This is a genomic window from Streptomyces sp. MAI_2237, assembly GCF_054189285.1.
The window spans coordinates 796,546-854,216 of record NZ_JAJPGQ010000001.1 but is presented as its reverse complement, the minus strand read 5'-3'; the positions used below and the strand labels follow the sequence as shown (position 1 = coordinate 854,216).

The 57,671-nt window shown below is 70.6% G+C and carries 45 protein-coding genes and 1 pseudogene (2 of these 46 only partly in view); 27 read left to right on the top strand and 19 right to left on the bottom strand.

Annotated features, from left to right (window positions below; all coding sequences use genetic code 11):
- From fdhA to LN251_RS03970, 3 genes are all read right to left on the bottom strand, one after another.
- Positions 1-758, bottom strand: the 5' portion of a protein-coding gene (gene fdhA / locus LN251_RS03980) for a formaldehyde dehydrogenase, glutathione-independent (protein ID WP_458243106.1). Its footprint begins 469 nt before the window's first position; 758 of the gene's 1,227 nt are visible here — the first part of the coding sequence; it begins with the start codon at positions 756-758; its stop codon lies beyond the left edge, outside the window.
- 103 nt (positions 759-861) lie between these two features.
- Entirely contained in the window at positions 862-1,416 is a 555-nt protein-coding gene (locus tag LN251_RS03975) for a methylated-DNA--[protein]-cysteine S-methyltransferase (RefSeq protein ID WP_458243105.1), read from the bottom strand.
- A gap of 47 nt (positions 1,417-1,463) precedes the next feature.
- Positions 1,464-2,336: a glycerophosphodiester phosphodiesterase gene (locus LN251_RS03970; protein ID WP_458243104.1), complete on the bottom strand. Its 873-nt coding sequence runs from the start codon at positions 2,334-2,336 to the stop codon at positions 1,464-1,466.
- A 278-nt stretch (positions 2,337-2,614) separates the two neighbouring features.
- On the opposite strand from LN251_RS03970, the gene LN251_RS03965 reads away from it, so the two are divergent.
- The 7 genes from LN251_RS03965 to aroQ all read left to right on the top strand — a co-directional run bounded on the left by LN251_RS03965 (position 2,615) and on the right by aroQ (position 11,612).
- On the top strand, positions 2,615-3,478 hold the full coding sequence (locus tag LN251_RS03965) for an MHYT domain-containing protein (RefSeq protein WP_458243103.1): 864 nt from the start codon (positions 2,615-2,617) through the stop codon (positions 3,476-3,478).
- Between the two features lie 40 nt (positions 3,479-3,518).
- A complete protein-coding gene (gene uvrB / locus LN251_RS03960) occupies positions 3,519-5,657 on the top strand; it encodes an excinuclease ABC subunit UvrB (protein WP_458243102.1) in 2,139 nt (712 codons plus the stop codon).
- Between the two features lie 157 nt (positions 5,658-5,814).
- Complete coding sequence (locus tag LN251_RS03955; protein ID WP_458243101.1) at positions 5,815-6,393, top strand: TerD family protein; 579 nt, start codon at positions 5,815-5,817, stop codon at positions 6,391-6,393.
- Positions 6,394-6,442: 49 nt separating this feature from the next.
- Positions 6,443-8,410, top strand: a complete 1,968-nt coding sequence (locus tag LN251_RS03950) for a TerD family protein (RefSeq protein WP_458243100.1) — start codon at positions 6,443-6,445, stop codon at positions 8,408-8,410.
- A 226-nt stretch (positions 8,411-8,636) separates the two neighbouring features.
- Entirely contained in the window at positions 8,637-9,638 is a 1,002-nt protein-coding gene (locus tag LN251_RS03945; RefSeq protein WP_458243099.1) for a TerC family protein, read from the top strand.
- 304 nt (positions 9,639-9,942) lie between these two features.
- Positions 9,943-11,043, top strand: a complete 1,101-nt coding sequence (locus LN251_RS03940) for a calcium:proton antiporter (RefSeq protein ID WP_458243098.1) — start codon at positions 9,943-9,945, stop codon at positions 11,041-11,043.
- A gap of 95 nt (positions 11,044-11,138) precedes the next feature.
- A complete protein-coding gene (gene aroQ / locus LN251_RS03935) occupies positions 11,139-11,612 on the top strand; it encodes a type II 3-dehydroquinate dehydratase (protein WP_249834648.1) in 474 nt (157 codons plus the stop codon).
- Between the two features lie 104 nt (positions 11,613-11,716).
- Here aroQ and LN251_RS03930 read toward each other — a convergent pair whose 3' ends face one another.
- The 5 genes from LN251_RS03930 to LN251_RS03910 all read right to left on the bottom strand — a co-directional run bounded on the left by LN251_RS03930 (position 11,717) and on the right by LN251_RS03910 (position 16,143).
- Positions 11,717-12,469: an amino acid ABC transporter ATP-binding protein gene (locus tag LN251_RS03930; RefSeq protein ID WP_458243097.1), complete on the bottom strand. Its 753-nt coding sequence runs from the start codon at positions 12,467-12,469 to the stop codon at positions 11,717-11,719.
- Positions 12,466-13,383 carry an amino acid ABC transporter permease gene (locus LN251_RS03925; protein WP_458243096.1) on the bottom strand — a complete coding sequence of 306 codons (918 nt, stop codon included), beginning with the start codon at positions 13,381-13,383 and terminating at the stop codon, positions 12,466-12,468. The genes LN251_RS03930 and LN251_RS03925 overlap by 4 nt, the downstream gene beginning before the upstream one ends.
- Positions 13,380-14,264, bottom strand: coding sequence for an ABC transporter substrate-binding protein (locus tag LN251_RS03920; protein WP_458243095.1), 885 nt, complete (start codon positions 14,262-14,264; stop codon positions 13,380-13,382). The genes LN251_RS03925 and LN251_RS03920 overlap by 4 nt, the downstream gene beginning before the upstream one ends.
- Before the next feature lie 458 nt (positions 14,265-14,722).
- Positions 14,723-15,379 (bottom strand): MBL fold metallo-hydrolase, encoded by a 657-nt coding sequence (locus LN251_RS03915; protein ID WP_458243094.1) that lies wholly within the window; start codon positions 15,377-15,379, stop codon positions 14,723-14,725.
- A 77-nt stretch (positions 15,380-15,456) separates the two neighbouring features.
- The gene (locus tag LN251_RS03910) at positions 15,457-16,143 is read right to left on the bottom strand and encodes a maleylpyruvate isomerase family mycothiol-dependent enzyme (RefSeq protein WP_458243093.1); all 687 of its coding nucleotides are present in this window, start codon (positions 16,141-16,143) and stop codon (positions 15,457-15,459) included.
- Positions 16,144-16,365: 222 nt separating this feature from the next.
- Between LN251_RS03910 and uvrA the strand changes: the two genes are divergently transcribed.
- On the top strand, positions 16,366-19,404 hold the full coding sequence (gene uvrA, locus LN251_RS03905; protein ID WP_458243092.1) for an excinuclease ABC subunit UvrA: 3,039 nt from the start codon (positions 16,366-16,368) through the stop codon (positions 19,402-19,404).
- 60 nt (positions 19,405-19,464) lie between these two features.
- On the opposite strand, the gene LN251_RS03900 is transcribed toward uvrA, so the two are convergent.
- On the bottom strand, positions 19,465-20,388 hold the full coding sequence (locus tag LN251_RS03900; protein ID WP_458243091.1) for a carbohydrate kinase family protein: 924 nt from the start codon (positions 20,386-20,388) through the stop codon (positions 19,465-19,467).
- Positions 20,385-21,530 carry a LacI family DNA-binding transcriptional regulator gene (locus LN251_RS03895; RefSeq protein ID WP_458243090.1) on the bottom strand — a complete coding sequence of 382 codons (1,146 nt, stop codon included), beginning with the start codon at positions 21,528-21,530 and terminating at the stop codon, positions 20,385-20,387. The genes LN251_RS03900 and LN251_RS03895 overlap by 4 nt, the downstream gene beginning before the upstream one ends.
- A 167-nt stretch (positions 21,531-21,697) precedes the next feature.
- On the opposite strand from LN251_RS03895, the gene LN251_RS03890 reads away from it, so the two are divergent.
- Positions 21,698-22,126, top strand: coding sequence for a Rieske 2Fe-2S domain-containing protein (locus LN251_RS03890; protein ID WP_458243089.1), 429 nt, complete (start codon positions 21,698-21,700; stop codon positions 22,124-22,126).
- A gap of 49 nt (positions 22,127-22,175) precedes the next feature.
- Here LN251_RS03890 and LN251_RS03885 read toward each other — a convergent pair whose 3' ends face one another.
- Positions 22,176-23,132, bottom strand: coding sequence for a hypothetical protein (locus LN251_RS03885; RefSeq protein ID WP_458243088.1), 957 nt, complete (start codon positions 23,130-23,132; stop codon positions 22,176-22,178).
- 373 nt (positions 23,133-23,505) lie between these two features.
- Here LN251_RS03885 and uvrC point away from each other — a divergent pair, with 373 nt between their 5' ends.
- From uvrC to pgi, 12 genes are all read left to right on the top strand, one after another.
- Positions 23,506-25,620 carry an excinuclease ABC subunit UvrC gene (gene uvrC, locus LN251_RS03880; RefSeq protein WP_458243087.1) on the top strand — a complete coding sequence of 705 codons (2,115 nt, stop codon included), beginning with the start codon at positions 23,506-23,508 and terminating at the stop codon, positions 25,618-25,620.
- Positions 25,617-26,585, top strand: coding sequence for an RNase adapter RapZ (gene rapZ / locus LN251_RS03875; protein WP_458243086.1), 969 nt, complete (start codon positions 25,617-25,619; stop codon positions 26,583-26,585). Before uvrC ends, rapZ begins: the two co-directional genes overlap by 4 nt.
- On the top strand, positions 26,582-27,649 hold the full coding sequence (locus LN251_RS03870) for a gluconeogenesis factor YvcK family protein (protein ID WP_458243085.1): 1,068 nt from the start codon (positions 26,582-26,584) through the stop codon (positions 27,647-27,649). The genes rapZ and LN251_RS03870 overlap by 4 nt, the downstream gene beginning before the upstream one ends.
- Positions 27,640-28,629, top strand: a complete 990-nt coding sequence (whiA, locus tag LN251_RS03865; RefSeq protein ID WP_458243084.1) for a DNA-binding protein WhiA — start codon at positions 27,640-27,642, stop codon at positions 28,627-28,629. The genes LN251_RS03870 and whiA overlap by 10 nt, the downstream gene beginning before the upstream one ends.
- 154 nt (positions 28,630-28,783) lie before the next feature.
- Positions 28,784-31,738 carry a M14 family zinc carboxypeptidase gene (locus tag LN251_RS03860; protein WP_458243083.1) on the top strand — a complete coding sequence of 985 codons (2,955 nt, stop codon included), beginning with the start codon at positions 28,784-28,786 and terminating at the stop codon, positions 31,736-31,738.
- A 227-nt stretch (positions 31,739-31,965) separates the two neighbouring features.
- Positions 31,966-32,973: a type I glyceraldehyde-3-phosphate dehydrogenase gene (gene gap / locus LN251_RS03855; protein ID WP_458243082.1), complete on the top strand. Its 1,008-nt coding sequence runs from the start codon at positions 31,966-31,968 to the stop codon at positions 32,971-32,973.
- 189 nt (positions 32,974-33,162) lie between these two features.
- On the top strand, positions 33,163-34,374 hold the full coding sequence (locus LN251_RS03850; protein ID WP_458243081.1) for a phosphoglycerate kinase: 1,212 nt from the start codon (positions 33,163-33,165) through the stop codon (positions 34,372-34,374).
- A gap of 6 nt (positions 34,375-34,380) precedes the next feature.
- On the top strand, positions 34,381-35,157 hold the full coding sequence (tpiA, locus tag LN251_RS03845; protein ID WP_249834626.1) for a triose-phosphate isomerase: 777 nt from the start codon (positions 34,381-34,383) through the stop codon (positions 35,155-35,157).
- A gap of 95 nt (positions 35,158-35,252) precedes the next feature.
- Entirely contained in the window at positions 35,253-35,486 is a 234-nt protein-coding gene (gene secG, locus LN251_RS03840) for a preprotein translocase subunit SecG (protein WP_107416178.1), read from the top strand.
- Between the two features lie 227 nt (positions 35,487-35,713).
- Positions 35,714-36,049, top strand: coding sequence for an RNA polymerase-binding protein RbpA (locus LN251_RS03835; protein ID WP_003957010.1), 336 nt, complete (start codon positions 35,714-35,716; stop codon positions 36,047-36,049).
- Between the two features lie 200 nt (positions 36,050-36,249).
- Positions 36,250-37,518 (top strand): MFS transporter, encoded by a 1,269-nt coding sequence (locus LN251_RS03830; protein WP_458243080.1) that lies wholly within the window; start codon positions 36,250-36,252, stop codon positions 37,516-37,518.
- A 52-nt stretch (positions 37,519-37,570) separates the two neighbouring features.
- Positions 37,571-39,226 carry a glucose-6-phosphate isomerase gene (gene pgi / locus LN251_RS03825; RefSeq protein ID WP_458243079.1) on the top strand — a complete coding sequence of 552 codons (1,656 nt, stop codon included), beginning with the start codon at positions 37,571-37,573 and terminating at the stop codon, positions 39,224-39,226.
- A gap of 69 nt (positions 39,227-39,295) precedes the next feature.
- On the opposite strand, the gene LN251_RS03820 is transcribed toward pgi, so the two are convergent.
- Genes LN251_RS03820 through LN251_RS03810 form a run of 3 tightly spaced genes read right to left on the bottom strand, consistent with a single transcriptional unit; the run spans position 39,296 to position 42,921 of the window.
- Positions 39,296-41,617 (bottom strand): FtsX-like permease family protein, encoded by a 2,322-nt coding sequence (locus LN251_RS03820; protein WP_458243078.1) that lies wholly within the window; start codon positions 41,615-41,617, stop codon positions 39,296-39,298.
- Between the two features lie 39 nt (positions 41,618-41,656).
- Complete coding sequence (locus LN251_RS03815) at positions 41,657-42,409, bottom strand: ABC transporter ATP-binding protein (RefSeq protein WP_458243077.1); 753 nt, start codon at positions 42,407-42,409, stop codon at positions 41,657-41,659.
- Complete coding sequence (locus LN251_RS03810) at positions 42,406-42,921, bottom strand: PadR family transcriptional regulator (protein ID WP_058926010.1); 516 nt, start codon at positions 42,919-42,921, stop codon at positions 42,406-42,408. The genes LN251_RS03815 and LN251_RS03810 overlap by 4 nt, the downstream gene beginning before the upstream one ends.
- Positions 42,922-43,043: 122 nt before the next feature.
- Here LN251_RS03810 and LN251_RS03805 point away from each other — a divergent pair.
- From LN251_RS03805 to LN251_RS03785, 5 genes and pseudogenes are all read left to right on the top strand, one after another.
- Positions 43,044-44,316: pseudogene (locus LN251_RS03805) on the top strand (ABC transporter substrate-binding protein).
- Between the two features lie 135 nt (positions 44,317-44,451).
- A complete protein-coding gene (locus LN251_RS03800; RefSeq protein ID WP_458243076.1) occupies positions 44,452-46,062 on the top strand; it encodes a glycoside hydrolase family 13 protein in 1,611 nt (536 codons plus the stop codon).
- A 60-nt stretch (positions 46,063-46,122) separates the two neighbouring features.
- Complete coding sequence (locus LN251_RS03795) at positions 46,123-47,451, top strand: ABC transporter substrate-binding protein (RefSeq protein ID WP_458243075.1); 1,329 nt, start codon at positions 46,123-46,125, stop codon at positions 47,449-47,451.
- A gap of 6 nt (positions 47,452-47,457) precedes the next feature.
- A complete protein-coding gene (locus tag LN251_RS03790) occupies positions 47,458-48,819 on the top strand; it encodes a carbohydrate ABC transporter permease (protein WP_458243074.1) in 1,362 nt (453 codons plus the stop codon).
- Positions 48,816-49,655 (top strand): carbohydrate ABC transporter permease, encoded by an 840-nt coding sequence (locus tag LN251_RS03785; RefSeq protein ID WP_458243073.1) that lies wholly within the window; start codon positions 48,816-48,818, stop codon positions 49,653-49,655. Before LN251_RS03790 ends, LN251_RS03785 begins: the two co-directional genes overlap by 4 nt.
- 38 nt (positions 49,656-49,693) lie before the next feature.
- On the opposite strand, the gene pgl is transcribed toward LN251_RS03785, so the two are convergent.
- Genes pgl through tkt form a run of 5 tightly spaced genes read right to left on the bottom strand, consistent with a single transcriptional unit; the run spans position 49,694 to position 56,391 of the window.
- Positions 49,694-50,500 (bottom strand): 6-phosphogluconolactonase, encoded by an 807-nt coding sequence (pgl, locus tag LN251_RS03780; protein ID WP_458243072.1) that lies wholly within the window; start codon positions 50,498-50,500, stop codon positions 49,694-49,696.
- The gene (opcA, locus tag LN251_RS03775; protein WP_458243071.1) at positions 50,497-51,612 is read right to left on the bottom strand and encodes a glucose-6-phosphate dehydrogenase assembly protein OpcA; all 1,116 of its coding nucleotides are present in this window, start codon (positions 51,610-51,612) and stop codon (positions 50,497-50,499) included. Before opcA ends, pgl begins: the two co-directional genes overlap by 4 nt.
- Complete coding sequence (zwf, locus tag LN251_RS03770; protein WP_458243070.1) at positions 51,609-53,147, bottom strand: glucose-6-phosphate dehydrogenase; 1,539 nt, start codon at positions 53,145-53,147, stop codon at positions 51,609-51,611. Before zwf ends, opcA begins: the two co-directional genes overlap by 4 nt.
- Before the next feature lie 4 nt (positions 53,148-53,151).
- Complete coding sequence (gene tal, locus LN251_RS03765) at positions 53,152-54,270, bottom strand: transaldolase (RefSeq protein ID WP_458243069.1); 1,119 nt, start codon at positions 54,268-54,270, stop codon at positions 53,152-53,154.
- A gap of 33 nt (positions 54,271-54,303) precedes the next feature.
- A complete protein-coding gene (tkt, locus tag LN251_RS03760) occupies positions 54,304-56,391 on the bottom strand; it encodes a transketolase (protein WP_458243068.1) in 2,088 nt (695 codons plus the stop codon).
- A 380-nt stretch (positions 56,392-56,771) separates the two neighbouring features.
- Here tkt and LN251_RS03755 point away from each other — a divergent pair, with 380 nt between their 5' ends.
- On the top strand, positions 56,772-57,671 hold the 5' portion of the coding sequence (locus LN251_RS03755; RefSeq protein WP_362991076.1) for a heme o synthase. 54 nt of this gene lie beyond the right edge of the window; 900 of the gene's 954 nt are visible here — the first part of the coding sequence; the start codon lies at positions 56,772-56,774; the stop codon falls past the right edge of the window.

Sequence of the window (57,671 nt, the reverse complement as noted above, 5' to 3'; positions counted from 1 at the left end):
TCCCCGATGTCGCCCTTGGACACGTCGACGGTCTCGCAGCCGAAGCTCCGCGCCTGGGCGAGTCGTTCGGTGTTGAGGTCGCCGACGATGACCACCGCGGCACCCAGCAGCTGCGCCGACGCGGCCGCCGCCAGGCCGACCGGCCCGGCACCGGCGACGTACACCGTCGAGCCGACACCGGCGCCCGCGGTGACCGCACCGTGGAACCCGGTCGGGAAGATGTCCGACAGCATGGTGAGGTCGAGCAGCTTCTCGCGGGCCTGGTCCCGGTCGGGGAACCTCAGCAGGTTGAAGTCCGCGTACGGGACCATGGCGTACTCCGCCTGGCCGCCGACCCAGCCGCCCATGTCGACATAGCCGTAGGCCGCTCCCGGACGCGCCGGGTTGACGTTCAGGCAGATGCCTGTCTTGCGCTCCTTGCAGTTGCGGCACCGCCCGCAGGCGATGTTGAACGGTACGGAGACGATGTCGCCGACTTCGACGAACTCGACGTCCGGACCCCGTTCGACGACCTCTCCGGTGATCTCGTGGCCGAGGACCAGCCCCTGGGGGGCGGTCGTCCGCCCGCGCACCATGTGCTGGTCGCTGCCACAGATGTTGGTGGCGAGCACTTTGAGGATCACCCCGTGCCGGCACTTGCGGCCGACGTTCTCGGATGCGACCCCCGGCCCGTCCTTCACTTCAAGCGTCGGGTAGTCGATGGTTTCCACTTCCACCGCGCCCGGCTTGAGATACGCGACTGCCCTGTTTCCGCTCATGCGTGATCGCCGTCCTTTCGGCTTCCGAGCCATCGGATGCCAGTGGCTGTGCGCATGTTCGAGTCTGCTACCGCCTGACCTTCGCTGCCACCCTGCGCGCGGGTCAGAACAGCGGCTCGGGCAGCACACCCTCCAGGGCGAGCAGCTTCCGCTTGGTCTCCAGCCCGCCGCCGAAACCGCCGATGCCCCCGTCGCTCTCCACGACCCGGTGGCAGGGCACCACGACCGGCAGCGGATTGGAGCCCATGGCCACCCCCACGGCCTGCGCCGCGCCCGGCTGCCCCACCCGCCCGGCCAGGTCGCCGTAGCCGACGACGGCGCCGTAGGGCACGCCGGACGCCAACTCGCGCAGCACCTGCCGGTTGAAGCCGGAGATCAGTGACCAGTCCAGCGGCAGATCGAAGTCGTGCCGCTCGCCCGCGAAGTACGCCTGCACCTGGCGTATCGCCTCGGCCAGCAGGGGCGAGTCGGGTGCCTCGACGGGCTCGCCGCCCAGCCGCGACCGCAGCCGTTCGAGCGCCTTGTCGCGTACCGCGTCCGTGGCGTGGAACACGACGTTGACCAGACCCTCGTGGGTCGCGGCGAGCAGCAGCGGACCGATCCCGGTGCCGACCACCGCCCACACGACCTGCTGCTCGTACCGCCCATCGCTGTCCATGCGCCCACCGTACGGCCCGGCACTGACAACGCCCACCCGGCCGCCGCTCAGGGGGACTGCAGTGCCGCCTGGACCGCGTCCGGCTTGTTCGTGATGACGCCGTCGACCCCGTACCGCGCCGCCCGACGGGCGGTGTCCGCGTCGTCGACGGTCCAGGCGAAGACCGACAGCGGCGTGCCGTGCGGGCCCCTGAACGCGTGCACCGCGGAGACGTAGCCCGCCGAGACCGAACCGAGGGAAGGATTGATCCCGTCGGTGAACTCCGCGTACTGGGGCAGGTGGGCGGCGGTCGGCGTACCGAGGTAGGCCGTCCTGACCGCGGGCTTCAGATCGTGGACGATCTTCAGGCTGTCCGCGCTGAAGCTCTGCACGATCAGCCGGCCGGCCAGGTGCCGGTGGTCCAGCCAGCCGTCGTTGCCCAGCAGCTTCAGGATCTGCCGTTCGATGCCCGGATACAGCTGCGGGTTCTTGATCTCCAGCAGCAGCTTCTCGTGATTGCGCTCGACGCGGCGCATGTACTGCTCCAGCGTCGGCACGCGCGTGCCCGCGTACCGGGGCGCGAACCAGGAGCCCGCGTCCAGGCGAGCGATCTCGTCCGCGGTGAAGTCCTTCACCTTCCAGGGCGCGCGGTGCGGGAAGACCTTCTGCACGTCCGTCGTGCGCCGCAGGCTGTCGTCGTGGAGGACGACGAGCTTGCCGTCCTTGGTGCGCTGAACGTCGTTCTCGACCCAGGAGAAGCCCATACGGGCCGCCTTGTCGATGGAGGCCAGGGTGTTCTCCGGCGCGTACGCGGAGGCGCCCCGGTGGGCGATGACCACAGGCGGCTCGCCGTCGCCCGCCCGGGCGTCGGAACCGGGCAGCAGAAAGGCGGCGGCCCCCAGCAGCGCGGTGACGATGGCGGCAACAGCGCGCGCGTACATACGCACTCCTCACGTCGAGCGATCACGGACAGCTCAACTGTGACAGCACTGAGTCAACGGCAACGGGGTACAGGATGGCCACACATGGCATGGAGTTGCCCAAGTTCGCTCACTGGTGCCGCACAACTGGGGCAACGACGTGTTTCTTTGCCGGAAAATCGTTCGACCATTCCGGTGGGGGTCATACTCTCTGCCTCACCCCTGAACGCTCGGCAGGTCGGGGGAGGGGGCGCAATCAAGGAATTCCGGTACGCAAAGGGCGGGAAGGGCAGCCGCGCATGCAAGGCACGGTCGACGGATTCAGCTACGGACTCGTCACACCGCTGGTGGCCTACCTCATGGCGTGCCTCGGTGGCGCCCTCGGCCTGCGCTGCACCACCAGATCCATGCTGGTGACCCACTCCTCACGTCCCGCCTGGCTCGCCCTGGGCTCCGCGGCGATCGGCTCCGGCATATGGACCATGCACTTCATCGCGATGATGGGGTTCACGGTCAAGCAGGCGCCCATCCACTACGACAAGGCCATGACGTTCGCCAGCCTGGCCGTCGCGATCGTGATGGTGGGCCTCGGGATCTTCATCGTCGGATACCGCGGCGCCAGGGGGACCGCCCTGTTCACAGGCGGAACGATCACGGGTCTGGGCATCGCGTCGATGCACTACCTGGGCATGGCCGCCATGCGCCTGAACGGCCGGCTGGAGTACAACACCCTCACGGTCGCCGTCTCCGTCGTCATCGCGATGTGCGCCGCCACCGCCGCCCTGTGGGCCGCGGGACAGGTCCGGGGGTTCCTGTGGAGCGTGGGCGCCAGCCTCGTCATGGGCCTCGCCGTCAGCGGCATGCACTACACGGGCATGGCCGCCCTCACCGTCCACCTGCACGGCACGTCCGCCCCCACCTCCGGCGAGTCGCCCGCGACCCTGCTGTGGCCGATGCTGGTCGGCCCGCTCGCCTTCCTCCTGATCGCCGCCGTGGTGGTGATGTTCGATCCGCTGATGGTCATGGGCAAGCCCGACTGGAGCCCCGTCGAGCACAAGCCGGGCGTGCCGGCCCACCCGTCCGTCCACCACCCCGCCCACCAGCCCCACCGACCGGTCCGGCCGCTGGGGCGACGCGGGTCCCGAACCCCGCAGAACCGCTGATCGGACCGCATTGTCAGTGGCGGGTCGTACGGTGGATGACATGCGGCCCGTTTCCAGCATCGAACGCACGGTGGCGCCCTTCGAGGTCGTCAGCCCCTACCAGCCCAGCGGCGACCAACCGGCGGCCATCGCCGACCTCGCCAAGCGCATCGAGGCCGGCGAGAAGGACGTCGTCCTGCTCGGCGCGACCGGCACCGGCAAGTCCGCCACCACCGCGTGGATGATCGAGAAGCTCCAGCGCCCCACGCTCGTGATGGCGCCGAACAAGACGCTGGCCGCACAGCTGGCGAACGAATTCCGCGAGCTGCTGCCGAACAACGCGGTCGAGTACTTCGTCTCGTACTACGACTACTACCAGCCAGAGGCCTACGTCCCCCAGTCGGACACCTACATCGAGAAGGACTCCTCGATCAACGAGGAGGTCGAGCGCCTGCGCCACTCCGCGACGAACTCGCTGCTCACCCGCCGCGACGTCATCGTGGTCGCCTCGGTGTCCTGCATCTACGGCCTCGGCACGCCGCAGGAGTACGTGGACCGCATGGTCCCGCTCCGGGTCGGCGACGAGATCGACCGCGACCAGCTGCTGCGCCGTTTCGTGGACATCCAGTACACGCGCAACGACCTGGCGTTCACCCGCGGAACCTTCCGGGTCCGCGGCGACACCATCGAGATCTTCCCGGTCTACGAGGAGCTCGCGGTCCGCATCGAGATGTTCGGCGACGAGATCGAGGCCCTCTCCACGCTCCACCCGCTCACCGGCGAGATCATCAGCGACGACCAGCAGCTGTACGTCTTCCCCGCCTCCCACTACGTCGCCGGCCCCGAGCGCATGGAGCGGGCCGTCAACGACATCGAGAAGGAGCTCGGCGAGCGCCTGGCGGAGCTGGAGAAGCAGGGCAAGCTCCTGGAGGCTCAGCGCCTGCGCATGCGCACGACGTACGACATCGAGATGCTCCGCCAGATCGGCTCGTGCTCCGGCGTGGAGAACTACTCGATGCACTTCGACGGCCGGTTGCCCGGCTCTCCGCCGAACACCCTGCTGGACTACTTCCCGGACGACTTCCTGCTGGTCATCGACGAGTCGCACGTCACCGTGCCGCAGATCGGCGCCATGTACGAGGGCGACGCCTCCCGCAAGCGCACCCTCGTCGACCACGGCTTCCGGCTGCCCTCCGCCCTCGACAACCGCCCGCTGAAGTGGGAGGAGTTCCAGGAGCGCATCGGGCAGACGGTGTACCTGTCGGCGACCCCGGGCAAGTACGAGCTCTCGCGCGGGGACGGCGTCGTCGAGCAGATCATCCGCCCCACCGGCCTCGTCGACCCGGAGGTCGTGGTCAAGCCCACCGAGGGCCAGATCGACGACCTGGTGCACGAGATCCGCACGCGCACCGAGAAGGACGAGCGCGTCCTCGTCACCACCCTCACCAAGAAGATGGCCGAGGACCTCACCGACTACTTCCTGGAGCTCGGCATCCAGGTGCGCTACCTGCACAGCGACGTCGACACCCTGCGCCGTGTCGAGCTGCTGCGCGAGCTGCGCGCGGGCGAGTTCGACGTCCTGGTCGGCATCAACCTCCTCCGTGAGGGCCTCGACCTGCCCGAGGTGTCCCTGGTGGCGATCCTCGACGCCGACAAGGAGGGCTTCCTGCGCTCCGGCACCTCCCTGATCCAGACCATCGGCCGCGCGGCGCGCAACGTCTCCGGCCAGGTCCACATGTACGCCGACAAGATCACCCCGGCGATGGAGAAGGCCATCGAGGAGACCAACCGCCGTCGGGAGAAGCAGGTCGCCTACAACAAGGAGCGGGGCATCGACCCCCAGCCGCTCCGCAAGAAGATCAACGACATCGTGGCGCAGATCGCCCGCGAGGACGTCGACACGGAGCAGCTCCTCGGCTCGGGCTACCGCAAGTCGAAGGACGGCAAGGGCGCCAAGGCACCCGTGCCCGCGCTCGGCGGCAAGGCCGCGGGCGGCGCCAAGTCCGCCAAGGGCAAGGCCAAGGAGACGGTCCCGACCGACCGTCCCGCGGCCGATCTCGCCGGGCAGATCGAGGAGATGACGGCGCGTATGCGCGCCGCCGCGGCGGACCTGCAGTTCGAGATCGCCGCCCGACTGCGCGACGAGGTCTCCGAGATGAAGAAGGAACTGCGCCAGATGAAGGAAGCGGGACTGTCCTGACCTCGCCGGTCCACGCCGTGCCCCGGCCCGCCGGCTGTGTTGCAAGACCGACACAAAGCGGGAGCCGGGGTACGGCACTGTCAGTGCTCCTGCGTAGGGTTCTGCTCAACCGCGGACACCGCGGCAACAGGGGACAGCTCGAGAGGGGAATCAGCGCGTGACCGTCAACATGACCAAGGGTCAGGCCATCAGTCTGCAGAAGAACGACGGGGGCAGCCTGACCGCGGTGCGCATGGGTCTCGGCTGGCAGGCGGCCCCCCGGCGCGGCCTGTTCGGTTCGCGTACGCGGGAGATCGACCTGGACGCCTCCGCCGTCCTGTTCGCCGACAAGCAGCCCGTGGACGTCGTCTTCTTCCGCCACCTCGTCAGCGACGACGGCTCCGTGCGCCACACCGGCGACAACCTCGTCGGAGGTGTCGGCCAGGGCGGCGACGACGAGGCGATCCTCGTCGACCTCGCTCGCGTCCCGGTCCACATCGACCAGATCGTCTTCACCGTGAACTCCTTCACGGGACAGACCTTCCAGGAGGTGCAGAACGCCTTCTGCCGCCTCGTCGACGAGACCAACGGCCAGGAACTGGCCCGCTACACGCTCGCGGGCGGCGGTGCCTACACGGCCCAGATCATGGCGAAGGTGCACCGCTCGGGCGCGGGTTGGACGATGACGGCCATCGGCACCCCGGCCAACGGCCGCACCTTCCAGGACCTGATGCCGGCGATCCTGCCGGTCCTGTAGGACCACCCGACGACACACGGCACACCGGCGACACAGGGGGACGAGGGCGATGACGGCCGAGCTGGTGCGGGGGCAGAACCACCCGCTCTCCCAGGCCCGACTCGAGATCCGGGTCTCGGCCGGCACGCCGGTCGTGGCCTCGGCCACGCTCGGCGACGAGAGCGGCAAGGCGCGGAGCACCGAATGGGTGGCCCACCCGGGTGCTCCGACCCTGCCGGGCCTGGAGGTCTCCCGGCAGGCCGCCGCGGACCACCGTCTCGCGGTGGACCTGGACGCCGTACCGGAGACCGTCCATCGGGTCAGCGTCCTGCTCGCGCTGCCCACGGCTGACGGGGCGGGCCCGGCCCGCTTCGGCGCCGTGGCCGCCCCCTTCGTCGCCGTCACCGGCCTCGACGGGACCGAGGTCGCCACCTACACGATCACCGGTCTGGACGCCGAGTCGGCCGTCGTGGCCCTGGAGCTCTACCGCCGGCAGGGCGCCTGGAAGGTGCGTGCCGTCGGACAGGGGTACGCCGGTGGCCTCGCCGAACTCCTCACCGACCAGGGCCTTCCCGAGGCCCACCACCTCGCGGGCCACATCGACGAGGCGGTCGCCCGGAGCCTGGCCCGCTCGGTCCCGGCACCCCCGCAGCGGACGGCGGACGGCGACCGTACGCGGCAGGCCGCGGGACCGCACGCCTCGCCCTACAGCCCGCAGAGCACGCCCGCGTCCGGCGCCGCGCAGCCCACGGTGCCGCAGGGCCTCACGCCGCCGGACTCCCCGGCGCTCACCCAGCCGTCCGCGCCGACCGCCTCCGGCCCCATCGACTACAGCCACCCGGGACGCCGCCCCGCCGCCCCGCCCCCGCCCGTCCCGACGGCGCCACCGGCCGCGCCGGGACAGCCCACGCAGCCCGTTGCGGGCGACGCCACCGGCTGGTCCATGGACGAGCGGCTCTACAACCAGATCTGGGGCATGTTCGAGGACCTGGCCCGCACGACGGCCGCCTACCGCAGCGCCGTCGACTTCGCCGACTCCCGGATGGAGAAGGAGCTCGACCAGGCCCTGTCCGACCCGCGCCACAGGATCGGCGGGCAGGGCGACGCCGCGCGGGAAGCGGCGCAGGCCAAGCATGCGCACCTCGTCGACCAGGCCCGGGCGGCCCTGGACCGCGATCTCGCCCAGCTCGCCGCCGAGGCCGATGTCGTCGAGCCCGCGCTGCCGCCCGCGTACGCGCGCTGGGACAACCCCGTGTGGCACGGCTACCGGGTGCCGATGGAGATGCCGATGGCCGTCCGCGTGGGCGACCTTCATCTGCCGGAGAGCGGCCTGCTGCGCATCCCGATGCTGGTACGGCTGCCGCTGGAGCGCGGGCTGTGGATCGACAGCGGACGTTCGGAGCTGCTCGACGAGTCGTTCGCCGACGCCGCGGGACTGGACAACCTCGCCATGGAGACGGCGGTCGTGCTCGCGGCCCGTCTGCTGGCCATCCATCCGGCCGGCGAGTTCGCCGTGCACGTCGTCGATCCGGCGGGCTCGGGCGCGCAGGCCCTGGCACCGCTTGTGCGTACCGGTGTGCTCGCGGCTCCGCCGGCGCTGGGCGCCGCCGGTGTGGCCGACGTCCTGGGGCGCCTCACCGAGCGCGTCGACCTGGTGCAGATGGCGGTGCGCGCCGGCGCCTCCGACTCGCTGCCGCCCGGCTTCGACACGGCCCAGCAGCTGCTGATCGTCAACGACTTCCCGCACGGCTTCGACGACCGGGCCGTGAACCAGTTGCGTTACCTCGCGGACGAGGGCCCCGCCGTCGGCGTCCACCTGATGATGGTCGCGGACCGGGAGGAGGCATCCGCCTACGGGCCGTTGCTCGACCCCCTGTGGCGTTCGCTGCTGCGACTGACGCCGGTGCCCGACGACCACCTCGCCGACCCGTGGGTCGGACACGCCTGGACCTACGAGCCCGCGCTCGTGCCGCCCGGCAGCCAGATCCTCGAGCAGGTGCTCACCCTGGTGGCGGCAGCCCGAACCAAGTACATGTAAAGCGGCTCTGAGCTGCTAGTTTGACCTTTCTTTTGCCAAACGCTTTACCTTTCCTTGGTGATTGGGTACGGTTGTCGGCACGGAGGGGAGTACTCCCTGTCGACTGCGGCGTACCCGTCAATACGGATCGGATCTGATCCCGGGGCGCCGGCCCACCGTGGGTGGAAGAGACCTCCGGCAGCGCGACGACGCTGGTAATTGGCCGTTCCGTCCTGCCGGAGGCGCAGTGGATGTTTCCGTGAACCTGTGGGTTCTGACCATCGTGGGCCTTGCCGCCCTGATCGCGGTCGACTTCTTCATCGGCCGCAAACCGCACGACGTGTCGATCAAGGAAGCGGGGATCTGGACGATCGTCTGGATCACCCTCGCCGGGCTCTTCGGGCTCGGTCTGCTCGTCTTCGCCGGCGGGCAGCCCGCCGGCGAGTTCTTCGCGGGCTTCATCACCGAGAAGTCGCTGAGCGTCGACAACCTCTTCGTCTTCGTCCTGATCATGGCGAAGTTCGCCGTGCCCTCGCAGTACCAGCAGCGGGTCCTGCTGATCGGCGTCCTCATAGCCCTGGTCCTGCGGGCTATCTTCATCGCCGCGGGTGCCGCGATCCTCGCCAGCTTCTCCTGGGTGTTCTACCTCTTCGGCGCCTTCCTCATCTGGACGGCCTGGAAGCTGATCCAGGAGGCCCGGGCCGACGAGGAGGAAGAGGAGTTCGAGGAGAACAAGCTCCTCAAGGCCGCCGAGCGCCGCTTCGGCGTCGCCGACCGCTACCACGGCACCAAGCTGTGGATCCAGCAGAACGGCAAGCGGGTCATGACCCCGATGCTGGTCGTGATGCTGGCGATCGGCACCACGGACGTCCTCTTCGCCCTCGACTCCATCCCCGCGATCTTCGGCCTGACCCAGGACCCGTACATCGTCTTCACCGCCAACGCCTTCGCCCTGATGGGCCTCAGGCAGCTGTACTTCCTCATCGGCGGCCTGCTCAAGAAGCTGGTCCACCTCAGCTACGGCCTGTCGATCATCCTGGGATTCATCGGCGTCAAGCTGGTGCTGCACGCCCTGCACGAGTCCGGCGTCCACGTCCCGGAGATCTCCATACCGGTCTCCCTCGGCGTGATCTGCGTGGTCCTCGTGGTCACCACGATCACCAGCCTGCGGGCCTCGCAGAAGCAGGCGGCGGTCGAGGGGGCGCAGGCCGGGAGCGAAGGCGCTCCGAAGGACGACGTCCAGGTCTGAGCACCACCGACGCGGGAACAACCAGCACTGGGAGCGGGACGGAATCAATCGCACCAGATCGCTCCCGGTGCCTCGTTCACCTCGTACTGATCGAGTTCGAGTCGTACGAGCAGCGAGGGCCGACAACGACGACCCCGAGACCACCGAGACCAACGAGTTCGCCGAGCTGACGGCCGCGTCGTGCACGCGGCGCCGCCGTCCCTCACCGACTGCGACGCACAGGAGATGACACAGCTCACATGACACGATCCGGGCCCCCTACCACCGGAATGCGGGGCCCGTGCGCCTCTGCGAGGATCGCTCCATGATCGCTCGGATCAGACCGCTCACCACGCAGTGGACGTCTCTCGTGCCGGTTCTGGCGATCGTCCTGCTGATCTTCACCTGGGGGCGTGACCTGCCCGGCGTGGTCGTCGCACTGGTGACGCTGGTCCTGGCGGGAGCCGTACTGGCAGCCGTCCATCACGCCGAGGTGGTCGCCCACCGGGTCGGCGAACCCTTCGGCTCCCTCGTCCTCGCGGTCGCCGTCACGATCATCGAGGTCGCCCTCATCGTCACCTTGATGGCGGACGGCGGCGACAAGGGCTCGACCCTGGCCAGGGACACGGTCTTCGCGGCCGTGATGATCACCTGCAACGGCATCGTCGGGATCTGTCTGCTCGTCGCCTCGCTGCGGCACGGCACCGCGGTGTTCAACCCCGAGGGCACCGGCGCCGCCCTCGCGACCGTCGCCACCCTGGCCACGCTCAGCCTGGTCCTGCCGACGTTCACCACGAGCAAGCCCGGCCCCGAGTTCTCCGCCATCCAGCTCACCTTCGCCGCGCTCTCCTCGCTGATCCTCTACGGCCTGTTCGTCGCGACCCAGACGGTGCGCCACCGCGACTACTTCCTGCCCATCACCCGCCAGGGCGACGTGATCACCGCCGACGACCACGCCGACGCGCCCACCGCCCGCACCGCCTGGATCAGCCTGAGTCTGCTCGGCCTCGCCCTGATCGGCGTGGTCGGCCTGGCCAAGGGCGTGTCCCCGACGATCGAGTCCGGAGTGGAGGCGGCCGGGCTGCCCCAAGCCGTCGTCGGCGTGATCATCGCCCTGCTGGTGCTGCTGCCCGAGACCATCGCCGCGCTGCGCTCCGCCCGCCGCGACCGCGTGCAGACCAGCCTGAACCTCGCGCTCGGCTCGGCCATGGCGAGCATCGGCCTGACCATCCCCGCCGTCGCCCTCGCCTCGGTGTGGCTGTCCGGCCCGCTCGTCCTCGGACTCGGCGCCACCCACATGGTGCTGCTCGCCCTGACCGTGGTGGTGGCCTCCCTCACGGTGGTGCCCGGCCGGGCCACCCCGTTGCAGGGTGGGGTGCATCTCGTGCTGTTCGCGGCCTACTTGGAGCTGGCGATCAACCCGTAGAACGTCCCGGCAGCCTCGCTGCCCGAGGGCCGTGATAGACCGGGTGCGAACAGCGGTCCCCGTGGATCGCCCCATCCGACCGGACCGGAGGAACCGTGCCCCGCACCCTGGCCAACGCCCCGATCATGATCCTCAACGGGCCCAACCTGAACCTGCTCGGCCAGCGGCAGCCCGAGATCTACGGCAAGGACACCCTGGCCGACGTCGAGGCCCTGTGCGCCAAGGCCGCGGCCGCGCACGGCGGCACGGTGGACTTCCGGCAGTCCAACCACGAGGGCGAACTGGTCGACTGGATCCACGAGGCACGGCTGAACCACTGCGGGATCGTCATCAACCCCGGTGCCTACTCGCACACGTCCGTGGCGATCCTGGACGCCCTCAACACCTGCGACGGACTGCCCGTGCTGGAGGTCCACATCTCCAACATCCACCAGCGGGAGTCCTTCCGGCACCACTCCTACGTGTCGCTGCGCGCCGACGGCGTCATCGCCGGCTGCGGTGTGCAGGGATACGTCTTCGGCGTGGAGCGGGTGGCGGCCCTGGCGGGCCCCGCGCAGGCCGACGCCTGACCCGCTCGCGGCGCGAGCAGCGTGCGCGGCGTAACCCCGGCTCGCGCCGCGAGCATCGTGACCGGCGTAACTCCCGCTCGCCAGGAGGGCGCCCCTTACGCCCCCTACAGGCGTCCCGCCTCGACGATCCGCCGCAGGAAACGCCGGGTGCGTTCCTGCTGCGGGTCGCCGAAGACCTGCTCGGCCGTACCGCGCTCCAGGACGACGCCCCCGTCCAGGAAACAGACCTGGTCGGCGACGTCCCGGGCGAAGCCCATCTCGTGCGTGGCCAGCACCATGGTCATGCCGTCGTCCTTCAGGTCGCGCACGACGGTGAGCACCTCGCCGACGAGCTCCGGGTCGAGCGCGGCGGTGATCTCGTCGAGCAGCAGCAGCCGGGGCCGCACGGCCAGAGCGCGCACGATGGCCACACGCTGCTGCTGACCGCCGCTCAGCCGGTCCGGATAGGCGCGGGCCTTCTCAGCGAGTCCGAGCCGCTCCAGCAACTCTCCGGCGCGCTCCTCGGCCTCCTCCCGGGACACGCCGTGAACCCGCCGCGGGGCGAGAGTGATGTTGTCCAGCACGGTCATGTGCGGAAACAGGTTGTACGCCTGGAAGACCACGCCGATACGGCGCCGTACCGCGTCCTGGTCGACACGTGGGTCCGTGATCTCCTCGCCGTCCAGCCAGATCGCGCCGTCGTCGATCTCCTCCAGCAGGTTCGCGCAGCGCAACAAGGTCGACTTGCCCGAACCCGAGGCGCCGATCAGAGCGGTCACCGTGTGCGGGGCGACCTCGAGGTCGACGTCCCGCAGGACCACGGAGCCGCCGAACGTCTTGCGCACGGACTCCATGCGCAGCACGGGCGCGTCGCTCATATCGCTCCTCCTTGGGCGCGCTGCCGGTCCATCCGCGCCGTCACCCAGTCCGTGAAGCGCGTCATCGGGATCGTCAGCGCCACGAAGACCAGGCCCGCGACGATGTACGACGTGTAGTTCATGCTGCGCTGGGCGATGATGTCGGCCGCCCGCACGGCGTCGATCGCGCCGCCGATCGACACCAGGCCGGTGTCCTTCTGGAGGGACACGAGGTCGTTCAGCAGGGGCGGCACCTGACGCCGTACGGCCTGGGGGAGGACCACGTACCGCAGCGCCTGCCGGTTGGTCAGACCCAGCGAGCGCGCCGCGGCCCGCTGGGAGGGGTGCACGGACTCGATGCCGGCGCGGAACACCTCGGCGACGTACGCCGAGTACGTCAGCGTCAGCGCCGTACCGCCGAGCAGCACCGGATCGACGGTCACGCCCTGGAGGCGCAGCGCGGGCACGCCGAAGATCACGATCATCAGGTTGATGATCAGCGGCAGACCGCGGAAGAAGTCCGTGTACGCGGCCGCGAGCGCCCGCAGCGGGAAGAACACCGGCCCGGGCAGGGTGCGCGCGATGGCGATCAGCATCCCCAGGACCAGCACCAGCACGCCGCAGATCAGCAGCAGCCGGACGTTGAGCCACAGCCCTTCGAGGACCTTGGGCAGCGCCTCGCGCGCGTAGTGCGCGTCGAAGAAGGTCTCCTTGGTGCGCGGCCAGCCCGGCGCGTTGACCACGACCACGTACAGCACGACGGCCGTGACGAGGGTGGACACGGCGGCGATGGCGGTCGCGCGCCGGGCGCGGGCACGCTTGTGGCGCTCGCGGTCCAGGCGCCGTTCCGAGGGGATGTACGCGTCCTCCGCGCCCGGCGTGTCGTCTCTGCCGTCCGCGTCTTCCCGGCCCGAGTCGTCCTTCAGGAGCGTCACTTGAGCACCGGAGCGTCGACGGCGTCGGACAGCCACTGCTTCTCCAGTTTCGCCAGCGTTCCGTCCTTGCGGAGGGCGTCCACGGCCGACGACACGCACGAGGTGAGAGCGCTGCCCTTGTCGAGCACGAGCCCGAACTGCTCTGGTGTGGTGCCCTGGTTCTCGAACTGGCCGACGATCTCGCCGTCGGTGACCTGGGCGGCGGTGACGTAGAACGCGGTCGGCAGGTCGGTGACGATGGCGTCGACCTGGCGGTTCTTGAGGGCGGAGACGGCCTGGTCGTTCTTGGAGTACACGGCGGCCTGCTGCGACGGCTTCACGACGTCGCTGATGTAGTTCAGGCTCGTCGTGCCGACCTGCGCGCCCAGCTTGAGGCCCTTCAGGTCCGCGATGCTCGTCGCCTTGGCGGCCTTGCTGCCCTTGAGGGCGATGACGGCCTGGCGCACGTCGTAGTAGCCGGACGAGAAGTCGACGGCCTTCCTGCGCTCGGCGCTGACCGACACCTGGTTGATGTCGAAGTCGAAGGTCTTCTCCCCGGGCGCGAACGCCTTGTTGAAGGGGACGCTCTGCCAGACGACCGCGCTCCTGCCGTACCCGAGTTGCCCGGCGACGGCGTAGGCGACCGCCGACTCGAAGCCCTTGCCGTTGGCCGGCTTGTCGTCCTTGAACCAGGGCTCGTACGCCGGCTCGTCGGTGGCGATCGTCAGCCTGCCGGAGGACTTGGTGGCCAACTTGCCCTTGGCACAGGTGCTGCCGGTCGATCCCGAGGCGTTGTCGCTCGCCTTCTCCTCCGGCTGCGGCGCGCAGCCGACTGCGGTGGCCAGAAGGGCGATGGTTGCCGCGGCGACGGCGCGGCGCAGTGCGCGAGGGGCAAGATGCATGGCGGGAGATTGACAGCCCGACGTCTCGTTTGTCGAGGTCACGTCGTCAACTGTCCGCATAGTGGGAACGGGTGTTGCATTCTCGTGAACACGCTCCGGCCGTACGCGTCGTCATGCCGGGGCCGCCGGTCGAGGGCGGGGTTGGAAGACCGGCGGCCCGTACCGCGCAGGAGCCGTCATCCTGAGCGGGGCGGCTTCCAGTTGACTGCGCAACCAAGTGCGCCGGGAGCGCGCGCATGCCCCCGGCGCGTGCGAACGCTTCACACGGGGCGCGTGCACCGGCTCGGCGCGATACGGGACTTCACTCCGGGGGCGCGTGACGCATTCGCCGTTCCGTGCGCTGTACGGCATGACTCCCATGGGTCACGGGCCCGTCCTCTCGAGGCGGCAAACGGGCCGAGGCGCACAGGGGCGGAGGACCGATCGGCCCTCCGCCCCTGTGCGCTGTCCGGGGACCGCTACCACCCGCGCGCGTGCCACTCCGGTAGATGGGGCCGCTCCGCGCCCAGCGTCGTGTCGTTGCCGTGCCCCGGGTAGACCCAGGTCTCGTCGGGCAGTGTGCCGAAAATCTTCGTCTCGACGTCGTGGATCAGGCTCGCGAACGCCTTCGGATCCTTACGGGTGTTCCCGACTCCGCCGGGGAAGAGGCAGTCGCCTGTGAACACATGGGGATGCCCGTGCGGGTCGTCGTAGACGAGGGCGATCGAACCCGGTGTGTGGCCGACCAGATGGCGCGCCGTCAGCTTCACCTGCCCCACACGGACCGTGTCGCCGTCGTCGACCAGGACGTCGGTCCGTACCGGAATGCCCGGGGCGTCGTCCCGGCCGGCGTACGTGCGGGCCCCGGTGGCCGCGACGACCTGGGCGAGCGCCTGCCAGTGGTCCCCGTGCTGGTGGGTGGTGACGACGGACGCGATGCCGTCGTCACCGATCATGCCGAGCAGGGTGGCCGCGTCGTTGGCCGCGTCGATCAGCAACTGCTCGTCCGTGGCCCGGCAGCGCAGCAGATAGGCGTTGTTGTCCATCGGGCCCACCGCGATCTTGGTGATCATCAGGTCCTTGAGCTCGTGCACGTCCGCCGGGCCACCGACCGTCACCTGTCCGCTGTACGTCATGGCTGCCAGCCTATAGCGGGGGAGGGCGCCGAGGCCCCGCCGAAGGACGCGCCCGCGGCGAGGTGCGCCCCCGCCCCCTACAGCGGCGGCAGGCCGGGCAGCGAGCCGCCCCGCACCGTCAGCCCGGAGCCGTCCCGGCGTCCCGCGAGCCAGCCGAGCAGCTCGGGCGCCGGGCCCGTGACCGTGATCTCCGGTTCCGTCGCCTCGCGGCCGGTGCGCCACACGCGCGTACCGTCCGTCAGACGCGTCGGCGGCACATCCGGGTGGCCGGAGAAACGGTCGGCGAGAAAGACGATCTCCCGCTCCGTGAACCGCTCCGGCAGATGCTCCAGCTCGTATCCGATGCCGAGGTCCACGTGGTGCAGCTCCACCTCCGCCCAGCGCCGGAACGGCACCCGCGACGCCGAGTCGGTGACCCCGTTGCGCAGCTCCACCGTCCGCGACCAGTCCGCGGGCGCGGCCCCCACCGCCTGGAACCGGGCCGCGCTCTCGCGCAGGTCGGCGAGCTGCGCCTGAAGGGGGCGCGGAGCGTCCCGTTCGATGTCGGCGTCGCGCGCCTTCCCGGAGACGTACATGGGGCGGCCCTCCAGGACGTTCACGAGGGCGTCGGCGTTGCGGGCGAGGTGCGCGAGGACGTGGCCGCGGGTCCAGCCCGGCAGCCGTGACGGCTCGGCCACCGACGCGTTGTCCAGTTCGGCGGCTGCGGTGAGCAGCCGTTCCGTCGCGTCACGTACAGACGCCAGGTCATGACCGTGATCAATCATGCTGCTGACCCTAGCCCCGCCACACCTTTGGGTGAAGGTGGTGAAGCAGTGCCGTAATTCGAAAGCACGTGCTATATGGTCGGAAGTGGCGTCGGGCATGCTGGATGGCCGGGGATTGTTATGCAACCCGGAATCCGACCGGCGTTGTCAGTGGCTCCCCCTAGTGTGAGAAGACACGGGGGCCTCGCCCCTGTCACTTCTCTAAGAAAGGTGCGGACCGGCGTGGCCGACCGTCTCATCGTCCGTGGCGCGCGCGAGCACAATCTGAAGAATGTCTCGCTCGACCTGCCGCGCGACTCGCTCATCGTCTTCACGGGCCTGTCGGGGTCGGGCAAGTCCTCGCTGGCCTTCGACACCATCTTCGCCGAGGGGCAGCGGCGCTACGTGGAGTCGCTCTCCTCGTACGCCCGCCAGTTCCTCGGCCAGATGGACAAGCCGGACGTGGACTTCATCGAAGGTCTGTCGCCCGCCGTCTCCATCGACCAGAAGTCGACCTCGCGCAACCCGCGCTCGACGGTCGGCACCATCACCGAGGTCTACGACTACCTCCGGCTGCTCTTCGCGCGCATCGGCAAGCCGCACTGTCCCCAGTGCGGCCGCCCGATCTCCCGCCAGTCGCCGCAGGCCATCGTGGACAAGGTCCTGGAGCTGCCGGAGGGGAGCCGCTTCCAGGTGCTGTCGCCGCTCGTGCGCGAGCGCAAGGGGGAGTTCGTCGACCTCTTCGCCGACCTGCAGACCAAGGGCTACAGCCGGGCGCGGGTGGATGGCGAGACCGTCCAGCTCTCCGACCCGCCGACGCTGAAGAAGCAGGAGAAGCACACCATCGAGGTGGTCATCGACCGCCTCACGGTGAAGGACTCCGCGAAGCGCCGCCTCACCGACTCCGTGGAGACCGCCCTCGGCCTGTCCGGCGGCATGGTCGTCCTCGACTTCGTCGACCTCCCCGAGGACGACCCCGAGCGCGAGCGCATGTACTCGGAGCACCTGTACTGCCCGTACGACGACCTGTCCTTCGAGGAGCTCGAGCCCCGCTCCTTCTCCTTCAACTCGCCCTTCGGCGCCTGCCCCGAGTGCACCGGCATCGGCACGCGCATGGAGGTCGACCCGGAGCTGATCGTCCCGGACGAGGACAAGTCCCTCGACGAGGGCGCCATCCACCCCTGGTCGCACGGGCACACCAAGGACTACTTCGGCCGCCTGATCGGAGCCCTGGCGGACGCCCTGGGCTTCCGGACGGACATCCCCTTCGCCGGCCTGCCGCAGCGCGCCAAGAAGGCCCTCCTCTACGGCCACAAGACCCAGATCGAGGTCCGCTACCGCAACCGGTACGGCCGCGAGCGCGTGTACACGACGCCCTTCGAGGGCGCCGTCCCCTTCGTCAAGCGCCGGCACAGCGAGGCCGAGAGCGACTCCAGCCGGGAGCGCTTCGAGGGCTACATGCGCGAGGTGCCCTGCCCCACCTGTGAGGGCACCCGCCTGAAGCCGATCGTCCTCGCGGTCACGATCATGGGGAAGTCGATCGCCGAGGTCTCGGCGATGTCCATCAGCGACTGCGCGGACTTCCTGGGCGAGCTGAAGCTGACCGCCCGCGACAAGAAGATCGCCGAGCGCGTGCTGAAGGAGGTCAACGAGCGGCTGCGCTTCCTGGTCGACGTCGGCCTGGACTACCTCTCCCTCAACCGCGCGGCCGGCACGCTCTCCGGCGGCGAGGCCCAGCGCATCCGCCTGGCCACCCAGATCGGCTCCGGCCTCGTGGGCGTCCTGTACGTCCTCGACGAGCCGTCCATCGGCCTGCACCAGCGTGACAACCACCGGTTGATCGAGACCCTGGTCCGTCTGCGCGACATGGGCAACACGCTCATCGTCGTCGAGCACGACGAGGACACCATCAAGGTCGCCGACTGGGTCGTCGACATCGGCCCCGGCGCGGGCGAGCACGGCGGCAAGGTCGTGCACAGCGGCTCCCTGAAGGAGCTGCTCGCCAACGCCGAGTCGCAGACCGGCCAGTACCTGTCCGGCAGGAAGGCGATCCCGCTGCCCGACATCCGGCGCCCGCAGGACCCCTCCCGCCGGCTCACGGTGCACGGGGCCCGCGAGAACAACCTGCAGGACATCGACGTCTCGTTCCCGCTGGGCGTCTTCACGGCCGTCACCGGTGTGTCCGGCTCCGGCAAGTCGACGCTGGTCAACGACATCCTGTACACGCACCTGGCCCGCGAGCTGAACGGCGCGCGCAACGTCCCGGGCAGGCACACGCGCGTGGACGGCGACGACCAGGTCGACAAGGTCGTGCACGTCGACCAGTCGCCCATCGGCCGCACCCCGCGGTCCAACCCGGCGACGTACACCGGCGTCTTCGACCACGTCCGCAGGCTGTTCGCCGAGACCACCGAGGCGAAGGTCCGCGGCTACCTGCCGGGCCGCTTCTCCTTCAACGTCAAGGGCGGCCGTTGCGAGAACTGCGCGGGCGACGGCACGATCAAGATCGAGATGAACTTCCTCCCGGACGTCTACGTCCCGTGCGAGGTCTGCCACGGCGCCCGGTACAACCGGGAGACCCTGGAGGTCCACTACAAGGGCAAGTCCATCGCCGAGGTCCTGAACATGCCCATCGAAGAGGCCATGAACTTCTTCGAGGCCGTCCCGGCGATCAACCGCCACCTCACGACGCTGAACGACGTCGGTCTCGGCTACGTCCGCCTCGGCCAGTCCGCCACCACCCTCTCCGGTGGTGAGGCGCAGCGCGTGAAGCTCGCCAGCGAGCTGCAGAAGCGCTCCACGGGACGCACCGTCTACGTCCTCGACGAGCCGACCACGGGTCTGCACTTCGAGGACATCAGCAAGCTGCTCAAGGTGTTGTCCGGCCTGGTCGACAAGGGCAACACGGTCATCGTCATCGAGCACAACCTCGACGTCATCAAGACCGCCGACTGGGTCGTCGACATGGGTCCCGAGGGCGGCGCCGGCGGCGGACTCGTCGTCGCCGAGGGCACGCCCGAGGAGGTCGCCGGAGTCCCGGCCAGCCACACCGGCAAGTTCCTCCGCGAGATCCTGGGCGCCGACCGGGTCAGCGACGCGGCCCCTGTGAAGGCCCCGCGCCGGACGGCGGCGAAGAAGACGGTCGCGGCCAAGTCGACGGCGAAGAGGACGGCGACAACCAAGGCCGCGACGACCAGGAGCGCGACGGCCAAGACCGCCGACAAGACGGCCGCGAAGAAGGCCACGCCCGCGAAGAAGACCACGCGGGCACGCAAGGCCTGAGGCCACGGCACGACGGAGAAGACACGGCGCCCCGCGGGAGTTCCCGCGGGGCGCCGTGCGTCACGAGCCCTCGAACACGTCCCCGAGTTCGGAGGCGTACGGCGGCTCCGCGCCCGCCCGGGAACAGGTGACCGCGGCCGCCCGCGCCGCGAAGCGCAGCAGCCTCGTCCACCCGTCGGCACCCAGCCCCCGCAGCGCCTCGGCGGACAGGGCGTCCTGGGCGGCCAGACCGTGCAGCAGCGCCGCGTTCACGGTGTCGCCGGCACCGATCGTGTCCACGACCTCGACCTTCTCGCCCGGCACGGAATGCACCGCGCCGTCCGCGGTGAAGACGCTCAGCCCGTCACCGCCGTGGGTGACCACGACTGCCGAAGGCCCCGCGGCCAGCCACTCACGCGGAGTGCCGCCCAGCCACAGTGCGTCCTCCTCGGAGAGCTTCAGCAGCGACACCGACGGCAGCCAGCTCTTGAAGCGGGCGCGATAGGCGTCCGCGTCCGGGATGAGTCCCGCCCGGACGTTGGGGTCCAGCGCGGTGAACACACCCTGCTCGGCCGCCGCGCGCATCAGCTCCTCGTAGGCGCTCGCACCGGGCTCCAGGACGAGCGAACACGTCCCGAAGGACACGGCCCGCGTCCCTGTGGGCAGCGCCGGGGGCGCGGTGAACAGCCGGTCGGCGGTGCCCTCGACGTAGAAGGAGTAGGCGGCCGAGCCGTTCCCGTCGATCGTCGCGACCGCGAGAGTGGTCGGCTCGGGGCCGCGCTGTACGGCGGACACGTCCACGCCGGCGTCCCGGAGCCCGTCGAGCAGGGCCTCGCCGAAGGCGTCCCGCGAGACGCGGGAACAGAACGCCGTGGGGGAGCCGAGGCGGCCGAGGGCCACGGCCGTGTTGTACGGGCCGCCGCCGAGCGCCGGCTTCAGCCCCGCGAGGGCACCCGTGCCCTGCGGTACCAGATCGATCAGGGCCTCACCGGCGACGACGATCACGAGACGGTTCCTTCCTCGAACTGCGCGGACTGCGGGTACTGGGTGGACCTGCCGGACTCGGCGGACCGCTCGGGTGCATCGGATCGCCCGGACTCCGGCGGGCCGGGGTCCGGGCACCCGCACGACGTCCGGTGCACGAAGGCGCAGGGCAGCCGCACGGTGCGGGCGGGGCGGTCCGGTGCGGCGAGGCGTTCCAGGAGAAGCCGTACCGCCTGGGTGCCGATCTCCCTGCCGGGCTGGGCGATCGCGGTGAGCCGGGGCGAGAAGAGGTCGGCCCAGGGGAAGTCGTCGAAACAGCACAGGGCCATGTCGTCGGGGACGGACAGGCCGCGGTCGCGCAGGGTGCGCAGGGCGCCGAGGGTCATCGCGTTGTTGGCCGTCACGAGTGCCGTGGGCGGGGCGGCGAGGGACAGCAGGGCCGCCGTGGCCCGTGCGGCCCCGGCCGACTCGGAGTCACCGTGTGCCAGGAGGTCGTCGTCGTGGGGGAGACCGGCGGCGGCGAGCCCCTCCCGGTAGCCGGCGATGCGTTCACGGGTGGTGCTGAGCCCGGGCAGCCCGGCGATCAGGGCGATACGGCGGTGGCCGAGTCCGGCGAGGTGGGCGACGAGCCGCGCGGTCGGTTCGGCGCTCTCGGCACACACCTGGTCGAAGCGCAGGCCACCCTCGCGCGGCGCCCGGGACCCCTGCGCGTCCCCGTCCACCAGCCGGTCGAGGAACACGGTCGGCACGTCATGGCGCGCGAGGTAGGTGAGGAGTTCGCGCGGCTCGGCGGAGGGAGCGACGATCATGCCGTCCACGCGCCGTTCATGCAGCAGCTGGACGACCGTGCGCTCGTGCGCGGGATCGTCGTGCGGGTCGGCGATGAGCAGGCCGTGGCCCGCGTCCAGGGCGGCCGCCTCCACACCCTGAAGGATCTCCGTGAAGTACGGGTTGCTGATGGCCGAGACCGCGAGCCCGATCGACCGGGTCCGGGAGGTCACCAGGGAACGGGCAAGGGTGTTCGGCGTGTAGCCCAGCCGGTCGATCGCGTCCAGGACGGACTGCCGGGTGTGCGGCAGGACGGGTCGGGTGCCGTTGAGGACGTGCGAGACGGTCGCCACGGACACCCCGGCGCTCCGTGCGACATCGGCCATGGTCGCCACTGCGTCCTCCTTCCCGAACCACGCGCTTCAGGCCGGAACGTATCTCATTCACCGGCCGGCGTAAACGCTTACGCAAGCGTTTAACCGTCGGGCACCCCACCGCGGGGGCAGGCGGACGGGCGGGAGTATCGTCGCCGTGCACCGCCCTCTCACCAGCGGAGACCCGTATGCCCGCCCGTCATTCCCCGAGCCGTCGTACCGTCCTGCGGGGCGCGGCCCTCACGCCCGTGGCGGGTCTCGGCCTCGCCGCCTGCTCGACCGGGTCGGGGTCGGACGGCACGCCCGCCACTCCGACGGCGCCCGTCGAACTCGGTCCGGGATCGGACGTCGCCAAGGGCGGCGCCGCGCTCTACCGGGATCACAACGTCGTGGTCAGCCGGGCCGAGGACGGCTCGCTGAAGGCGTACAGCACGATCTGCACGCACGCGGGGTGCCCGATCGACAAGCTGCAGGGAACGACGCTGGTCTGCCCGTGCCACGGCAGCGAGTTCGACGCCAGGACCGGCGAGGTGCTGCGCTCCCCGGCAACCGAGCCCTTGCAGGAGCTGTCGGCGCACACCGCCAACGGCAAGATCGTCGCGGGCCCGCTCACCTAGACCCTGCCACGGCGCGCGCACCCGCCGCGTCAGCGCAGGCGCGGTGGGCTCACTCCCAGTCCCAGCCGATGCCCACGATTCCCGTCCGCACCCGGGGTTCGACGAGGTGGACCGAGTGGTGGTGGCCGCTGAGGGCGAGTTCCTGCCTGCCGCCTCGCGGAGCGGCCGCGGAGTGCTGGGCGAAGCGATGGCAGCGCACCGGCAGCGCGCGTTCGTCGAAGCGGACCTGGAGCGCGTACTGTCCGCCGGCCGGCCCGAATCCGCGCACGTACTCGCGGCAGACGCCGGCCGTGCCGTCCTCCACGCCGTAGCGGAAGAGGAAGGTGTCCCCGGCCCGCAGCCGGGTGTCGAAGAGCAGCTCGGCCACGAGGACCCCGCTGTCGTGGTGCGCGCGCACGCGTCCGGTGCGGCAGTTCTCCAGGGCGTGCACCCGCATGCGCTCCGGCGCGCATCCCGGGTCGCCGTGGTGGACGGCGACGAAGCGGTCGACGCCGTCCTTGTGGGCGCGCACGATGTGCTGCGATTCGCGCTCCGCCAGCTCGCGGCGCGGGCCGATGCGCACCCGCTCGTGGTGGCCGAGGGTGTGCAGCCCGCCGTCCGGCGGCAGGTGCAGCTCGGTCAGCATCCGGTCCAGGACGTCCGAGGCGGCGATCAGGGAGCGGTACGAGCGGGCGGCGGGCCGTTCGGCACAGGTCCGTTCGTCACTCTCGGCGAGCAGCCTTATCAAGGACTCCTCCGGCAGCTGGAGTATCTCCTCCAGGGCCCGCACGGCCCGCAGCGACTCCGGGCGCTGCGGGCGCCGGGCGCCCTGCTGCCAGTAACTCAGGCTGGTGACGCCGACCTTCACCCCGTGGCGCGACAGATGGTGCTGCACCCGCTGCAGCGGCAGCCCCCGGGCGGCGATGGCGGCGCGCAACGCGACATGGAAGGGCCCGCCCCGCAGGGCCGATTCCAGTTCCGCGCCGACGACGGCGCCGACGTCCGCGGGCTGTGTGGCGTGCGGCATGCAGGGGGCCTTTCTGTGAATGCTCGCTACGGCTGGTCGGGCCGGTTTCGTGCGAAGGCCGGGGCCACCCCGTCGGCGTCGGGGCGTCTTCACATCCGTACGCCGTCGTTCACGGCCCCGAGTTCCCCCGCATTGAAGCGTGTTGACCAAGTCCCGACAACACCTGACGCCCGACGGGCGCGCACACCTGGCCGAGACCCGCTCGGTGGCCATGATCATCGACGCGGGGGCGCGCCGGAGCCGTCGTCGGCGTCGCGGCGCTGCGCAGGCGCCCACCCGCCGAGGATGCCGGTCCCCCCGCGGGCGCGTAGGCTCGGTGGGCGTTGTCCACAGCCTCGCCGTACTGTCACCCCTCGCCAGTAGGGTGTGAGACATGGCCGACCCCTCCAGCTACCGCCCCAAGCCGGGACAGATCCCCGACTCTCCCGGGGTGTACAGGTTCCGTGACGAGCACCGCCGGGTGATCTACGTCGGAAAGGCGAAAAGCCTGCGCCAGCGCCTGGCGAACTATTTCCAGGACCTGGCGAACCTGCACCCCCGTACCCGGACGATGGTCACCACCGCCGCGTCCGTGGAGTGGACCGTGGTGTCCACCGAGGTCGAGGCGCTGCAGCTGGAGTACTCCTGGATCAAGGAGTTCGACCCCCGGTTCAACGTCAAGTACCGCGACGACAAGAGCTACCCGTACCTCGCGGTGACGATGAACGAGGAGTTCCCGCGCGTGCAGGTGATGCGCGGTCACAAGAGGAAGGGAGTGAGGTACTTCGGCCCGTACGGGCACGCGTGGGCGATCCGCGACACCGTCGACCTCCTCCTGCGCGTCTTCCCCGTACGCACCTGCTCGGCCGGCGTCTTCAAGAACGCCACCCGCACCGGCCGCCCCTGCCTGCTCGGCTACATCGGCAAGTGCTCGGCCCCCTGCGTGGGCCGCGTCGATCCCGAGGAGCACCGCGAACTCGCCGAGGAGTTCTGCGACTTCATGGCCGGCCGCACCGGCACCTACCTCCGCCGCCTGGAGCAGCGGATGACGGAGGCGGCCGAGGAGATGGAGTACGAGCGGGCCGCCCGCCTGCGCGACGACATCGGGGCCCTCAGGAAGGCCATGGAGAAGAACGCGGTCGTGCTCGCCGACGCGACCGACGCCGACCTGATCGCGGTCGCCGAGGACGAGCTGGAGGCGGCCGTCCAGATCTTCCACGTGCGCGGCGGACGCGTGCGCGGCCAGCGCGGCTGGGTCACCGACAAGGTCGAGGAGATCACCACCGGCGCCCTCGTCGAGCACGCGCTGCAGCAGCTCTACGGCGAGGAGAAGGGCGACTCCGTCCCCAAGGAGGTCCTCGTCCCCGCCCTGCCCGACCCGGTCGAGCCCGTCCAGGAATGGCTGGCCGACCGGCGCGGCTCGGGCGTGTCCCTGCGCATCCCGCAGCGCGGCGACAAGAAGGCCCTGATGGAGACCGTGCAGCGCAACGCCCAGCAGTCGCTCGCCCTGCACAAGACCAAGCGCGCCTCCGACCTCACCACGCGTTCGCGCGCCCTGGAGGAGATCGCCGAGGCCCTCGACCTCGACAGCGCCCCCCTCCGCATCGAGTGCTACGACATCTCGCACCTCCAGGGCGACGACGTCGTCGCGTCCATGGTCGTCTTCGAGGACGGTCTGCAGCGCAAGAGCGAGTACCGCCGCTTCCAGATCAAGGGCTTCGAGGGCCAGGACGACGTGCGCTCCATGCACGAGGTGATCACCCGCCGCTTCCGGCGCTACCTCGCGGAGAAGGAGCGGACCGGCGAGTGGGTGGAGGACGGCCACGGGGACGGCCTCGTGGGCGGGGCGGCAGAAGGCCTCCAGGCAGACTTGGAGACGGCCCTGGAGGTCGACGGCCTCCCGTCGGACGGCCTGAAGAACGAGGACGGCCGGCCCAAGAAGTTCGCCTACCCGCCCCAGCTCGTCGTCGTCGACGGCGGACAGCCGCAGGTCGCGGCGGCGAAGCGGGCCCTGGACGAGCTCGGCATCGACGACGTCGCCGTCTGCGGCCTCGCCAAGCGGCTGGAAGAGGTCTGGCTGCCCGAGGAGGAGGACCCGGTGGTCCTGCCCCGCACCAGCGAGGGCCTCTACCTGCTGCAGCGCGTCCGCGACGAGGCGCACCGCTTCGCGATCACCTACCAGCGCACCAAGCGGGCCAAGCGCTTCCGCTCCAGCCCGCTGGACGACGTGCCCGGCCTCGGCGACACCCGCAAGCAGGCACTTCTGAAGCACTTCGGTTCGTTGAAGAAACTGCGATCCGCCACCATCGACCAGATCTGCGAGGTGCCCGGCATAGGCCGCAAGACGGCCGAGACGATCGCCGTGGCCCTCGCCCAGGCGGCCCCGGCCGCACCCGCCGTGAACACGGCGACCGGAGAGATCATGGAGGAGGAACCCGGCACCATGGGTTCCGGTGGGGAGCCCGTGACGACGGGAGCCCCGGACGAACGACGGGGGCAGGAGACATGAATGTGAACAACCACGACGAACAACACGAACAGACGGGCCAAGGCGGAGACGGAGCACAGGTGAGTACGGGCACGACCGGCGAGACGGGTGGGCTTCCCGAAGTCGCCATCCCCGAGCTGGTGATCATCTCCGGCATGTCCGGCGCGGGCAGGTCGACGGCCGCCAAGTGCCTGGAGGACCTCGGCTGGTTCGTCGTCGACAACCTCCCGCCCGCGCTGATCCCCACCATGGTGGAACTCGGCGCCCGCTCGCAGGGCAACGTGGCCCGGATCGCGGTCGTCGTCGACGTTCGCGGCCGGCGCTTCTTCGACAATCTGCGCGAGTCCCTGGCCGACCTGGAGACCCGGCACGTCACCCGCCGCATCGTCTTCCTGGAGTCCTCCGACGAGGCACTGGTCCGCCGCTTCGAGTCGGTGCGCCGCCCGCACCCCCTCCAGGGCGACGGCCGCATCGTCGACGGCATCGCGGCCGAGCGTGAGCTGCTGCGCGAGCTGCGCGGCGACGCCGACCTGGTGATCGACACCTCCAGCCTGAACGTGCACGAGCTGCGGGCCAAGATGGACGCCCAGTTCGCCGGCGAGGAGGAGCCCGAGCTGCGGGCCACCGTCATGTCCTTCGGCTTCAAGTACGGCCTGCCCGTCGACGCCGACCTGGTCGCGGACATGCGCTTCCTGCCCAACCCGCACTGGGTCCCGGAGCTGCGCCCCTTCACCGGCCTCAACGAGGAGGTGGCGGCGTACGTCTTCAACCAGCCCGGCGCCAAGGAGTTCCTGGACCGCTACGCCGAGCTGCTGCGCCTCATCGCGGCCGGCTACCGCCGCGAGGGCAAGCGGTACGTGACCATCGCCATCGGGTGCACGGGCGGCAAGCATCGCTCGGTGGCCACGTCGGAGAAGCTCGCCGCCCGCCTCGCGGCCGAGGGCGTGGAGACGGTGGTCGTGCACCGGGACATGGGACGCGAATGACGGAACGCTCTGTGCGGCTGAGCAGGCTGCGCCGGACCGTGCCCGAGTCACGCGCGGGCCGGACGGTGGAGACCCGCGGAGCCCGGCCGCGCCGACGCGGCGCACAGCCCAAGGTCGTCGCCCTCGGCGGTGGCATGGGCCTGTCCGCCTCGCTCGCCGCCCTGCGCCGGATCACCGGCGACCTCACCGCCGTCGTCACCGTGGCCGACGACGGCGGTTCCAGCGGCCGCCTGCGCGACGAGCTGGGCGTGCTGCCGCCCGGCGACCTGCGCAAGGCGCTGGCCGCGCTGTGCGGCGACGACGACTGGGGCCAGACCTGGGCCCGGGTCATCCAGCACCGCTTCCACTCCAAGGGCGACCTGCACGACCACGCGGTCGGCAACCTCCTGATCGTCGCTCTGTGGGAGCAGCTCGGCGACCATGTCCAGGCCCTCGACCTCGTCGGCAGGCTGCTGGGCGCGCACGGGCGCGTGCTGCCCATGTCCGCCGTACCGCTGGAGCTGCAGGCCCTGGTCAAGGGGCACGACCCGGACCGGCCGGAGGACGTGGACACGGTCCGGGGACAGGCCACGGTCGCCCTCACGCCCGGCGAGGTGCAGTCGGTGCACCTCGTGCCGCACGACCCGCCTGCCGTCCCCGAGGCCGTCGAGGCGGTCCTCGACGCGGACTGGGTGGTGCTCGGCCCCGGCTCCTGGTTCTCCTCGGTGATCCCGCACCTGCTCGTACCGGAACTGCTGGACGCCCTCACCCAGACCAAGGCGCGCCGGGTACTCTCGCTGAACCTCGCCCCGCAGCCCGGAGAAACCGAGGGCTTCTCCCCGCAGCGTCATTTGGAGGTTTTGGGACGACACGCCCCTAAACTCGCCCTGGACGTGGTGCTGGCCGACGAGGCCGCCGTGCCCGACCGTGACGTGCTCACCGAGGCCGCCAAGCGGCTCGGGGCCGCGGTCGAGCTCGCCCCGGTCGCACGCAGAGACGGAACTCCGCGGCACGACCCGGAGCTGCTGGCCGCCGCGTACGACCGTATTTTTCGGATGCATGGAAGGATCGGCCCATGGCGATGACGGCAGCGGTGAAGGACGAGATCTCCCGGCTCCCCGTCACCCGGACCTGCTGCAGGAAGGCGGAGGTCTCCGCCGTTCTGCGGTTCGCCGGCGGCCTCCACCTGGTCAGCGGGCGCATCGTGATCGAGGCGGAGCTGGACACCGCGATGGCGGCCCGACGCCTGAAGAGAGACATCCTGGAGATCTTCGGCCACTCCTCGGAGCTGATCGTGATGGCGCCCGGCGGACTGCGCCGCGGCTCGCGTTACGTCGTCCGGGTCGTCGCCGGCGGTGACCAGCTGGCCCGCCAGACCGGCCTGGTGGACGGGCGCGGCCGCCCGATCCGCGGTCTGCCCCCGCAGGTGGTCTCGGGGGCCACCTGCGACGCGGAGGCCGCCTGGCGCGGAGCGTTCCTGGCGCACGGCTCGCTCACCGAGCCCGGCCGCTCCTCCTCCCTTGAGGTGACCTGCCCCGGTCCCGAGGCGGCGCTCGCCCTGGTCGGCGCGGCCCGCCGGCTGTCGATCGCCGCGAAGGCCCGCGAGGTGCGGGGCGTGGACCGCGTGGTCGTCCGCGACGGCGACGCGATCGGCGCGCTGCTCACCCGCCTCGGCGCCCACGAGTCGGTGCTGGCCTGGGAGGAGCGCCGGATGCGCCGGGAGGTGCGGGCCACGGCGAACCGGCTCGCCAACTTCGACGACGCCAACCTGCGCCGCTCCGCCCGCGCGGCCGTCGCCGCCGGAGCCCGGGTCCAGCGCGCGCTGGAGATCCTCGGCGACGAGGTCCCCGAGCACCTCGCGGCCGCCGGACGCCTGCGCATGGAGCACAAGCAGGCCTCCCTGGAGGAGCTGGGCGCGCTCGCCGACCCGCCGCTGACCAAGGACGCCGTGGCCGGCCGTATCCGCCGCCTGCTGGCGATGGCCGACAAGCGCGCCTCCGACCTCGGCATCCCGGGCACGGAGTCCAGCATCACCGAGGAGCTGGCGGACAACTTCGTCGGCTGACCCCGCTGACCCACCGACAACCTCCTGCTGCCGGCGCCCACTTGGGCGCCGGCAGCGGCCTTTTGCTGTCTTTGTGTCGCTCTTGACTCGGTTGTGAAGTGACATGAGCCTGGCAGCACTTCGTCACCGTGACGAAGGACTGCTAGGGGGGTACATGAGACCCAGAGCGAGATCGATCCTCGCTGTCGGCGCGCTCCTGCTCGGCGGAGCGAGCCTCGCACCCATCGCCCAGGCACAGAACGGGACCTCACAGGGTTCCGACCCCGACGAGGTCAACGTCTACCGCGCGGAGGTCAGCGCCCAGCAGGTACCCCTGCTGCTGGCCGCCGGGCAGGACGGCCAGGAACTCGGCGAGCAGGTCCCCGCGAAGGGGAAGGCCGCCGTCGAGGTCTATCTCACCGGCCGGCAGGCCGGGAAGCTGCGGAAGCAGGGCGTCGACCTCACCGAGCACACACTTTCGGCCAAGGCCGCGAAACGGGTGGACACCGCCGCCCAGGGCGTGTTCCGCCCGTACAGCGGCAGCGGTGGCCTGAAGGAGGAGATCGTCCGGACCGGGCAGCTCAACCCGGGCCTGACCAAGGTCGTCTCCATCGGAAAGACCGTCAACGGCCAGGACATCCTCGCGCTCAAACTGACCAAGGACGCGAAGAAGACCAAGGACGGCTCCAAGCCCTCCGTGCTGTACATGTCCAACCAGCACGCGCGCGAGTGGATCACGCCGGAGATGACCCGCCGGCTGATGCACTACTACCTGGACAACTACAAGAAGAACAAGCGCGTCCAGCGGATCGTCGACAGCACCGAGCTGTGGTTCGTCATCTCGGCCAACCCCGACGGCTACGACTACACCTTCAAGGACTCCGCCACCCGCCTGTGGCGCAAGAACCTGCGGGACGTCAACGGCGACGGCGTCATCTCCACCGGCGACGGCGTCGACCTCAACCGCAACTTCGCCTACAAGTGGGGCTACGACGACGAGGGTTCGTCCCCGAACCCCACCAGTGAGACCTACCGCGGCGCGAGCCCCGGCTCCGAGCCCGAGACGAAGGCGCTGGACCGCTTCGAGAAGCGGATCGGATTCTCGTACGGCATCAACTACCACTCCGCCGCCGAGCTCCTGCTCTACGGTGTCGGCTGGCAGGTCGCCACCCCGACCCCGGACGACGTGGTCTACAAGGCCCTCGCCGGCACCCCGGACAACTCCGCGATCCCCGGCTACCGCCCGCAGGTCTCCTCGGAGCTGTACACCACCAACGGCGAGGCGGACGGCCACGCGGCCAACGTCAACGGCATGTCGATGTTCACCCCGGAGATGTCGACCTGCCAGACCGCGTCGAACCTCGACCCGAACGACCGGTGGAACGCGGCCGACTGCCAGTCGGTGTTCAACTTCCCGGACGACGAGAAGCTGATCCAGCAGGAGTTCACGAAGAACGTCCCGTTCGCGCTGTCGGTCGCCGAGACCGCCCGGCACCCCGACACCCCGTCCTCGTCGCTGGGCCTGAAGGCCTCCGACTTCACCCCGGCGAAGTTCACCACCTCCTACGCACGCGGCGCCGACCAGGAGGTCTCGGTCGTCGTCCGCAAGGCGGTCCGCGACAAGCAGCTCCACTACCGCGTCGATGGCGGCCGCACCAAGGACCGGCCGCTGAAGGCGTGGAAGGGCGGCCAGACCTACGGCGGCGAGGACAACCTGCACTTCGACGAGTACCGCGCCAAGGTCCGCGACGGCGACCCGGGCGACAAGGTCGAGGTGTGGTTCACCGGCCGGTCCCGCAGCGGCAAGAAGGTCTCCAGCGAGCACTTCACCTACACCGTCGCCCAGCGGGCCAAGGCCGACACGCTCGTCGTCGCCGAGGAGGGCGCGACGGCCACACAGGCGCAGACCTACGTGGACGCGCTGAAGGCGGCCGGCCGCAAGGCGGTCGTGTGGGACGTGGCCACCCAGGGCGCGCCCGACGCGCTCGCCGTGCTGAAGCACTTCCGGACCGTCGTGCACTACACCGGCGCGAGCGTCCCCGGCAACGCCACCCAGCTGCAGCTGCGCGCCTACCTCAACGAGGGCGGCAAGCTGATCGAGGCGGGGGAGTCGGCCGGCGGCAGCGTCGACCTCGGCGGCGGCACCCTGTCCAACGACTTCAGCCAGTACTACCTGGGCGCCTACTCGCGTACGTCGACCCCGGGCGCGACCGGCTTCACCGGTGCCGGTGAACTCGGCGGCTTCAGCGGGGCTCTCGGCGCGGCACCCGGCAACCCCCTCGACAGGGCGGGCACCTACGCCGTCACCTCCGACTCGCTGCCCGTCGACAAGTACCCGCAGTTCGCGAGCGCCGGAGCGGGTCAGTTCGCGGGGACCGTCAACCCGTACGGGCCGTACTCGGGTTCCTACATGGCGGCCGCCGTCCACACCGACGACTCCTACAAGCGCCTCACCCGCACCATCGACCTCTCCGGTGTCGCGGCGAGCGCCAAGCCGACGCTGCGCAGCCAGTTGCTCTGGGACACCGAGCCGGGCTACGACCACGTCGTCGTCGAGGCCCACACCACCGGCGCGGACGACTGGACCACCCTCCCGGAGGCGGGCGGCGCGACCAGCACGGCCGTACCGGCGGAGTGCGAGGCGGGCTTCCTGGTCAACGAGCACCCGTGGCTCAAGCATTACCTGACCGTGGCCGCCTCGGGCTGCACCGCGACCGGCACCAGCGGCTCCTGGAACAGCCTCACCGGCGCCTCCAACGGCTGGCAGCAGGTCGACTACGACCTGAGCGCCTACGCCGGAAAGTCCGTCGAGGTCTCGATCAGTTACGTCACCGACCCCGGCACCGGCGGCCGCGGCGTCCTCGCCGACGACACGTCGCTGGTCCTCGGCGGCACGGCGACCCAGCCCGAGGGCTTCGAGACCTCGCTCGGCGCCTGGAGCGTGTCCGGACCGCCCGCGGGCAGCCCGGCCGTGCTGAAGGACTGGACGCGTACCGGGGCGCTCTTCAGGACCTACGGCGCCGTCACCACCGACCGCACCGTGCTGTTGGGCTTCGGCCTGGAGCACCTCACCGCGGCCGCGGACCGCGTCGCCCTCGTCAAGAAGGCGCTCGCGGCCCTCGAAGGGTGAACTGCCTGGTCAACGATGACTAGGTCACCGTAGTCAAAAAGAGTGATCGGACATTCGGGCCGGGCGGTCCGTACCCCTACTGGCGGGTACGGACCGCCTGCCCATGTATGGGGCGTCTCGATGTCACTCCGGGGGCATCAGGGAGGTAGGGTCGGGGGTGGTCGGGGACATCCCAAACAGAGCTCGCCGGCACCTCATGGCCGGCGTACCAACGAGGAGATCGGTTCGTGACGATCCGCGTAGGCATCAACGGCTTCGGTCGTATCGGTCGCAACTACTTCCGCGCGCTGCTGGAGCAGGGTGCTGACATCGAGATCGTGGCTGTCAACGACCTGGGTGACACCGCGACCACCGCCCATCTGCTGAAGTACGACACCATCCTGGGCCGCCTCAAGGCCGAGGTCTCGCACACCGCCGACACCATCACCGTCGACGGCAAGGCCATCAAGGTCCTGTCCGAGCGCAACCCCGCCGACATCCCGTGGGGCGAGCTGGGCGTCGACATCGTCATCGAGTCGACGGGCATCTTCACCAAGAAGGCCGACGCCGAGAAGCACATCGCCGGCGGCGCGAAGAAGGTCCTCATCTCGGCTCCGGCCAAGGACGAGGACATCACCATCGTGATGGGCGTCAACCAGGACAAGTACGACCCGGCGAACCACCACGTCATCTCCAACGCCTCCTGCACCACCAACTGCGTGGCGCCGATGGCGAAGGTCCTCGACGAGAACTTCGGCATCGTCAAGGGCCTGATGACGACGGTGCACGCGTACACGAACGACCAGCGCATCCTGGACTTCCCGCACAAGGACCTGCGCCGCGCCCGTGCCGCCGCCGAGAACATCATCCCGACCACGACCGGTGCCGCGAAGGCCACCGCCCTGGTCCTGCCGCAGCTCAAGGGCAAGCTGGACGGCATCGCCATGCGCGTCCCGGTCCCGACCGGTTCGGCCACCGACCTCGTCGTGGAGCTCTCGCGCGAGGTCACCAAGGACGAGGTCAACGCCGCCTTCAAGAAGGCCTCCGAGGGCGAGCTGCAGGGCTACCTGTCCTACACGGAGGACGAGATCGTCTCCTCCGACATCGTCAGCGACCCCGCGTCCTGCACCTTCGACTCCTCCCTGACCATGGTCCAGGAGGGCACGACGGTGAAGATCCTCGGCTGGTACGACAACGAGTGGGGCTACTCCAACCGCCTCGTCGACCTCACGGTCTTCGTCGGCAACCAGCTCTGATCGCCGCAGCAGGCAGCACCTCGGTGTGAGTGCAGGGCTCGGGCAGCGCACGGCCGCGCTGTCCGAGCCCTGTGTCGCGTGGCTGGGGCCCGACCGGCCCTCGCGCCCGCCGCGTCCAGGTAGCAGCCTCACGGACAGAGCAGCCCATTCGGACCTCCGAGCCTTCCGAGTCTCTCTAGGAGCCCCTTCATGAAGACGATCGACGAACTCCTCGCCGAAGGCGTGGACGGCAAGCGGGTCTTCGTCCGCGCGGACCTCAACGTGCCGCTCGCCGACGGCCTCATCACCGACGACGGCCGCATCCGGGCCGTGCTGCCCACCGTCAAGGCCCTCGCCGAGGCGGGCGCCAAGGTGATCGTCGCCTCGCACCTGGGCCGCCCCAAGGGCGCCCCGGACCCCGCCTTCTCCCTGCTGCCCGCCGCCGAGCGGCTCGGTGAACTCCTCGGCGCGCCCGTGGCGTTCGCCCAGGACACCGTCGGCCCCGCCGCCCACGACGCGGTGAACGGCCTGCAGCCCGGCCAGGTGGCGGTGATCGAGAACCTCCGCTTCAACGCGGGTGAGACCTCCAAGGACGACACCGAGCGCGGCGAGTTCGCCGACCGCCTCGCGGCCCTGGCGGACGTCTACGTCGGCGACGGCTTCGGCGCGGTGCACCGCAAGCATGCCTCCGTCTACGACCTCCCGGCCCGCCTGCCGCACTACGCCGGCTACCTCATCGCGAACGAGGTCGGCGTCCTGAGGAAGCTCACCGACGAGGTCCGGCGGCCCTACGTCGTCGCGCTCGGCGGCGCCAAGGTCTCCGACAAGCTCGCCGTCATCGACGAACTGCTGGGCAAGGCCGACCGCCTGCTCATCGGCGGCGGTATGGCCTACACCTTCCTCAAGGCCAAGGGCTACGAGATCGGCAAGTCCCTCCTGCAGGAGGACCAGATCCCGGCCGTTCTGGAGTACATCGAGCGTGCGGAGAAGACCGGCGTCGAGCTGGTCCTGCCCGTCGACGTGCTGGTCGGCCCCGAGTTCCCGGACCTGAAGGCCAAGGCCCCGACGAGCCCCGCCACCGTCGCCGCGGACACCGTGCCCGCCGACCAGATGGGCCTGGACGTCGGTCCGGAGACCCGCAAGCTGTACGCCTCGAAGATCACCGACGCCGCCACCGTCTTCTGGAACGGCCCGATGGGCGTCTTCGAGCACCCCGATTTCGCCGAGGGCACCAAGGCGGTCGCCCAGGCCCTCATCGACTCCCCGGCCTTCACGGTCGTCGGCGGCGGCGACTCCGCCGCGGCCGTGCGCCTCCTGGGCTTCGACGAGACCGCATTCGGCCACATCTCGACCGGTGGCGGCGCCTCCCTCGAATACCTCGAGGGCAAGACGCTCCCCGGACTCGCCGCACTGGAGGACTGACCAAGCATGAGCACGCGCACGCCGCTGATGGCGGGCAACTGGAAGATGAACCTCAACCACCTCGAGGCCATCGCCCACGTCCAGAAGCTCGCCTTCGCCCTGGCCGACAAGGACTACGAGGCCGTCGAGGTCGCCGTCCTGCCGCCCTTCACCGACCTGCGCTCCGTGCAGACCCTGGTCGACGGCGACAAGCTCAAGATCAAGTACGGGGCCCAGGACATCTCGGCCCATGACTCCGGCGCCTACACCGGCGAGATCTCCGGGGCCATGCTGGCCAAGCTGAAGTGCACGTACGTGGCCGTCGGCCACTCCGAGCGCCGTCAGTACCACGCCGAGACCGACGAGATCGTCAACGCCAAGGTCAAGGCCGCCTACAAGCACGGTCTCACCCCGATCCTGTGCGTCGGCGAGGAGCTGGACGTCCGCGAGGCGGGCAACCACGTCGCCCACACCCTCGCCCAGGTCGAGGGCGGTCTGAAGGACCTCCCGGCCGAGCAGGCCGAGACGATCGTGATCGCCTACGAGCCCGTGTGGGCCATCGGCACCGGCAAGGTCTGCGGCGCCGAGGACGCCCAGGAGGTCTGCGCCGCCGTCCGCGGCAAGGTCGCCGAGCTGTACACGCAGGAGCTGGCCGACAAGGTCCGCATCCAGTACGGCGGCTCGGTCAAGGCGGGCAACGTCGCCGAGATCATGGCGCAGGCCGACATCGACGGCGCCCTGGTGGGCGGCGCGTCCCTGGACGCCGACGAGTTCGTCAAGATCGTGCGCTTCCGCGACCAGTGAGTATGCGCTAGGCCCGATCCGTCGTACCCTTGCGGGGTCCAGCACTGTGCTGGACCCCGCGTCGTCCGTCCGAGTCCGAGGAAGTTGGTCCAGCCGTGGTTTTGGGGTTCTCGATCGCCCTGATCGTCTTCAGCCTGCTGCTGATGCTGCTGGTGCTGATGCACAAGGGGAAGGGCGGCGGCCTCTCCGACATGTTCGGTGGCGGCATGCAGTCCTCCGTCGGCGGCTCCTCGGTCGCCGAGCGCAACCTCGACCGCATCACCGTGGTGATCGGTCTGCTGTGGTTCGCGTGCATTGTCGTACTGGGCCTCGTCATGAAGACCTCCTGACGTCGAACAGCTGAACGACAAAGCACACGCAGCACCTCCGATCCGCACGTAAGGCCCCATGTTCGGTACGCGCAGCTGAGCGCGGCCTATCATGGGGCTTGCGTCTGGGTGTAGGGGCGGTAACTCCAACCACTGGACGTGCGTTGGGCCTTACGTAAACTGAGGCGCTCGCAACGAAGCGAAACGCCGACTCGCTTCGCGGCACCATCACGCAGGGAGTTACGACCGTGGCAAGTGGCAACGCGATCCGAGGAAGCCGGGTCGGGGCGGGGCCGATGGGCGAGGCCGAGCGCGGCGAGTCCGCGCCGCGTCTGCGCATCTCCTTCTGGTGCTCCAACGGGCACGAGACGCAGCCCAGCTTCGCCAGCGACGCGCAGGTTCCCGACACCTGGGACTGCCCGCGCTGCGGCTTCCCGGCCGGACAGGACCGGGACAACCCGCCGGACCCGCCGCGCACCGAGCCCTACAAGACGCACCTCGCGTACGTCCGGGAGCGGCGCAGCGACGCGGACGGCGAGGCCATCCTCGCCGAGGCGCTCGCCAAACTGCGGGGCGAGATCTAGGAGTTGGAAGCCGGCCGGGCACCGAGAGGGTGTCTGGCCGGAGCTGTTTCGCACCGGCTGAGCCGGTTGATTTGGCTGCCCACCCGCTCTCGCACCGGCTGCCCGTCCGTCCCCGGACCGATCGTCCCCGGACCGATTGTCAGTGGTGCCCTCTACGGTTTGTCCATCGTCTCGATGCGGGCGAATCATGAGGGGGAGCTGTGACGACGGTCGAGTCCGCGGAAGTGCGCGCGCTCGCGTGGCGTGGGGGATTCGGGCGGCTGTGGAGTGCCGCCGTGCTCTCCAGCTTCGGGGACGCTCTGCGCAACGCCGCGCTGCCCCTGCTCGCCGTGCGGCTCACGGACCGGCCGATGCTGGTCGCGACGGTGACCGCCTGCGGCTATCTGCCCTGGCTCGCCTTCGGGCTGCTCGGCGGCGCGGTGGCCGACCGGGTGGACCAGCGGCGGGCGATGTGGACGGTGGACGCGCTCCGAGGGCTGCTGGTGGCGTCCTTCGCGGTCGCCGTCGCCCTCGGGCACGCCTCCATCGGGCTGCTGATCGCGCTGGCCTTCACCCTGACCACGCTCCAGACCCTGTTCGACAACGCCTCCACGGCCCTGCTGCCCGTGCTGGTGGACCGCGAGGTCCTCGGCAGCGCGAACGCCCGGCTGCTGACCGGGCAGCGCATCGCGGGCGGGCTGCTCGGCGCACCGGCCGTCCCGCTGCTGCTGGCGGCCGGGACCGCCACGCCGTTCGCCGTCGACGCGGGGACCTTCCTGCTGGCCGCCGCCCTGGTCGCCTCGCTGCGGACCGCCGCCCCGCGGCGCGGACCGGCGGTGGCGGGCAGCACCCTGCGCCGGGAGATCGCGCAAGGACTGCGCACCCTCGCCCGGGACCGCGCCCTGCGCGGACTGTGCGCCGCGACGGCCCTGTGCAACATCGGCATGGGCGCCCAGCTCGCCACCCTGGTCGTCCTCGTCACCGGCTGGCTGCACGCCGGCACCGTCGGATACGCCGCGGCCGGCACCGCAGCCACCCTGGGCGGCCTGGCCGGGGGAGTGGTGAACCGCCGGTTCGTCGCCCGTCTCGGCCGGATGCGGGCGGTGCTGATCGCCGGCGCCGTGCAGACCGCTGCCCTCGTCGCCATGGGCAGCGTGCGCAGCCTGCCCGTGCTGGTGACGGCGATCGCCGTCTTCGGGCTGATGGGCATGGTGTGGAACGTCAACACCACGACTCTGATGCAGGAGCGCAGCCCCGCCGACATGCTCGGCCGGATCAGCTCCGCCTTCCGGACCCTGTCCTACGCCGGGGTCCCGCTGGGCGCCCTCCTCGGCGGCTCCGTCGCCACCGCCTGGGGCCTGAACACCCCGCCGCTGCTCACGGCGGCCTTCTTCGTCCTCGCCGTCATCGCGCTGATACCCGCGCTCAAGGTGAACGTACCTGTTGTTGCGCCGCACGACGACGCCACGACGGCTCACGCGCCGCGCTGATCAACTAGGTTGGAACAGCTGGGACAGGCACGAAAGAAGGCTGAAGTCGCACATGAACGCAGACGGCCGTACCAGGCTCAACCAGACGCCCGAGTGGACCGCGCTGGACAAGCACCGCGAGGATTTCTCCGGCACCCATCTGCGGGAGCTGTTCGCCGCCGACCCGGGCCGCGGCACCGGATACACGCTCCAGGTGGGAGACCTCCACGTCGACTACTCCAAGCACCTGGTCACCGACGAGACCCTCCGGCTGCTGCGTGAACTGGCCGCCGCCACCGACGTGTTCGGGCTGCGCGACGCCATGTTCCGCGGCGAGAAGATCAACACCACGGAGGACCGCGCCGTCCTGCACACCGCGCTGCGCGCCCCGCGCGACGCGGTGATCGAGGTCGACGGCGAGAACGTGGTGCCGAAGGTGCACGAAGTCCTCGACAAGATGAGCGACTTCGCCGACCGCGTCCGCTCCGGCGCCTGGACCGGCCACACCGGCAAGCGCATCAGGAACGTGGTCAACGTCGGCATCGGCGGCTCGGACCTCGGCCCCGCGATGGCCTACGACGTGCTGCGCGCCTTCACCGACCGCGACCTCACGGTCCGCTTCGTGTCGAACGTCGACGGCGCCGACCTGCACGAGGCCACCCGCGACCTGGACGCCGCCGAGACGCTGTTCGTCATCGCCTCCAAGACCTTCACCACCATCGAGACCATCACCAATGCGACCTCGGCGCGCGCCTGGCTCCTCGACCAGCTGAAGGCCGGTCAGGAGGCGGTCGCCCAGCACTTCGTGGCCCTGTCGACCAACGCCGAGAAGGTCGCCGACTTCGGCATCGACACCGCGAACATGTTCGAGTTCTGGGACTGGGTCGGCGGCCGGTACTCCTACGACTCCGCCATCGGCCTGTCGCTGATGATCGCCATCGGCCCGGACCGCTTCCGCGAGATGCTCGACGGTTTCCGGCTGGTCGACGAGCACTTCTGCACCGCGCCCGCCGAGTCCAACGTGCCGCTGCTGCTGGGCCTGCTGGGCATCTGGTACGGCAACTTCCACGACGCGCAGTCGCACGCGGTGCTGCCCTACAGCCACTACCTCTCCAAGTTCACCGCCTACTTGCAGCAGCTGGACATGGAGTCCAACGGCAAGTACGTGGGCCGGGACGGGCAGGAGGTCGACTGGCAGACCGGGCCGGTGGTGTGGGGCACCCCGGGCACCAACGGGCAGCACGCCTACTACCAGCTGATCCACCAGGGGACGAAGCTGATCCCCGCGGACTTCATCGGGTTCGCCGAGCCGGTCGCGGAGCTGAGCGACGGGCTGAAGGCGCAGCACGACCTGCTCATGGCCAACTTCTTCGCGCAGACGCAGGCGCTGGCCTTCGGCAAGGCGCCCGACGAGGTGCGGGCGGAGGGCGTGCCGGAGGAGCTGGTGGCCCACAAGACGTTCAAGGGCAACCACCCGACGACCACGATCCTCGCGCGCGAGCTGACGCCGTCCGTGCTGGGACAGCTCATCGCCCTCTACGAGCACAAGGTGTTCGTCCAGGGCGCCGTGTGGAACATCGACTCCTTCGACCAGTGGGGTGTGGAGCTGGGCAAGGTGCTGGCCAAGCGGGTCGAGCCCGCGCTGACGGAGGGCGCGGACGTGCCGGGTCTGGACGCCTCCAGCAAGGCGCTGGTCGCGAAGTACCGTGAGCTGCGCGGACGCGGCTGACGGCCTCGGTGCCTGAGCGGGGCGGTGCGTGACCGCCCCGCTCAGGCCACCGCGCTCGACCCGTCGTGCTCAGGCCACCGCGCTCAGCGTGTCCGCCAGGCGCCGTCGTGCCGCCCGCGCCGCCGGAAGTGCGGCGAGTCCCGTCGCGCCCAGCACCGCCGCCGCCCCGAGCAGCACCAGCAGCAGCGGCGACGGAGCCTGGGCGATCCCCGAGCCGATGCCGCTGGACCTGCCCTGGGCGTTGATCAGCCAGTGCGCGAGGGGGGTGCCCAGGGCGGTGCCGGCGAGGGCGGCGGCCAGGGTCGTGCAGCCGGTGGCGGTGACGGTGATCGCGGTGATCTGCCGGGGGGAGAGGCCGATGGCCTTCAGCGCGAGCAGGTCGCGTTCGCCCTCGCGGACGGTGCCGCCGATGGCGGTGAGCAGTTCGATCAGGCCGATCAGGGCGAGGACGGCGATCAGGCCGGCCACGACTCCGCGCAGCGGCGAGAGGCCGTCGGCCGGGTTGGTCACGGCGTGCACGTCCAGCCGTCCGTGCCCGGCGGCGGCCAGGCGGGCAGCCACCGCGGCCGGGTCGGCTCCGGGGCGCAGCCGTACCTGGTAGAGGGTCGGGGTCAGCCGGGGGTCGTTCTGGCGGAGGGTGTCGAGGGAGGTGGAGACTACCCGGCCGGCGTTCTCCGGTTCGATGCTGCGGCCGACGATGTGCAGGATCTGCGGCTGGTCGCCGACGGTCAGGCGTACCCAGTCGCCGATCCGGAGGTTCAGCAGGTCGAGCAGACCCTGCCCGGCCACCGCCTCGTCGTCCCCGCGCGCGGGGCGGCCCTCGGCGAGGGCGTACGGGTAGGGGTCCTCACGGGTGCCCAGGCCGCGCAGGGCGATGGTGGCGGTCTGGCCGGGCACCAGGGCGGCCACCTCCAGGCCCGGGTACGCGGCGGCGACCTGCGGGTCACGGTCCAGAAGGGCGCGGGTGCCGCGTTCGCTCAGGCCGTCGTTCGCGTGGACGGTGAGGGCGGCCGGCAGACCGATCCGCTCCGGGCTGCTGTGGAAGCGGTCGATGGTGGTCCAGGCGGACATCGCGACGACGATCAGCAGCAGGGGCAGTGCCAGCCGGGCCACAGTGGTCACCGACCGCAGACGACGGCCGACCACCGTGTGCCAGCCCAGCACCAGCGCGGGCGAGAGCCGGGTGGCGAGCGCGCGCCGGGAGAGCGCGGAGAGCTGCCCGCCCGGCAGGGACGCGGCCCGCCCGCCCGGCACCCGCTCTCCCCGGGCCCCGACGGGCCGTACCCCCGGCACCGGCGGCACCCGCCCCGCGCGCCAGGCCGCCAGACCCGTCGTCGCGCCGATGAACAGCACCGCGCCCACCGGGACCGCGAACAGGGCCGCCGTGTAGCCGGGCAGCCCCTGCCAGACGGCGACCGCGTCCCCGAGGCGCCCCGGGAAGCTGCTGCCCAGGGTCTCCGTCAGCGTGGCCGCGGACACGGCGCCGAGGAGGGCGTAGGCGAGATGCTGCGAGAGGAAGATCCGTACGACCTGCCCCGGGGTGAAGCCGATCGCCTTCAGGACCGAGATGTCCCTGAGGTGGCCGCGGATGCGGGTGGCGATCGCGCCGTGGACCGCGAGACCGGCGGCGATCAGCGCGCCCAGCCCGAACAGGCCCAGCACCTGGCCCAGCAGCCGGTAGTCGCCCTGGGCCTCGGACCGTGCCTGCTGCCAGGTGGAGACCTCGCCCACCGCTCCGGCGCCGAGGACGGTGACGGCGCGCTGGACGACGTAGTCGGTGTCGGCGGGGTCGGTCAGGCGCAGGCCGATGACCCGGCCGGTCGGATGGGGCACGGCGGACGGCAGCGCCCAGACCAGGCCCGGCCGCTCGCCCGCGTGATACCTGGGCTCGGCCGCGTCGGCCACGCCCAGGACGGTCACCGCGTGCCCCGTGCCCGGCAGGGTGAGGGTGTCGCCCGGTTCGGCGAGCAGGGCGCGGGCCAGGCTGCTCTCCAGGACCACACCGTCCGGGGTGCGGTCGTTCAGCCAGCGGCCGGAGGTGATCAGGGGCCGGCCGACGGTGGGGCGGTCGGGTGTGGCGCGCAGTTCGACGGCGGCCCGGGTGCCGCGGGAGGCGAGGGTGGCGGAGGCGGTGGAGTAGGGACCGGCGACGGAGTCGACGCCGTCCAGTCCCGTGAGCCGCCCCACCTTGGCGGACTGGCTGGTGTGGATCCAGACGTGGGCGCCGCGCGACTCGGCGAAGACCCGCTGCCAGGGGTTGGTGGCGTAGCCGAACAGGGCGGTGGCCAGCAGCAGTGACAGCACGATCCCGGCGGTGGCCAGGACCAGGAACAGTGCCTCGCCGCGGTGCGTGCGCAGATCGGAGTGGGCCCAGCGCAGGGTGGCTCGCATGCGGATCAGTGCCTCCGGGGAGCGTCGTACATCCGCATCTCAGTCCCTGAGCTCCAGTACCCCGGATATGCCGCTCTTGCCGGACTTCGGGGCGGCGTCCAGTTCGGCGTCGTCGGCTATGCGGCCGTCGAAGAAGGAGATCACCCGGTCCGCGGCGCTCGCCAGCCGCGCGTCATGGGTGACCAGCACGATCGTCTGGCCGCGTCCGTGGAAGCGGGACAGCAGCCGCATCACCTCGCGGGTGCCCTTGCTGTCGAGGCTGCCGGCGGGCTCGTCGGCGAGCAGCAGGGGAGGGTGGTTGACCAGGGCGCGGGCCAGCGCGACCCGCTGCTGCTCACCGCCGGACAGCTCGCCCGGCAGGCTCCGCTCCTTGCCGTCGAGGCCCAGCTCGGCCAGCAGTTCCTCCCGCTCGGCGCGCGCCCGTTTCGGCGGCACCCCGGCGAGCAGGGCGGGCAGTTCCACGTTGTCGGCGACGGACAGGTTGGAGACCAGGTTGAAGAACTGGAAGACGATGCCGATCCGCTTGCGGCGCTCCACCGCCCAGCGCGCCTCGCTCCAGGCGTCCGCGCTCTTGCCGTCCAGCCAGATGTGGCCGCCGTCGGGCCGTTGCAGGCCGCCCAGCAGATGCAGCAGGGTCGACTTCCCGGCCCCGGAAGGGCCGGTGACGGCCAGGAACTCCCCGGGGCGTACGCACAGGTCGACCCCGCGCACCGCGTGCGCCGGGGCGCCCTCGCCGTAATGCGTCTTGACCAGGCCCTCGGCGCGCAGCACGGGAGCGGGACCGTCGTTCACTCCAGCTCCTCCAGCTCTTCCTGGCACCGCTCCAGCCAGTCGAGGTCGGCCTGCAGGTGCAGCATCGCCCCCTCGATCAGCAGATGGGCGACGCGGTTGTCCCGGTCTTCCGCGGCCGCCAGTTTCGACAGCTGCCGCATGGTGTTCAGATACTGGCGCCGCTGCTTGTTGATCAGCGCGATCCGGTCGGCGAGCCCGGTCTGCGGGGCGAGCGCCAGCTTCATGAAGAACTCGTCCCGCACCCGCGGCTCGTCCTCGGGATCCTCGAACCAGACGCGCAGCGCCTGCCGCCCGGCTTCGGTGAGGTGGTAGACCTTTTTGTTGGGTCGGCTCGACTGCTCGACGTCCTCGCCCTCGATCAGGCCTTGCTTCTCGAGGCGGCCGAGGGTTACGTAGATCTGGCCGACGTTCGGCTGAGGGTACGCGGAGCCCAGCGTCTGCTCAAGGTGCTGCTTGAGCTCGTAGCCGTGGGCCGGGCCGCGCGCCAGGAGAGCCAGGAGGGGCAGGCGCACGTGTGCAGTCCTCCTGTCGGGTCAATGTGCTCCAGGCCCTAGTATCGCCCATACCTAACAGGTATACATGGCCTCTGACTCCGGGCGAAGACGCCCGGCGCCGGGTGTGCAAGGAGGAACCTATGCGGTGGATGCGTGCCGCGGGTAGGGGCCTCCTCGTTCTCGTCGTGGTCATGGCCGGGTACGTCGCCGCGGGCACCCGGCACGACGCGGCTCCGGCCGACGGCCGCGGACCGCTGATCCTGGCCACCGCGGGCGATCTCACCGGCTATCTCCGCCCCCTGCTCGAGGGCTGGAACCGCACCCACCCCGGCGAGCGGGTGCAGCTCGTCGAGCTTCCCGACTCCGCCGACGAGACCCACGCGCAGATGGTCACCGACCTGCGCGGCGGCGACCGCAGCCGCTTCGACGTCCTCAACATCGACGTCAACTGGACCCCGGAGTTCGCCGCCGCGGGCTGGATCCGTCCGCTGCCGCGCGAGCGCTTCCCGCTCGGCGCCTTCCTCAAGCCCGTCAAGAGCACGGCGACCTATGACGGCCGCCTGTACGCCGTCCCGTACGTCACCAACGCCGGCCTGCTCCTCTACCGCAAGGACATCCTCGCCAAGGAGGGTGTCCCGCCCCCGCGCACCTGGGCCGAGCTGGAGCGCGACGCGAAGACCATCGCGCCCAAGTACGGGCTCGACGGCTACGCGGGCCAGTTCCTGCCGTACGAGGGCCTGACGGTGAACGCGGGCCGAGGCCGTCTACTCGGCGCACGGCTCGATCCTCGGCGACGAGGGCGCGAAGGTCACCGTGAACTCCGCGGCGGCCCGGGAGGGGATCGGCTTCCTCGCGCGCGGGGTCCGGGAGGGCTGGATCCCGAAGGCCGCGCTGACGTACAAGGAGGAGGAGTCCAAGCAGGCCTTCGAGAGCGGCCGGCTGCTCTTCCTGCGCAACTGGCCCTACGCCTACGTCCTCGCCTCGGCCAAGGGCTCCCCGGTCGCCGGGAAGATCGGCGCCGTCCCGCTGCCCGGCCCGGACGGCCCCGGCACGAGCGTCCTCGGCGGCTCCAACCTGGCCGTCAACACCCATGCGCGGCACCCCGACTCGGCCGCGCGCCTGATCGCCTATCTCACGAGCGAGCCCGTGCAGCGCCAGGTCCTCACCCGCGGCGCGCTGCCGCCCGTGCGCGCGGCCCTGTACGAGGATCCCGAGCTGATCCGGCGCTTCCCCTACCTTCCCACCCTGCGCAAGAGCGTGCTGTCGGCCATGCCGCGCCCCAAGAGCCCGCGCTACGACCAGGTCAGCCTGGTCGTGCAGGCGGTCGTGCAGGACGCGCTGACGGGCCACGAGACCCCCGCGGCGGCGGTGCGCCGGCTCGCGCGAGAACTGGCCGCGATCCCCGGTCGATAGTTACCTGTTAGGTAACGCGCACATCTCATCTCCCCTCACTCTGTCCTATTTGGTCCGCATTTCACAGGGCAACTCGGCAGTAGCTTCTGTTCTTGTCGTTGACACCCGCGCGACGCGCCTACATAACATGCATGCATGTTGAGTAAGTACCGCTGGTGGCATGACGCGGTGATCTATCAGGTGTACGTCCGCAGCTTCCTGGACAGCACCGGCGACGGCGTCGGCGATCTCGCCGGGGTCAGGGCGGGGCTGCCGTACCTGAAGAAGCTGGGCGTCGACGGGATCTGGCTGAGCCCCTTCTACCCGTCCCCGCAGCACGACCACGGCTACGACGTGGCCGACTACTGCGACGTCGACCCGCTCTTCGGCGACCTCGCCGAGTTCGACCTGCTGATGGCCGACGCCCGGCGGCTCGGCGTCAGGGTGCTGCTCGACATCGTGCCCAACCACTGCTCCAGCGAGCACCCGTGGTTCCGCGAGGCGCTGGCGGCCGAGCCCGGCAGCGCGGCCCGCGCCCGCTTCCACTTCGCCGACGGCCGCGGCCCCGAGGGCGCCGAGCCGCCCAACAACTGGCACTCCATGTTCGGCGGCCCCGCCTGGACCAGGGTCGGCGACGGCCAGTGGTACCTGCACATGTTCGCCTCCGAGCAGCCCGACTGGAACTGGCGCAACCCCGAGGTCGGCGCCGAGTTCGACCGGGTGCTGCGCTTCTGGCTGGACCGGGGCGTCGACGGCTTCCGCATCGACGTGGCCGCGGGCCTGTTCAAGCACCCCGCCCTGCCCGACTCCGACGACCCCGAGGCCGACGCCCGCACCCGCGACTCGGTCAACCCGCTCGCCTGGAACCAGCCCGAGGTGCACGAGGTGTGGCGGCACTGGCGAGCCGTCTGCGAGGAGTACACCGACCGGGACGGCCGCGAGCGACTGCTGGTCGGCGAGGTGTCGGTGCCCACGGCCCGCGAACACGCCCTCTACGTCCGGCCCGACGAGCTGCACCAGGCCTTCTTCTTCGACCTGCTCAGCGCCCCCTGGGACCCGGGCGCCTTCCGCAAGGTCATCTCCGAGGCCATGCAGGACATCGCCGGCACCGGCTCCACGGTCACCTGGGTCCTCAACAACCACGACCAGGTCCGCACCGTCACCCGCTACGGAGAGCCCGCCACCGAGGGCAGCGGCCTCGGCGCCGCCCGCGCCCGCGCCGCCGCGCTGCTGATGCTCGCGCTGCCCGGAGCCGCGTACATCTACCAGGGCGAGGAACTGGGCCTGCCCGAGGTCGTCGACCTGCCCGACGACGTGCTCACCGACCCGATCTTCCGGCGCACGGGCAGCCGGGCCCGCATCCGCGACGGCTGCCGCGTCCCGCTGCCGTGGTCCGGACAGGCCTCGCCCTTCGGCTTCACCTCCGGCGCCGAGACCGCCCGCCCCTGGCTGCCGCAGCCCTCCTACTTCGCCGAGTACGCCACCGACCGCGCCCTCGCCGACACCCGATCCTTCTGGCACCTGTACCGCGACGGCCTGCAACTGCGGGCGTCCCTGCCCCAGTTGGGCGAGGGCACGCTGCGCTGGCTGGACACCCCGCCCGGCGTCCTCGCCTTCGAGCGCGGCGACGGCCTGGTCTGCGCCGTCAACTTCGGTACGGCGCCCACACCCGCGCCGGTCTCCGGCACCCCGCTGCTGTCCAGCGGCCCCTGCCCGGCCGGGGTCCTGCCCGGCTCCACGGCCGCCTGGTGGCTCGCCGACCTCTGAACCGCGGCATCTCCAACCTGACCACTCGTCAGTTACTTACCCCTGAAAGGGACATCAACGATGATGCGACGACGTACCACCCTGCTCACCGGCTGCACCGCCCTCGCCCTCGCCCTGGGCGCGACCGCCTGCGGAGGCGGCGGCCCGGTCTCCGCGGGCGGCGGCGACAAGGCCCTCGGCGGTCAGACCGTCACCGTGGCCGGCGTGTGGACCGGCAGCGAGCAGAAGAACTTCCAGAAGGTCCTCGACGCGTTCAGCGCGAAGACCGGCGCCAAGACGCAGTTCATCTCCACGGGCGACAACGTCTCCACCGTCGTCGGCAGCAAGATCGAGGGCGGCAACGCCCCCGACGTCGTGATGGTCCCGCAGGTCGGCGTGTTGCAGCAGTTCGCCAAGAAGGGCTGGCTCACCCCCCTCTCGTCCACCACCGAGAAGGCGGTGGACGCCGGCTACGCCCCCGTCTGGAAGAAGTACGGCAGCGTCGACGGCCGCCTGTACGGCCTCTACTTCAAGGCCGCCCACAAGTCGACCGTCTGGTACAGCCCCGACGCCCTGAACCAGGCCGGCGTCAAGCCGCCGAAGACGTACGACGACATGCTGAAGGCCGGCCGCACCGTCTCCGACTCCGGGCTCGCCGCGTTCTCGGTCGCCGGCCAGGACGGCTGGACCCTCACCGACTGGTTCGAGAACATCTACCTCTCCCAGGCAGGTCCCGAGAAGTACGACGCCCTCGCCGCCCACAAGCTGAAGTGGACGGACGCGAGCGTGGTGAAGGCGCTGGGCACGCTCGGCAAGCTGTTCAAGGACAAGCAGCTGGTGGCCGGCGGCCAGAAGGAGGCCCTGAACACCGACTTCCCCGGCTCGGTGGAGAAGGTGTTCGGCCCGAAGCCCGAGGCGGGCATGGTCTACGAGGGCGACTTCGTCGCCGGGGTCGCGCACGACCAGTTCGGCAAGACCATCGGCACCGACGCGAACTTCTTCCCCTTCCCCGCGGTCGACGGCGGCAAGGCGCCCGTCGTCAGCGGCGGTGACGCGGCCGTCGTCCTGAAGGACGGCAAGAACGCCAAGGCCGGCATGAAGCTCCTGGAGTACCTGGCCACCCCGGAGGCCGCGGCCGTGTGGGCGAAGGCGGGCGGCTTCCTGTCCCCGAACAAGAAGCTCGACCTCGCCCAGTACGGCGACGACGTCACCCGCGCCACCGCCAAGTCCCTCGTCGCGGCCGGGGACACGGTCCGCTTCGACATGTCCGACCAGGCGCCGGCGGCCTTCGGCGGCACCAAGGGCGCGGGCGAGTGGAAGCTGCTGCAGGACTTCCTGCGCGACCCGTCCGACCCGAAGGGCACCGCGGCCCGCCTGGAGACCGCGGCGGCCAAGGCGTACCAGGGCTGACGCGCCATGACCGCGACCCTGGTGAAAGAGACGAGCCCGCCCGCCGCCGGCCTGGTCGAGCGCGCCCGGCGCTCCCGGCGGCGGGCCCGCATCGTCGCCCTGCTCTTCGTCTTCCCGGCGCTGCTCCTGCTCGGCGCGCTGGTCGTCTACCCGGTGCTCTTCTCGATCGGCCGCAGCTTCTTCGACGCCTCCGGCACCCGCTTCGTGGGCGGCGACAACTACGCCGAGATGTTCCGCGACCCGGCCACTCTCAAGGCCGTCCGCAACACGGCCATCTGGGTCGTGGTCGCCCCGGCCCTGCTGACCGGCCTCGGCCTGATCCTCGCCGTGCTGGTGGAGAAGGTGCGCTGGGCCACGGCCTTCAAGCTGCTGCTGTTCATGCCGATGGCAGTGTCCTTCCTGGCCGCCGGCATCATCTTCCGCCTCGCCTACGACCAGGACCCGGACAAGGGCGTCCTGAACGCCGCCGTGGTCGGCGTGCACGACACCTTCGCGGGCACGTCGCACTACCCGACCGCACGGGTCCGCCCGAACCAGGGCCTGACGGTGGGCAAGGACGGCTCGTACCGCACGAGCGCGACCGCGAAGCCCGGCGGCTCGGTCAGCCTCGGGCTGGTCGGCGTCGCGCCCAAGGATCTGCCGGGCGGCGCCCGGCCCGCCTACCCGGCGGCCCACCGCACGGCGGCCGCCGACGAACTGCGCGGCGTCGTCTACCTGGACTTCACGCCCGGCGGAGGAGGCCGGCCGGGGACGGTCGACCGGCGGGAGAGCGGGCTGCCGGAGATGAAGGTCGAGGCGGTGCGCGACGACGGGAGCACCGCCGCCGCGACGACCACCGCGGCCGACGGCTCCTTCCGCTTCACCGGTCTCACATCGGGCTCGTACACGGTGAAGCTGCCGGCCTCGAACTTCGCCCCGCCCTACCAGGGCGTCTCCTGGCTCGGGCCGGCGCTCGTGACGCCCGCGATCATCGGGGCGTACGTGTGGATCTGGACGGGATTCGCGATGGTGCTGATCGGGGCGGGACTGTCCGCCCTTCCCCGGGACGCGCTGGAGGCGGCGCGGATGGACGGGGCCAACGAGTGGCAGATCTTCCGCCGCATCACCGTCCCGCTCCTCGCCCCCGTCCTCACCGTGGTGTTCGTGACGCTGCTGATCAACGTGATGAAGGTCTTCGACCTCGTCTACATCATCGCGCCCGGCGACGTGGCGGAGGACGCCAACGTGCTCGCCACGCAGATGTGGCTGGTGTCCTTCGGCGGCGGCAACAACCAGGGCCTGGGCAGCGCGCTGGGCGTCCTGCTCCTGCTCCTGGTCGTGCCCGCCATGGTCCTCAACGTCCGTCGATTCCGAAGGAGTCAGCGATGAACGCGGTGCGGCGCGGTCTGTCCAGCGGTCTGGTGCAGGCCTTCCTCGTCCTGATCGGCCTGGTGTGGCTGACACCGCTCGCGGGGCTGTTCGTGTCCTCGCTGCGGTCGTCCGAGGACTCGGCGAGCAGCGGCTGGTGGACGGCGTTCACCAGTCCCGGCCAGCTGTCCTTCGACAACTACTCGGCGCTGCTGAGGAACGCGGGCATCACGCAGGCGTTCTGGAACACCGTGCTGATCTCGGTCCCGGCCACCGTCCTCGTCGTCGTCCTTGCGGCACTCGCCGGATACGCCTTCGCCTGGCTGGACTTCCCCGGACGCGAGGCCGTCTTCCTGGTCGTCGTAGCCCTGTTGGTGGTGCCGGTCCAGATCGGCCTGCTGCCGGTCGCCAAACTCTTCGGCGAACTGGGGCTGTTCGGCACGATCCCGGGCGTGGTGCTCTTCCACGTGGCGTACGGACTGCCGTTCGCGGTGTTCCTGCTGCGCAACTACTTCGCCGAGATGCCGAAGGAGATGCTGGAGGCGGCGAGGATGGACGGCGGCAGCGAGTGGCGCATCTTCACCCGGCTGGTCCTGCCCGTCGGCCGCCCCGCGATCGCCTCGCTGGCCATCTTCCAGTTCCTGTGGGTGTGGAACGACATGCTGGTCGCCCTGCTGTTCGCGGACCCCTCGTCACAGCCGCTGACCGTGGAACTCCAGTCACAGATACGGCAGTTCGGCAGCAACATCGACGTCCTGGCCCCGGGCGCCTTCGTGTCGCTCGTGGTCCCGCTGGTGGTCTTCTTCGCCTTCCAACGGCACTTCGTGCAGGGCGTGATGGCCGGTTCCGTGAAGTGAGGCGGTGGGGGCCGCCGAGGGCGGCCCCCACCGCGTGCTCACGGCGACGCCGGTGGGTACAGCGACCTCGGGAGCTGGGAGGCGGCCGCCGCGTCCAGCAGCCACAGGGTGCGCTGCCGGCCGCGGGCGCCCGCCGCCGGGGCCTGGATCTCGCCCGCGCCGGACAGGGCGATCGCCGCGGCCTCCGCCTTGTCCTCGCCGGCCGCGAGCAGCCACACCTCGCGGGCCGCCCGGATCGCGGGCAGCGTCAGCGTCACCCGGGTCGGCGGCGGCTTGGGGGAGCCGTGGACGCCCACCACCGTGCGGTCCGTCTCGCGGACGGCCGGCAGCTCCGGGAACAGGGACGCCACGTGCGTGTCCGGGCCGACGCCCAGCATCAGCACATCGAAGGTGGGCACGGCGCCCCCCGCGGCGGTAGCCGCTGATGTCCACGTCTCCGGGCCCGCGGCACGGGCCAGTTCCTCCGCGTAGGCCTCCGCCGCCGCGTCGACGTCGGAGCCGAACGGGCCGTCGGATGCGGGCATGGCGTGCACGCGCTTCGGGTCCAGCGGGACCGCGTCCAGCAGGGCCTCGCGGGCCTGCGTGACATTGCGGTCCGGGTCGCCCTCGGGCAGGAAGCGCTCGTCCCCCCACCACAGGTCCAGCCGGCCCCAGTCGATCGCGTCCCGCGCCGGTGCGGCGGCGAGGGCGGCCAGCAGGCCGTTGCCGTTGCGGCCGCCCGTGAGGACCACGGACGCGGAGCCCCGGGAGGACTGCGCGTCCACGATCTTCGTGATCAGACGGGCCGCGGCGGCCTGCGCCATCAGATCCTTGTCGTGATGCACGACCAGCTGCGGAGTGCTCACTCGGCCGCCGCCTTCTTCGACTCCTGCTTCACCGGCTCCTCCGCCGCCGCTTCCTGTGCGGGAGCTTTCGCAGCGTCCTCGACAGGCGTTTCGACGGCGACGGGTTCTCCGGTGCCGGGCTCTCCGGGGGCATCGGCGACCGGCTCTCCTTTGGGAGCCGGGTCCCGAAAGGGAGCCGCCGACGCCGGCGCGTGCAGCCGCTCCACCCCGAACCGCAGCGCCGACGCGTACGTGTCGTCCGGGTCGAGCCGCCGCAGCTCCTCCGCGATCAGCTCGGCCGTCTCGCGCCGCTTCAGCGCCACCGCACGGTCCGGCTGGCCCTGGATGGACAGGGTCGCGAGCGAGCCGTCCGCCCGGTCCAGGACGATCGGCCCGCTGTCGGTGTGCATGCGCACCGCCGTCAGGCCGGGGCCGCCGGACAGCGACCGCTTCACGGGCACGTCGAGGCGGTCCGCCAGCCACATCGCCAGCAGCTCGCAGCTCGGGTTGAACTCCTCGCCCTCCACCTCGACGGCCTCCACCTCGCAGGTGACCTGGTCGAGAGCGGCGGCCAGCATCGAGCGCCACGGCGTGATGCGGGTCCAGGACAGGTCGGTGTCGCCCGGCGTGTAGGTGTCGGCGCGGGCCGCGAGCTCCCGCACCGGCTGCTCGGCGGCGTAGGTGTCCGTCACCCGGCGCTGGCCGAGGGCGCCCAGCGGGTCGCTGGCCGGGTCGAGCGGCGCGTTCACCGGCCACCAGACGACGACGGGCGCGTCCGGCAGCAGCAGGGGCAGCACGACGGACTGCGCGTGGTCGGCGATCTCGCCGTACATCCGCAGGATGACCGTCTCGCCGGTCCCCGCGTCCGCGCCCACCCGCACCTCGGCGTCCAGCCGGGACGACGTGCGGTCGCGGGGGGTGCGCGAGACGCGCTTGATGACCACGAGCGTGCGCGAGGGGTGCTCGCGCGAGGCGTCGTTCGCGGCCTTCAGCGCGTCGTACGCGTTCTCCTCGTCCGTCACGATGACCAGCGTCAGCACCATGCCGACGGCGGGCGTGCCGATGGCCCGCCGCCCCTGCACCAGTGCCTTGTTGATCTTGCTGGCCGTGGTGTCCGTGAGGTCTATCTTCATGGCCGGCGCCAGCTCCGTCCGTCTCGCTCGAGCATTTCGTCCGCCTCGACGGGACCCCAGGTGCCGGACGGGTACTGCGCGGGCTTGCCGTTCTCGTCCCAGTACTGCTCGATCGGGTCGAGGATCTTCCAGGACAGCTCGACCTCCTCGGTGCGCGGGAAGAGGTTCGAGTCGCCCAGCAGCACGTCCAGGATCAGGCGCTCGTACGCCTCCGGGGAGGACTCGGTGAACGACTCGCCGTAGGCGAAGTCCATCGACACGTCCCGGATCTCCATGGAGGTGCCCGGCACCTTGGAGCCGAAGCGGACCGTCACGCCCTCGTCCGGCTGGACGCGGATGACGATCGCGTTCTTGCCGAGCTCCTCCGTCGCCGTGTGGTCGAAGGGGGAGTGCGGCGCCCGCTGGAAGACGACCGCGATCTCGGTGACGCGGCGGCCGAGGCGCTTGCCGGTCCGCAGGTAGAAGGGGACGCCCGCCCAGCGGCGGTTGTCGATCCCCACCTTGATGGCGGCGTAGGTGTCGGTCTTGGAGTTGGCGTCGATGCCCTCCTCCTGGAGGTAACCGACGGCCTTCTCGCCGCCCTGCCAGCCCGCCGCGTACTGCCCGCGCACGGTGTCGCGGCCCAGGTCCTTCGGCAGCCGCACGGCCCCGAGCACCTTGGTCTTCTCCGCGGCCAGCGCGTCCGCGTCGAAGGAGGCCGGCTCCTCCATGGCCGTCAGGGCCAGCAGCTGCAGCAGGTGGTTCTGGATGACGTCGCGGGCGGCGCCGATGCCGTCGTAGTAACCGGCACGGCCGCCGATGCCGATGTCCTCGGCCATGGTGATCTGCACGTGGTCCACGAAGGACCGGTTCCAGATCGGCTCGAACATCGTGTTGGCGAAGCGCAGCGCCAGGATGTTCTGGACGGTCTCCTTGCCCAGGTAGTGGTCGATGCGGAAGACCTGGTCCGGGGCGAAGACCTCGTGGACGACCTTGTTGAGCTCCTCGGCCGACTTCAGGTTGTGGCCGAAGGGCTTCTCGATGACGGCGCGCCGCCACGAGCCGCCGCTCTGGTCGGCCAGGCCGTGCTTCTTCAGCTGCTGGATGACCACCGGGAAGGAGCGCGGCGGCACCGACAGGTAGAAGGCGAAGTTGCCGCCCGTGCCCTGTGCCTTGTCGAGCTCCTCGATGGTGGAACGCAGCCGCTCGAACGCGTCGTCGTCGTCGAAGGTGCCCTGGACGAAGCGCATCCCCTGGATGAGCTGCTGCCAGACCTCCTCGCGGAACGGCGTGCGGGCGTGCGCCTTGACGGCGTCATGGACCTCGGCGGCGAAGTCCTCGTTCTCCCACTCGCGGCGGGCGAAGCCCACCAGGGAGAAGCCCGGCGGCAGCAGACCCCGGTTCGCGAGGTCGTACACGGCGGGCATCAGCTTCTTGCGCGACAGGTCGCCCGTGACGCCGAAGATGACCAGGCCCGACGGCCCCGCGATACGCGGGAGCCGTCGGTCCGCGGGGTCACGAAGCGGGTTCGCTCCGGAACCGGAAAGAGGAGCCAAGGTCTCAGCCCTCCGAGGGGGCGAGGCGCTCCAGCTCCGCCTCGGTCGACTTCAGCAGGTCGTTCCAGGACGCCTCGAACTTCTCGACGCCCTCCTCCTCCAGCAGCTGCACGACCTCGTCGTACGAGATGCCGAGCTTCTCGACGGCGTCGATGTCGGCGCGGGCCTGCTCGTACGTCCCGGCGATGGTGTTGCCGGTGATGGAGCCGCCCTCCTCGGTGGCGTGCAGGGTGGCCTCCGGCATGGTGTTCACCGTGTTCGGCGCCACCAGGTCGTCGACGTACAGGGTCGGCTTGTAGGCCTTGTCCTTCACGCCGGTGGAGGCCCACAGCGGGCGCTGCTTGCGGGCGCCCGCGTTCTCCAGCGCCGACCAGCGGTCGGAGGAGAAGACCTCCTCGTACGCCTGGTACGCCAGACGCGCGTTGGCGACGGCGGCCTTGCCGCGTACCGCCTTGGCCTCGTCGGTGCCCAGCTCGTCGAGGCGCCGGTCGATCTCGGTGTCGACGCGGGAGACGAAGAAGGACGCCACGGAGTGGATCTTCGACAGGTCCAGGCCGCGCTCCTTGGCCTTCTCCAGGCCGGACAGGTAGGCGTCCATGACCTTGCGGTAGCGCTCCAGGGAGAAGATCAGCGTGACGTTGACGCTGATGCCGAGGCCGATGGTCTCGGTGATCGCCGGGAGGCCCGCCTCGGTGGCCGGGATCTTGATGAGCGTGTTGGGCCGGTCCACCAGCCAGGCGAGCTGCTTGGCCTCGGCCACCGTGGCCTTGGTGTTGTGGGCCAGACGCGGGTCGACCTCGATCGACACGCGGCCGTCCTGGCCGTCGGTGGAGTCGAAGACCGGGCGCAGGATGTCGGCGGCGTCGCGGACGTCCGCCGTCGTGATCATGCGGATGGCCTCTTCGACGGTGACCTTGCGGGCGGCGAGGTCGGACAGCTGCTGGTCGTAGCCGTCGCCCTCGGAGATCGCCTTCTGGAAGATCGTCGGGTTGGTGGTGACGCCCACGACGTGCTGCTGGTCCATCAGCTCGGCGAGGTTGCCGGACGTGATCCGCTTGCGCGACAGGTCGTCCAGCCAGATCGCCACGCCTTCTTCGGAGAGGCGCTTGAGTGCGTCTGTCATGGAATTACATCTCCTACGTGTCGTATACGGGCGTCAGCGCTGGGCGGCGGCGAGGGATTCCCGGGCCTGGGCGGCCACGTTCTCGGCGGTGAAGCCGTACTCCTGGAAGAGCACCTTGCCGTCGGCGGAGGCACCGAAGTGCTCCAGGGAAACGATGCGGCCGGCATCCCCCACGTACTTGTGCCAGGTCAGACCGATACCGGCCTCGACCGCGACCCGCGCCCTCACGCTCGGCGGCAGAACGCTGTCCCGGTACCCCTGGTCCTGCTCCTCGAACCACTCCACGGACGGCATGGACACGACCCGCGTCGGCACCCCGTCGGCCTGCAGCGCCTCGCGCGCCTCGACGGCGACGTGCACCTCGGAACCGGTGGCGATCAGGATGACCTGCGCGTCGCCGCCCTCGGCCTCGAACAGGACGTAACCGCCCTTGGCGGCGTCGTCGTTGGGCTCGTACGTCGGCACGCCCTGACGCGTGAGCGCCAGTCCGTGCGGGGCGCCCTTGCCGTACTCCTTGGTCCAGCGCTTGAGGATCTCGCGCCAGGCGATCGCGGTCTCGTTGGCGTCGGCCGGACGGACGACGTTGAGGCCGGGGATGGCGCGCAGCGAGGCCAGGTGCTCGACCGGCTGGTGGGTGGGGCCGTCCTCGCCGAGACCGATGGAGTCGTGCGTCCAGACGTAGGTCACCGGCAGGTGCATCAGCGCCGACAGCCGGACGGCGTTGCGCATGTAGTCGGAGAACACCAGGAAGGTGCCGCCGTAGACACGGGTGTTGCCGTGCAGGGTGATGCCGTTCATCTCCGCGGCCATGGAGTGCTCGCGGATGCCGAAGTGCAGGGTGCGGCCGTACGGGCTCGCCTCCGGCAGCGGGTTGTCCGCCGGCAGGAACGACGACGTCTTGTCGATGGTGGTGTTGTTGGAGCCGGCGAGGTCCGCCGAGCCGCCCCACAGCTCCGGGATCACCGCGCCGAGCGCCTGCAGCACCTTGCCGGACGCGGCACGCGTGGCGACGCCCTTGCCGGGCTCGAAGACCGGGAGCTTGTCCTCCCAGCCGGCCGGCAGCTCGCCCTTGCTGATGCGGTCGAAGTCGGCGGCGCGCTCGGTGTTGTTCTCACGCCACAGCTGGAACGACTTCTCCCACTCCGCCTTCGCCTCGCGGCCGCGCTCCAGCGCCTGCCGGGTGTGCTTGATGACGTCGTCGGAGACCTCGAAGGTCTTCTCCGGGTCGAAGCCGAGGACACGCTTGGTGGCGGCCACCTCGTCGTCGCCGAGCGCCGAGCCGTGGGCGGCCTCGGTGTTCTGCGCGTTCGGGGCGGGCCAGGCGATGATCGAGCGCATCGCGATGAACGACGGCCGGTCGGTGACCTTCTTCGCGGCCTCGATCGCGTTGTAGATGGCGTGCGGGTCCAGGTCGCCGTCCGGCTTGGGGGCGATCCGCTGCACGTGCCAGCCGTACGCCTCGTAGCGCTTGACGGTGTCCTCGGAGACGGCCGTCTCGGTGTCGCCCTCGATCGAGATGTGGTTGTCGTCCCACAGCAGGATCAGGTTGCCGAGCCTCTGGTGGCCGGCCATCGAGGACGCCTCGGCGGAGATGCCCTCCTGGAGGCAGCCGTCACCGGCGATGCAGTAGACGAAGTGGTCGAAGGGGGACTCGCCCTGCGGGGTCTCCGGGTCGAACAGACCGCGCTCGTAGCGGGCGGCCATCGCCATGCCCACGGCGTTGGCGACACCCTGGCCCAGCGGGCCGGTCGTCGTCTCGACGCCCTTGGTGTGGCCGTACTCCGGGTGGCCGGGCGTCTTCGAGCCCCAGGTCCTGAAGGACTTCAGGTCGTCCAGCTCCAGGCCGAAGCCGGCCAGGTAGAGCTGCGTGTAGAGGGTCAGGGACGAGTGGCCGGCGGACAGCACGAAGCGGTCGCGGGCAACCCAGTCCGGGTCGGCCGGGTCGTGCCGCATCACCTTCTGGAAGAGGGTGTACGCGGCGGGCGCCAGGCTCATGGCCGTACCCGGATGGCCGTTGCCGACCTTCTGTACGGCGTCGGCGGCCAGGACGCGGGCGGTGTCCACGGCCCGCTGGTCCAACTCGGTCCACTCGAGGTCTGTGGTGGTCGGCTTGGTGCTCACCCTGAGTCAGGGCTCCTCTCCACATGTCACGCATGTCGAATGCCGGCGCACTGGACGCCCACCGGCCGTTGTCGAGCCTACCCCTGTAAGAACGTGCATTTTTTCGAGTCATCCCAGACTGCCGGGACTGCGCGGCATCCGCCTCCCGACTGGGCTGTACGGCATTTGGCAACTGAATACGCAGCCGCTCATCTGACTGCTCAATCGAGCTCGCGTACGACCGTCTGCGGGCCCCGTCGCCGCCCCCGTCACGGCCCCCGTCCAACACGAGCCCACCCCCGCGAAGGCCGGGGTATGGGCAACGTCTACAGTGGCGTGGTACGCGCGAGCCTTTACCCGTGCTTCACACGGGCGGGGCTCGCTGGGATGTCTCTGTAGGGGTGTGCGTGACGGCCGTCGAATCCCGTCCAGCGGGGGTAATCGGTGCGAGCGAGAGCCCGCGTCACCGGCCGTTCGGGGCCCGTGTCAAGGCGTTCGTGGCGCTGACCAAGCCGCGGATCATCGAGCTCCTGCTCATCACCACCGTTCCGGTGATGTTCCTCGCCCAGCAGGGTGTGCCGGACCTGACGCTGGTGCTGCTGACCTGCGTGGGCGGCTACTTGTCGGCGGGCGGCGCCAACGCGCTGAACATGTACATCGACCGCGACATCGACGCGCTGATGGACCGCACCTCGCAGCGGCCGCTGGTCACCGGCATGGTGAGCCCACGCGAGTGCCTCGCCTTCGGCGTCACCCTGGCGGTCGTCTCCACGCTGCTGTTCGGCCTCACCGTCAACTGGCTGTCGGCCTGGCTCTCCCTCGGCGCGCTCCTCTTCTACGTCGTCGTCTACACGATGATCCTCAAGCGCCGGACCTCGCAGAACATCGTGTGGGGCGGCATCGCGGGCTGTATGCCCGTGCTGATCGGCTGGTCGGCCGTCACCGACTCCCTCTCCTGGGCCCCGGTCGTCCTGTTCCTGGTGATCTTCTTCTGGACTCCGCCGCACTACTGGCCGCTGTCGATGAAGGTGAAGGACGACTACGCGCGCGTGGGCGTGCCGATGCTGCCGGTCATCGCCTCCAACAAGGTCGTCGCCAAGCAGATCGTGATCTACAGCTGGGTGATGGTGGCCGTCTCCCTGCTGCTCACCCCTCTCGGCTACACGGGCTGGTTCTACACCCTGGTCGCCCTGGCGGCGGGCGGCTGGTGGCTGTGGGAGGCGCACGCGCTGCAGACCCGCGCGAAGGGGGAGGCGACCGGCGCCAAGCTCAAGGAGATGCGCCTGTTCCACTGGTCCATC

Coding starts and splice junctions, on each gene's coding strand:
- LN251_RS03975 (WP_458243105.1), bottom strand. CDS start 1,416: ATGGACAGCGATGGGCGGTACGAGCAGCAGGTCGTGTGGGCGGTGGTC.
- LN251_RS03970 (WP_458243104.1), bottom strand. CDS start 2,336: ATGTACGCGCGCGCTGTTGCCGCCATCGTCACCGCGCTGCTGGGGGCC.
- LN251_RS03965 (WP_458243103.1), top strand. CDS start 2,615: ATGCAAGGCACGGTCGACGGATTCAGCTACGGACTCGTCACACCGCTG.
- uvrB (WP_458243102.1), top strand. CDS start 3,519: ATGCGGCCCGTTTCCAGCATCGAACGCACGGTGGCGCCCTTCGAGGTC.
- LN251_RS03950 (WP_458243100.1), top strand. CDS start 6,443: ATGACGGCCGAGCTGGTGCGGGGGCAGAACCACCCGCTCTCCCAGGCC.
- LN251_RS03940 (WP_458243098.1), top strand. CDS start 9,943: ATGATCGCTCGGATCAGACCGCTCACCACGCAGTGGACGTCTCTCGTG.
- LN251_RS03930 (WP_458243097.1), bottom strand. CDS start 12,469: ATGAGCGACGCGCCCGTGCTGCGCATGGAGTCCGTGCGCAAGACGTTC.
- LN251_RS03920 (WP_458243095.1), bottom strand. CDS start 14,264: ATGCATCTTGCCCCTCGCGCACTGCGCCGCGCCGTCGCCGCGGCAACC.
- LN251_RS03915 (WP_458243094.1), bottom strand. CDS start 15,379: ATGACGTACAGCGGACAGGTGACGGTCGGTGGCCCGGCGGACGTGCAC.
- LN251_RS03910 (WP_458243093.1), bottom strand. CDS start 16,143: ATGATTGATCACGGTCATGACCTGGCGTCTGTACGTGACGCGACGGAA.
- LN251_RS03890 (WP_458243089.1), top strand. CDS start 21,698: ATGCCCGCCCGTCATTCCCCGAGCCGTCGTACCGTCCTGCGGGGCGCG.
- LN251_RS03885 (WP_458243088.1), bottom strand. CDS start 23,132: ATGCCGCACGCCACACAGCCCGCGGACGTCGGCGCCGTCGTCGGCGCG.
- uvrC (WP_458243087.1), top strand. CDS start 23,506: ATGGCCGACCCCTCCAGCTACCGCCCCAAGCCGGGACAGATCCCCGAC.
- rapZ (WP_458243086.1), top strand. CDS start 25,617: ATGAATGTGAACAACCACGACGAACAACACGAACAGACGGGCCAAGGC.
- LN251_RS03870 (WP_458243085.1), top strand. CDS start 26,582: ATGACGGAACGCTCTGTGCGGCTGAGCAGGCTGCGCCGGACCGTGCCC.
- whiA (WP_458243084.1), top strand. CDS start 27,640: ATGGCGATGACGGCAGCGGTGAAGGACGAGATCTCCCGGCTCCCCGTC.
- LN251_RS03860 (WP_458243083.1), top strand. CDS start 28,784: ATGAGACCCAGAGCGAGATCGATCCTCGCTGTCGGCGCGCTCCTGCTC.
- LN251_RS03850 (WP_458243081.1), top strand. CDS start 33,163: ATGAAGACGATCGACGAACTCCTCGCCGAAGGCGTGGACGGCAAGCGG.
- tpiA (WP_249834626.1), top strand. CDS start 34,381: ATGAGCACGCGCACGCCGCTGATGGCGGGCAACTGGAAGATGAACCTC.
- pgi (WP_458243079.1), top strand. CDS start 37,571: ATGAACGCAGACGGCCGTACCAGGCTCAACCAGACGCCCGAGTGGACC.
- LN251_RS03820 (WP_458243078.1), bottom strand. CDS start 41,617: ATGCGAGCCACCCTGCGCTGGGCCCACTCCGATCTGCGCACGCACCGC.
- LN251_RS03800 (WP_458243076.1), top strand. CDS start 44,452: ATGTTGAGTAAGTACCGCTGGTGGCATGACGCGGTGATCTATCAGGTG.
- LN251_RS03795 (WP_458243075.1), top strand. CDS start 46,123: ATGATGCGACGACGTACCACCCTGCTCACCGGCTGCACCGCCCTCGCC.
- LN251_RS03790 (WP_458243074.1), top strand. CDS start 47,458: ATGACCGCGACCCTGGTGAAAGAGACGAGCCCGCCCGCCGCCGGCCTG.
- LN251_RS03785 (WP_458243073.1), top strand. CDS start 48,816: ATGAACGCGGTGCGGCGCGGTCTGTCCAGCGGTCTGGTGCAGGCCTTC.
- opcA (WP_458243071.1), bottom strand. CDS start 51,612: ATGAAGATAGACCTCACGGACACCACGGCCAGCAAGATCAACAAGGCA.
- tal (WP_458243069.1), bottom strand. CDS start 54,270: ATGACAGACGCACTCAAGCGCCTCTCCGAAGAAGGCGTGGCGATCTGG.